The organism is Sphingobacteriaceae bacterium (assembly GCA_002319075.1).
Classification (GTDB): Bacteria; Bacteroidota; Bacteroidia; order B-17B0; family Aurantibacillaceae; genus Aurantibacillus.
The window spans coordinates 1-57671 of record NVQB01000001.1; the positions used below are offsets into that span (position 1 = coordinate 1).

Consider the following 57671-nt stretch of genomic DNA (forward strand, 5'->3'; position numbering starts at 1 on the left):
TTACCGTTTACAATAAGCACCAAGGGAATTTTATTTTTCCGAATAACTTCTGGCAGAGCGTTTAAATCCTGTAAGGTGCCATTACTTATAAGTTCGAGCTTATTGTTTTTATTCCGGAGCTGCGAATAATAATAAACCTTTCCCTCTTCTCTAAAACAAATCTCTACTGCGCAAACCTCTGATTTGACATAATACTTTTGCGGTATCCATTTATCCCAAAACATCTTAGTTATAAATTACAGTAGGTTTGATAAATATCGTGAGCTTGTTTTCAGATTTAGATTTTGTATGTGTACCGAAAAAGATCTTAAAACAGGGATACGCGCAAGGAACGGAATGCCGTTACCCGACCTGTTTGTTTGCGTTTCTTCAAGGCCTCCTAGCATAATCATTTCACCATTTCTAACTCGTACAAGCGATTGAAAGTCGCGGTTAATGGTGCCCGGCGGCGCGCTGGGATTAATTCGCTCTGTAAAGGTTGATTGTTTTACATTGATAACCATTGTAATTTGTTCGTCACCCGAAATTTGAGGATCTATAGCTACAGTAAGATCTGCGTTTACCTGTTTTGTAATTTTGCGTAATTTGATTCTGAGGATTTTGGGTACCAATAACATTGTTAGTTACTTCCAGATAATAAGCAGTTTGTCCGATACTTAATTTAGCTTCATGTCCATTGAGCGTGGCAATCTGAGGCGTAGACCGGATCTTTAAAATACCATTGGATTCCATAGCCTTTAGATTCAGATAAAAATTTGGAGTGACCGCTCCGAGATTTATGATGCCCAAACCATTTATTCCGCTCAACAAATTATTGATCGAAGAAGAATTCAGCGACACATTGTAATCCGGGATTAGCGAGCCTGTAGTCCGGGCTGAGTTAGTTCCAATGCCAGCCGAAATACCCGCTGACAAAATATTACTTCTTCTCACATCTGCAATAATGATCTCGATATGCACCATGGGTACAACAAGGTCTACCTGCCTTAGAAAAGTTTCCAATTCCGCAATCCTTGGCTGGGATCCACTAACAATAATTCCATTCAGATCTTCAAACATTTTTAACTCTATGCCCTTTTTTAATTCTGCCGGAATGAAATCTACGATCTTATCAATGGTTCTATTTTTTAGCGTGATGAGTTTACTTTGACGCAACCCTTCTAAATTACGATCACCAAACAAATAAGTAGAGCCATCCTTTTTAAAAGTAAGATCCGTTCCGTTAAACAGCAATTTCAAAAACTCTTCATAGGGTGCCTCTTCTACTTTTAAGGTTGCGTTCCCCTTAAGGTCGCTAAACAAGAAAAAACTTTTTCCAAGCTGTTGAGAAACCGAATTGACGATTTCGTTAATGGGCATGGACTGAACATCCATAGTAATTAAACCGTCCACAATTTTTATTTTAGAGTTTTTAGCTGCATTTGAGGGATTCGGATTTTGTGTTAAACTTCCGAAAGGCCCGGCATTGGGATCAGGCTGATTTTGCGGCACTATCGTTACAAGCCTTTTTTCAAATACATAAAAATCGTCAGGAGTTTTACTCACTTTCATATCGTTGGCAAAGGCCAGTTTTTCAAGTGCTGAATTGAAGGGCGCAGCTTGCATATAACCGCTTAGTGTTTTGTTTGCAAGCTCAGGGGAAAAAATAATATTCTTTCCGCTTTGCTTAGTAATTTCACGCGCTACAGTTCCCAGCGTATCATTTGTTAAATCATAGCTTAGGAGATTGGCTGTTTTTTCGTAGCTAATGTTAAGTTTCCTGCTTACTATTTTCTTTTCTGGTAGGGGCTCTGGTGGAGGATTATATTTTACAAAGGTTATAATAGGACCGACAAATAAAACATCCAGATCATAGCGTTTACATAAAAAGATAAAAACTTCTTTGGCTGTGACTTTACTAAAACTGTTGGAAAGTTTTATATCCAAACCCGGATCAACATTGACATTAATATTGTTTGTGACACCAATGGTTTTGATGTATTCCTGGATAGTCGCTCCATTCATAGAAAGATCTACCTGCTCATTTACACCAGGATAATTTTTAGCCAGTTGATACAGCTTCTCATCAAGGATATCAAAACGGTCCTGTGCTCTGACAAAGGAACAAACAAGTAAAAAAATTCCAACTATATATCTAACCCGCATCGTAATTTATTTAATTTTTCAGGACTCACTCAGTAAAAAAGGATAAATCTCTTCCAGGCTCGTTTCTCCATCCTTGTAAAGTTTAAAAGCGTTTTCTGAAAGTTTATCAATCTTATTTATTTTAAGATAACTATCTATCTCAGTTGCACTCTGTTTTATATGTTCACCTAATTCTTTGGTAATATTGATTACTTCGTAAATAGCTTTTCTGCCTTTGTAGCCGGTGAAATAACACACCTGGCAACCCTGAGCAATGTGGTGTGTAGCGATTTCAAGATTTTTGTAATTCTCCGGCAATTCTTTTTTATTGAGAGGAACCGATTTTTTGCAATGCGGACAAAGTGTGCGAATAAGGCGCTGAGCCACAGACAAGTTCATCACACTCGCCAGTAAGTAGGGAGCAATGCCCATATCAACCAAACGAGAAATAGTTCCCCAGGCAGAATTTGTATGAATTGTTGATAGCACCAAATGCCCTGTGAGAGCTGCCCGGATAGCCATTTGTGCGGTTTGCGCGTCCCGTATTTCACCCAACATGATTACATCGGGATCTTGCCGCAAAAATGTGCGTAAAGCTTCGGTGTAGGATAATCCAATTTCTTCTTTTAGCTGCACCTGGTTAACGCCATCGAGGGTGTATTCAATGGGATCTTCAATAGTCAGGATATTGTTTGTAGGTTTATTGATGACTTTTAAAGTTGCATAGAGCGTGGTTGTTTTACCCGATCCAGTGGGGCCGCTGATTAAAATAATTCCGTTTGGTTTTTTAACAGCTATCTCATAGCGCTCTAATTCTTCTTTAGTGAAACCTAGCTTATCAATATGAATGTGGCTTGCGTCGCTTCCCAACAAACGCAGAACAATTTTTTCGCCATATAAAGTTGGGAGAATCGAAACACGAATATCCAAATTTGAATTATTAAATTTGAACCTTATCCTTCCATCCTGAGGCATACGTTTTTCAGCAATATCGCAGGATGCCGCAATTTTAATTTTATTAATCAGCGTTGGATATTCTATCTTATTGAGCTTGTGACGATCGATGAGTACACCATCTACACGAAAACGGATCCGGCATTTTTCACTGTAGGTCTCGATGTGAATATCAGAACTCCGAAGATCTTTTGCTTCTTTAACAAGGGTTTCCAGAAAATTTGAATCGTTGACATTGAGTCTATAAGTTTCTGATTGAGCAACACCCTGGGTACTGTTAGCCTTTGACCGTGGATAGTTACTCATTAAAACTTTATCCAATTCATCAGGATTTATGGGCTCCAGGACGATTTTCTTACCAAAAATAATTTCCAGTTCCGCTTGTAGATCCGATTTTTTTTTGGACTCGCTCACCAGTAAATTCAGAGAATCTTTTTCACTTTTAACAGGCACTATTCCATAGTACCAGGCCTGGTCAAGCGTGACCTGATTTTTGAGTTCTGCAGTGATTTGGGTGAGCAACATGGTTTAAAAATAGGCTAATATTTGCAGAGATGCAGGCAATCTGAATAGCTGAGAGAAGCCTGAACACGATGAATTGTAAGGGCTTTGTGATAATTCTGTATCGAAAAATCTATAAAATCTTAATAATCAGGCTGAAGGTAAAATTTAAAAATTTTTCAAGCCTGTAAAGACCCCATAATAACTATGTAAACACCCAGCAAAAATTTAGGTGAATACCTATCTCAGAAAGTTTAAGGTGTAATATCAAAACATAGGTGACGTTTTTTTTAGTCGTTACTGAACACAGTGTTAATTAACTTCAGCCAGTTACAAATCCAAAGTCTCATTTCAGAAAGTCGCCATAAATTTTGGCTGGTTAATCGCTACTTTTATTCTCCCCTTAAATGAGATCTATATTTATTTGAATTTTGTAATCCCAAATTAAAATATACACTATGACTCCTAAAAAAATAAAAGTCCTTATTGCTGAAAATCAGGAACTGCTGCGAAAAGGTTTAAGTAAGCTTTTAAAATCAGAGCAGGATATCGATGTTATTTATGAAGTGGGCAACGGAGAGAATTAATTGAATTTTTAAAACACATTCAACCAAACATTGTTTTACTGGATAAAGATCTTTCTGTAATGAATGGCAGAGCTGTGCTTTCTGTTATTCAGCAACGTTTTCCCGAGATAAAAGTTATTTTGCTAAGCACCCAATCAAACGCAGAATTACAATCTGAATTTATGGGCTATGGCGCCAACAGCTTTATTTCAAAGGATGCGAATGTAGAAACGTTATTGAAGGCTATTCGTAAAGTACATTCTGAGGGATTTTTTTTTAACAGTTCTTTATCCAAAGCCCTGCTTTCCACAGTACTAAAAGAAAAACACAGAGCCACCTTATTGCAGGAAATAAGTTTTAACGAAAGAGAAAGAGAGATTATAAAAAAGATCTGTGACGGCTTAACCAATAAACAAATAGCTGTAGAACTACATCTTTCTGCAAGCACTATAGATTTTTACCGCACAAAAATTTATGGCAAAACAAATTGCAATAATGTGGCTACGCTTTTGCGTTACGCTTTAAAGAATGGATTGGTGGAACTGAATTAATTTGGCGACATAAACCAGATCAGAGAATCTCAGCCATTCAACCGTAAATTATTCTCTAACCACCTTCGTTGCTTTAAGGGTTTTGTTTTGCGTTCTCACAATGACAGTATAGATACCGTTTGGCAGATTTTTCAAATCGATTTTTGTTTCTGCCTCCGATAGCGTTTTACTCATAACTAGTTGTCCTATACTAGTGTAAATTTCTTCGAATTGATTTTCTGAAACCAAATTAACTTCAACAATGACGTTGCCATTTGTAGGGTTTGGATAAACAACAATCTCGTGCTGAAATCTTATTATCGAACTTAGACTAGTATACTCCTATACTTCCTGAACATAAATAAGAAAAGCTAAGCAGCCTTGCATACTTGTTCAACCAAGCGTGTAAATAGTTGTAACCGGGGGCGTAATGGTTAGGGATGCGGAATTTTCGCCCGTATTGCAGGTAAAAGTGAGAGCGCCGTTAGCTGCAAGCGTTGTGCTTTCTGAGGCGCACATAACACTTGAAGAAGAAGTTATTGTTAATGATGGCAGGGAATTAACGCTGACAAAAACAATGGCTGTTTTTGCACAGCCACTAGCATCTGTGCCTGTTACAACCAAAAGTTGGCGAATTTACAGGAGTCAAAGGTACATTATTCAAAACATTTTCGGTCAAGACCAAAGCCTTCGCTCCCGAAGCATTTAAAACAACTTGTTCACCAAAGCACAATACCGTTGCCGAGGCTTTAACAGCAAGTTACGTCAAATCGTTTACCGTTATTGTTTTACTCATCTCATTTTTACAGCCATTGCTTCCCTTTACAGTTATCGAACATACTGAAGTTACCGTCGAATTAAATGCGATTGGATTTGCAGTAGACCCAGTATTCCATGTAAACGTTGGTGCAGAAGTACTGACTAATTGTGAAATAGTGCTTCCTGAACACACAGAATTGGGTCCGCTTAAAGTTAAAGCTGGCAAGCTAAGCACCTGAATATTTGCAACAGGTGAAATTAAAGAAGAGCATACCTGCTGACTAAAGCCTGTGACTGTATAATTTGAGTTTGAAGAAGGAGAAACAACTCCAGAACCCTCTGAACTGTAAGTATCAGCTCCCTGATGGCTTAGCGTAAAAGATTGTCCGAAACAGAGATATGCGCTATTGGTAACAGTAATCACTGGTCGGGAGTGGACAGTTACACTGCTCACTACAGACGAACTGCAATTACCATTGGCAGCAGAAATAGTGTAATCAGCCGAAGTTCCCTTACTTAAACTTTTTAACGATTGAACTCATTATGTAAGTAAATAAAAAAAGCTGCCTTAAAAGACAGCTTTTAATATAGAGGCAAATTTATTTTCCTGCAACAATCATTTTTTTAGAATCCATCACTTTGCCATCGGCAATAATGGAGTAGATATAAATTCCCGCTGCGAGTTTTTCAGAAGTTAATATAATTGATGCCGATCCTTTTTCAGTTAAAAAGAAACTTGTAACCTGCTTTCCGGTAAGATCATAAACAGCAAGATAGGCTTCCTTATTTTTAACTGGTAACACATAATTTATTTTTGTTTCGCTGTTAAAAGGGTTTGGTTCATTTTGTGACATTGAAAAAACGTTGTCGGCGTTAACTGCAGTTGTGATGCCCGTAGTAGCATTACCCTTTTTAAGTTCTTCAATTTGTGCCTGCTGCTCCTGGATAGCAGCTATAAGCACCGGGATCAAGCTTACGTATTGAACAGCCTTGTATTCAGGGATGTTTTTTTGTTCTTCTCCTGCTTTGCCCGGGAGGTTTATCGCAGCAATGTTTTTAACTAACTCCGGAAAAACTTGTTCAAGTTCCTGTGCTATAAGTCCCATCTGCTTACCTGCTGGTAGGTTCATATCTTTATATTCTGTCGTTTTAAAAGTGTAGCTACTTGGTTTTAATTGCAAAATTTTGTCAAGAGCATTTTCCAAAGGACGAATATTTTCTTTTAATTTTCTGTCGCTTGTAAAGTTATCTGTTCCCGTTCTTGAAACATCTCCAATGAAATATCCCGCCAAAGCAAATGCCCCTCCACTCACAGAAGCAATCACTCCATAGTTGTTGCTTAAGCTAGTGCCACTAGCTTGAAAGTAACCACCATGATTGTATTGTCCTCCAGAAGCAGATCCAAAAGCACCCATAGAAAAGCCCAGGCTACCTGAGCCTACTGCGTTACCATAAGTTCCATAAATAGTATTTGTTGTAGCTGCCGTAACCCGCCATAGCATCCAATTTTAGCCGCACCAAAGGCGGAGGAAACATTGAGCTGAAAATTACCTGCCCTGTTTCCGTTATTATCTTCAACATCCAAGCGGGCAATTGTAGGAGTGGTTTTTCCTATGCCAACATTACGGGTAAGAGGATCGATAACAAAATCTGTGGTTCCGTTGGTAGTGTTTTTGATTGCAAACCCACCGGAAGGAGACATTGAATTGTCGTGTGAATTAATGCTCCAATTATATCCTCCAGTTGCGCTATTGTTTAAATGGATTAGGCTAGCGCCCGAAGCAGTTTGTGTAATCCTCAAACCATCATTTGCAAGATTGGTTTGAAGTTCGACAAGATTAGATAAAGGGGGCGAAGTCATGCCAAAACCAGTTCTTCCAGTTCTGAAAACATTGGTTGCTGGCACTGAACCCGGAGGATTGAAGGTTTGAGCATTAGCCAGAGTCGCAACGCATAGCATTGCCATAAGTGTTTTTGTTTTTTTCATAAATAAATAATATTAATGGGTTTCAGATTAAGAATTCTGCAATAGAACTCTTCATTGACAATTTTAAGGAATTAAAACGTTTTTTTTGCAGCTACCGGTAACCCTAAAGTACTGCACGAAATTTAAAAATTATTCAAAAAATTTAAAATCAATCCGTTAAGTGAAAGTCGTTTTGCAATTACTATGTTCTGACATAATAGACTCTATGTAAACTACTAGGTGTATATTAGGCTATTACGCCAATCCTATACCTTCACCTGCCAGCGCAATAAAATAATGTTTATACTAGCATTAAAAAAAATCGTTAGTGTGACTATAATTTTTACTTTTATAATTTCATATAAACCTTCTTTACCCATAACTCAATCTCATGAAAAAAAATTCACAAGCTTTGCTTATTTTAATTACGACATTTTTAGTAACGTTTACAGGTAACGCACAAATCAGTACCCTATTCAGCGATGATTTTTCATCAACTTCTTTTTCAAGTAACGGGTGGACATTTCCCAATGGGCAGGGAAATTGGACTATAGGTAACACTGATACACCCTCCGGAGGCAGCGCTCCCAATGCCTATTTTAACTGGGCGTCCGTTGCGCTGAATTATACATATGCACTACAAAGCGGGACGATATATGCTACGAGCATTAATGGACCAGTTACCCTTGATTATTTGCTTCTAGTAAATCCGAATAATGTTACATCAACAGAATATGTGGATGTAGAATATAAGGATGTGTCTTCCAGCACGTGGACATTACTTGCAACCTATACCAATTCAGCAAACAGCGCTGTGACTTACACAAGTACCAATATGATTTTGCCGGGGATGTCAGGACAAGCCTTCCAGATTCAGTTTAAAGTTTATGGGGCAAATTCTATAAATGTATTTAGATGGAGTTTAGATAATGTAATTGTTAAAGGTACGACCTGCCCCACGGCTATACCCACAGTAAGTATATCTGGCAGTCCTACTGTCTGCGCGAATTCCTCTACAACCTTAACAGCGATTGGTGGTGGCGCTACTTATTCATGGTTTCCCCCGGCAGGCAACGGTTCTATTGCTATAGTATCACCAACAAGCAATGTCACCTACTCTCTGGTTAGTTCTTACAATGGCTGTTTAAGTACGCCGGCCACGAGCACACACAGTCTAACTGTATTTACTAACACCACAGCTATCACAGCTACTACCAGTCAATCGGTAATTTGCGCCGGCGCAAGCGTATCTCTCAGTGCTTCCAGTTCAGCAACACTTGCGTGGAGCAACAGTGTAACGACCAATTCGCAAGTTGTAAGTCCTACAGTCACGACAAATTATTCCGTTAGCACTTCTAATACTTTAGGTTGTCTTGCTATTAAGGTTTTAACCATTCACGTAAATCCTCTCCCACCCGTTACGGCATTAGCCACTAACACACTTATATGTAGCGGAAACACTAATACTCTTACTGCGAGCGGCGCGCTATCTTACACATGGAGCACAGGCGCCACAACTTCCCTCACGAGTCTTGCCATTACTACCAGCACAACCTATACTGTAAGCGGCTCTGATCTTCAGAACTGCATTGCCTCTGCAGTGGTATCAGTGGGTGTTTTACCGCCAATAGTTATCGTCAGTTCAGGATCACTTATATGTCCAGGTACAACAGCTAATCTCATTTCTTCAGGTGCAAGTTCATATACATGGAGTACCGGATCTAACAGTCCATTTATTTCCGTTAGCCCTTCCGTCACCAATACTTATACAGTAGTGGGAACCCAAAGCATCGGTTGTACTACATCTGCCACTTATACCATTATCGTTAATCCTAATCCTACCGTAACCGCTATGGGATCTCAAACTGCGGTTTGTGCAGGTAAAACCGCGACATTAATAGCAGCAGGAGCATCCACTTATACGTGGAGTACACAACAAAGTGGACCAACAATAACTGTATCTCCCCTAAGTATGACTATATATTCGGTGGCAGGAACAAGCTCGGCAGCGTGCACTGGATCTAACAATACTGCGTCAGTAACTTTAATAGTAAACTCAAATCCAACTCTAGTAAGCAGCAGTTCCAGCAGCTCGATTTGTTTAGGACATACGCTATCACTGAATGCCAGCGGTGCTAACAGTTACACCTGGGAACCTGGAAATATTCTACAGCAGAGCGTCGTTGTGCAACCATCTGCAAACACGGTATTCACTGTAACGGGAACAAACTCCCTGCTTTGTGCCTCAAGCCAAACCATCGGTGTTATTGTTCATCCACTACCTGTACTGACCATCTCCAGCAATACAACTGATCTCTGTATCGGATCAAGCGCAACTATGATAGCCACGGGAGCAGCATCTTATAGTTGGAATACCGGCAGTTTAGTCAACATTATTTATGAGAGTCCTCAAACCACAACTACCTATTCCGTTAATGGTATGAGTGCGCAGGGTTGCGTTAATTCAAAAACAATAGAAATCACGGTTCACAATTATCCCCTAGTGGTTGTAAGTTCTGCGGATTCGATTATTTGTAGTGGTGAAAGTGTTTTGATTGAAGCTTCCGGTGCAGCAAACTATACCTGGAGTAATGGTGAAACTGGCACAGCAATAACCGTTAGTCCTTCAGCGACCAGTATTTATACGGTGACCGGAATAAGCAACGGCTGCGCTACTTCCGCCCAGGTTACACAACATATAGAAGAATGTACTTCTCTGGACAAACTGCAAGCAGCAAATTTTCTACCAACTATTTTCCCCAATCCAGGTACTGGAAAATTTATACTCTCTTTACCATACAATAACACTACTTGTGAAGTGGAAATTTTTGATCTTGGCGGACAATTGATTGTAAAAGGAAAGTTAACCAGAGATGAGGCTTCATTTGATATCAGCGGATATCCAGACGGGTTTTATTTGGTAAGGATCACTGCCGCGGAAAAAAAAGTACTCCTTAAAATAATCAAGATTTAGTTAATCAGTCTAACTTTACCAAACCTAAAAGTGTCTGGCTTATGTTGTGAATAAAAGATGACTTCGTTGTCACTCATCTGAACCCGCAGTTTGGGAATTACATATTGCTCCGAATTTTGAAACACAGGATTGTCGGTGATCCCACCTTTTGCAGAAACCACTTTTAACAGTGAATGCTTAGTATCATTATATAAAATATTAAGTTCATCCTTGTTTGATAAAACGAAATAAGAAGAATAATCAATTCCCGGTCCCACTATACGTGCCTGATGTTTTGGGATGAACTTTGACCAGGAGCTGGCGGAATTCTGAGCGATATTAATTATCATAATCTCTTCATTCATTTGAATGGCCGGCGCTCCCTTCGTCTGAGCCTGATCGACAAATCTACGCTCACTTAAAAAGATAACTCGTCCCTCGTCCATCAAATACATGTGGTCGAGGTAGTAAGCTGGATACTCCCCTCTCAAAAAAGGGCTTTCGGGCAGCGCATATTTATTATGCTCTATAACTTCCTTTTTTTTGGGGTCGACCTTGATATAAAACGCACCTTTCACCCAGTGCTCCATTCTTTTAGTACCCGTTTTGATCTTCTGTTTTTTTTCGCAGAATAATCCACCGCAAACTATATTACTATCCTGATCCGTTTCATATCTTAGATCGAATAGGTAGTTATCCTCTGAATTTATAGATACTTCACTTAGAACTTTTTCCTTCCATTTATAAAAAAAGAGTTTGTACACAGGCTTTTTTAATTTTTTGCCTTCTTCGATAAACTTCAATTCCACCATGAAATAAAAATCACCAGTGTTTATAATTTGCATTTCGGATACTTTGCATTGCCTGCCGATATAGGGTAATTCGAGCAGTTCGCTCCAAACCACGTTAATATTTTTATCAATGACGTGGCATTTAACCCGTATTTTCTGATCTTTTTTCCGTTTTTCAAAATAAGCCGTCATGAATTTTCGTGTATCAGGAGAACTCAGATGTATAAAATCATCCGTGTGCCTAAAATCTCTTATTTCACCAAGGATACGGTAGTTTTCGTCGACAGTAGAATCGTTTTTAAGCACATGCAAATAAGACCTGAGCAAATGAAATTTTCTGTCGTTACGATAACTAAGAAGAACAGGCCTGTTATCGATAGCTTTAATGTAATAAAGGTCTGTGCCCTGCCCTTTTACTTCAGGCATTTTAATTACCCTTCCATTATTTGAACCCAACCCGCCAAATGTTTTTTTGGTCATGTAAAAAGCAGAGGGAGCATAAATAGTCTTAAGCTGAGTAAAAAAACAGATGCTATCCGTTGCACAGGGAAGTCGAAGCATTGAGTATCCCCTAATAGTAACACCTTCAAAACTTTCACCCCATTCAAACTGGAGTTTTTGCGCCTTGATATGAGAAAGTACAGCTATGAATAATAGAACAAAATTTCTTCGCATTTTATTTTGGGTTTTATATATGATTTGCATAGGCAGACTCTAAATACAAATATATTACAAGAGTTCCTATTATCTCGATTTCTATGTGAATACCCAGCGAATTTTGTGCTGCCCATAAAGTAATTTGCATGGAGCAAAATTTCATAACAAAAACTGAAAGTTATTTAAATCCTACCCTATGCCAAAGAAAATTGAAACCTATGAACTATTACCGCTCTTCAGAAAATTTATAAACGAGCTAAAAAAAGGAAAACATCTCCAGAAAAACGGAAAAAGAATAAAGACAGGGAGTATCGACAATTATGTTTACCTGGAAAATCTTTTAAGAGAATTCAGTATCCAGAAAGGTTTTGCCATTCGTATGAAAAATGTAACGGGACTTACAAAAAAACAATTTGACGATGAAAAAAAATACTGGCAAAGCTTTTACCTTGCTTTTACAAACTACTTATACGACGAGCTGAAACATTATGACAATTATGTTGGCAGGATGATCAAACTTCTGAGAAGTTTTTTTAACTACCTGGTTAATGAAAAAGGCCTGTCGGTTGGATTTTTTCACCGCCGTTTTTATGCACCGGCTGAGGACGTAGATATAATCGTTTTGTCTGCGGAACGTTTGAACTACCTCATTTATTCAGAACCATTTGAATCGAGCTTAAGTCCTGATTTGAAAATAGTCAGAGATGTTTTCGTATTCGGATGTTCTGTGGCACTGCGTTTTTCAGATTTGATGGCTTTAAACAAAGCAAACCTTGAAATCATAAATGACAGAATGTACATTAAAATGCAATCTAAAAAGACACAAACCTACACGCGTGTGAAACTTCCGGACTTTTCAGTCAAAATAATAAATAACTATTCAACCTGCTGTAAAAACAAACTCCTGCCGGGCTTTACAAAAGCTTACTTAAATAAAAAAGTTAAGCTCCTGTCAGAACTGGCTGGATTTACGGAACCCATTATTCGCACAAGACAGCGGCGAGGAGTTCCACACATAATTTATAAGGATCCTGTTAAAAAAGTTTCGTTACGGTTTTGTGATGCAGTGACTACACACACCATGCGCCGAACTGCCATTACTACCATGATAAGCCTTGGGATGAATGAGCAGATGGTACGTCAAATAAGTGGTCATACTTCTAACAGCAAAGAGTTTTATCGGTACGTTGCTTTTGCACAAAATTACATGGATAGCGAGATAGACACGGTACATAAAAAACTGAATGAAAAAAAACTGGCTCCGGCGCAATAAAAATTGCTAAAAACACAATTTTTATGCAGAATTACGATTGGATCCTATCAGAGCTAAGCCACTACCAACAAGTCCGTGCAGTCATCAGGATACTATGCCTTCGGCATGGAAATGCCAGGCCGCAGATACCAGGCTGCAGGCAGCTATAGGTACGGATTTAATGGCAAAGAGAATGATAATGAAGTGAAGGGTTCGGGCATTCAGCAGGATTATGGATTGAGAATTTATGACACAAGAATTGCAAGGTTTTTGAGTGTCGATCCTCTCACTGCCGGGTATCCTTCTTGGTCACCATTTCCTTTTGCTATGAACAGACCCATTGACGGAATTGATTTAGATGGTGGGGAATGGAAACCTGTTAAAGATGAGGGTGGAAATATACAGGATTATACATGGGATGGATATGACGAGAATGGGAAAGCACGCGAGGGAACAGTTGCTAACGCTACCCTAAAAAAAGATGATCTTACATTAAGATTTGCAAGCAATGCTGAAAAACAAATGGGCCACGTGTATATAGAAGGTAAAACCGAATACACAAATTTTATCTTTGGTAATGTGGATAATAATTTCCTCGTATCCACAAATATCAATCAACATATAGTTTTTTCTAGTGACAACGCAGTTTGGGGTCCCGCAGGTTGTCCTTCATGTGATATTAGTAGCATGAGTGGAGACTACAGCGGTGCAAGTGGAGCCGAAATCGCAAGCCTCGCAATGCCAAAAACAGTTTTTAAGGCAACTGGACGATTAGAAGACTGGTATCCTGAGACCTTTTTTATCCCAGTTGAAAGAATATTTTTTATTGGAGCGAAAATTTTAACCAAACCAGTAATTGGCTCTCTGGGTGCAGCCGCAAAAGGCTTGGCTAAATCGCAAAAATTTATTTTTCCGTCATGGAAGAAAGTAAAAATTGATATGAAAGAGGTATCATCGGGGCATATGACAGGTGGGTCGAGAATTGCCGAGAATTCAAAAAAAGATATTTTTCCTACGATGATGAATGAAAACCAAGTTAAAACCGCTATCTTTCAAGCATACAACAATATACACACTATAGTTAAAAAGCAAGGTGAAAAATATTTAATTCAAGGAACTACTAAAACAGGGATGGAGATAGAAATGTGGTTCAACAAAACTACCAAAGAAATTGAAACAGCCTATCCACAATACTAAAAAACGAGTATGAATATAATTACTGAAATTGACTCTCTAAACAAAAAAAATGACAAGGTTACTGGCATAATTTACATTAAAAAAGGTGATATCTGCTTTCCGGAAGAAAATTGGAATGATTTCATTGTTACTATTACAAAATGGTGGCTGGATAATGTTGTTGGTATTCTTGAATCTCAACATTCAGAATTTGATTTTAGTTTTATGGATGGTCCATATTCATTTAGATTGTACTTAGTAAATAGTCAAAAGGAGGTGGAAATTACATTGATAAAACGCCATAAAGAGGAGATATATTCTTTTAAGCTCGATAAGGAAAGTTTGGTTTATGAGATAGGTACGTTGGCAGAAAATATACTCGCAAAATGTAAAAATGAAAATTGGGCCAGCATAGAAATTGAGGACTTAACACGGAGCTTTGCTAAATTTTCCGCACTTCGAAAAAGTAATATCAATTAATTTGAATTGTTATAGAAATAAGTTTCTCAAAGAGCCGATACTTTACGGCTCTTTTTTTTGTTTATTGGGAATTCACAAAAGGCGTATCTTTAAAAACGTCTTGAATTACCCCATCTGGATTTACTACACCAAATTCTTGTATCTTATAATCTATTCTGTGTATAAATCCACTTGTATCTTTGAACTCTTCAATATTATTTCCACTTCAACTTAAGAGATCTTCACCATATTTAACTAAATCTTTTTCGTCGAATAAATAAAAAAGTACATGAGCTTACGGTTTTATTAAATACGCTTTTAATTTTGATCGTATTACTTCATATATCTTGAATAGAGTATTCGAAAATAATCGAAAAGATTAATTACCTCTCGCATTATTTCTGATAGTAGTGAAGAGTTGTCAATTGTGAACAAAAAATTTAGTAAAGTTTTGTAACGATATCCTTTCTAATCCAAGTTGATCATTGTTTTTATCCATCTCTTCATTGTATACGCATATCATAGTTATTACATTTTTCATTGAAAGTTCTGATATTGGAAGGTGGTTAAAAGTAAAATATAATCCTTTAATATTTTCAACGTGAAAGATTAAATCTACGTCGTCGTAATACAAAGTAAATTGACGAATAACTTCTTCAAAGGTAGATCCTATCTTAATTATCTCCGAGTAACTTTCATCGCTAGCTACATCTAAACTTATAAGGACTACAACACTGTCCCCATCAATCCTGAAAAATAGTTCATTTAATTTATATTGTTTCTGATTAAGTGAAAGATCCTTAATAAATACAGCGTTCGGATAATCACTTAAATGATTACCGATTCTAATATCTCCTAATTGGCTACCGGGTACTATCATTGAACTTTATCGAAACATTGACATGCTGGGAAAATTCAAGAAAACTATCGATCCACGCTGATTTTAAATTTTTACTTTCATCGTCGTCTTTAATAGCCTTGTCAATGTCAAATAGTAATTTTTGTATGTTGATATTAAACTTTTTTTGGATCTCAAATATAAAATTATATACATGCGTCAATCCTTCTTCTATATCTACATCTTCCCTAAGTATATCTTCTTTCTTTATTATATCAATCCAAAGAGGTTTCAAAGCGGTGTCTATCGGTTCTCCACCAGAAAAAATTTCATAGTCCATACTTCCTAACACTCCGCCAAGATCATCTAATTTGGTTTTTTCATAGTATTTATCTAAAAATGAAATCATATCTTTATACGCCGAAAAATAACCTATTCTGTTACTCATTGACGTCTTTTGAATGAAAAATGACTTGCATAGATTGTCGATTATTACCCAATCGTTTCATTTTAGAAAGAATACTTCAATTTCGCATTCAAAAAGATATGATTATGTATTTTCAAGTGTATCTAAGGCATCGAAAAAATTACCTAAGTGTTTCTTTGAGGCATGTTTATATTCTCTATAAGATTCAGAGCAGTAAACGAGTTTCTGCGCTTCGTTACGATCTATTTCGAGAACCCCTGCTACGATTATTCCACAGTAATTTGGTGGTACTTTTTTAGATCTGAGGTCTCGTATAATGAGGTCTATTGAAATACCATCTTTATATTTTGCGATAGCTTCCTGTAAATAGCCTTTAATTTTTTCTACCATACTTTAATTTTCGTCAACGTCATAAATTTTAGACTTCCTATTTTTTCCCTTAAGTTTCCTTCCCCTCTTGTACCTTTAAATTCAAAAGTTTTAGCACCCTTATCTTTTGCAAATTTTTTAAACTCATTCAGAGTTTCTTTTAGCTTATTAGCTGAGGTTGTGGTTTTCAGTAGCTAGATTTATAAAAAAATAAGGACTTGCCGTTCTGCTAAGAGATTCCCCACAAGGACATAATTTATATTTACGATTCACAAAAGATTATTTATTAATCTGACGGATATAATTTCAACAAAGCTGGATATTCGGAAACGGAAAAAGGACCATTTGTGAGATAGTGAGTTGTTATTTTTCGTTGACTCACATTCTCTTCACGGGTTTTAAAATCAAAATCACCATCTATAGAGTAATAGATCTCAATTTCAGGAAATTTTTCCGAGAAGAATTTTATAATGTATTGTATCCAATCTTCACTAAAAAGTTTCGTCTGAAAATCCTTATCATCAATGGTTAATACCACGCAAATTATTTTATCAAATTTTTCAATACTAATAGGCAAATAATAATCTTCGCCATCCAATTCCTTTATCTCTAAAATATTATCCGCATAATTTTCGTTGGCATAATTAAAAAAGTCGAATTGAAATTTTGGGTAAAACAAACCTTCAAAAGATGACTCCGTCAAGGAACTTAACAAAGAAATTGAATTTTCTAAGCTACTAATTTCGTTTTTAAACACGACTATTAATGCTGAAATCATCATTATTGTCTACCAATTTACAATTTTAAGAAAGGTTTATTTGAATTAACATATTTTATTTTCATGCAGATAATTTCATACAAATGTACATCAGAAAGTCGCAATGCCAATATAGTGAAATAATTTAATATTCAAAAAATATCAAAATCCTAATTTGTAGCTTTGATAAGAAGTCCCTTAGCATCATAAGATTTAATCCCCTCCTTGTTTAGACCATTCACTATGTCTTGACTAACTCCATTTGCGAAATAATATCGCACTTCACTTTTACCTTCATTTTTAGCCAGCTGTTTAATTCGTAACATTTGGTTTTGTATTCCTTTTTCGCCGATAAATGTTTGATATGTTTTATCAGCTAAGTTTTTGTTTTTAACTTCTCCGAAAAATGTCTCGCCAACTAGATCAATTTCGGCTTTGGTTGTCGCAGACATTCCTTTTGAATTGACAAAGGTAACAGACTTGAATTTTCTATTTACCTCTACTAAATCATCGACAGCACTGGCAATTTGTATTTCGGCGAGTTTTGCCTCGTAATTTGCCAGCACTCCATCCGCATATTTTATTCCGTCTTTAGCTAACTTTTGCTCATAACGAAGATATTCTTCAGCCGCTTCTTTAATTGCCTTATTCACCCCTTGTACTCCTTTTAATTTCGGAAACATTGTTGGAACATCTGAGTAAATGCCTTCTAAGATTTCGACAGCTTCGTCTCCATAGTTAATTGTTAAATAGGAAATTCTTTCAACAACTCCACTTATCCCTCCTGCCGCGTAAATGTTTCTAACAAACATAACTTCTGCACTAACTGTTGACCATCCCCATATGGCTGATGCAGCTACACCTGATAAACAGGCTCCTGCTAATACTCCTGCAGATTGGCCTTTATTCATGGCATTTCCCAACATTTCTATTTTGGCCTGTGACATCTTATTTTTTCCCTTAGCCGTTAACTGACTTATATATAAGGCGCTTTTATAATCAATATTACACATGGAGGGGTACATACCCCATTCTAAACCATCCACATCTATTCCATCGATAGGCCTATTACTAGCAAATTGATATGAACTTAATTCAGGATAGGAGGTACAAAGAGGGTCAACACTCAAAAACTTCCCTATCCTTGCATCGTAGATCCTCATCCCATAATCTTGTTGGTTCCCACTTCCCTTTACTTCATTATCATTCTCTTTGCCATTAAATCCATACCTGTAGCTGCCAGCAGCCTGGTATCTGCGGCCTGGCATTTCCATGCCGAAGGCATAGTAATCGGTATAATTTAATACTTCAGGTAAAACCTCATCGCGGTTATCTACATTTACAGCATCAGTCCCAACATTTGATAATAGTTTAGCATCTGAAATTACCACACGAACATTTCCAAGATGATCTTTAAGCTCATAATCCTTCGCACCCACCGTCCGTTTAAATTCTTTAAGTTCCTGGGCAGGATCATCAAAAATCTTGTAGACCTGGGTAGGGAGAGAAGAATTAAGCCTGTAGGAGGTGTCGAGAGCAGCGACAGTGGCATTCCATGCGCTTCCCGTGTAGGCATGCACTTGGTCGAGGTGTTCACCCATTTGTGGGATATAAAAATTACCGTCGATGCCGCGTTTGATCTCGCCAAATAAATAACTTACCAGTGGCGAGCCTACATTTAAATTGATGGAGGCAAGGTCTGGTGTACTCAGAGGCGTATATTTCCATACATTACGATCATATTTAGTGAGTCCGTTGCCTTCTTTGTAAACACCTCTTTGAGCATATAGTATGTCCGTACTATTTTTCATGAAGTCGTACATGCCGTTGCCGTTGTTTCCTGCCTCACTTATTGGTTTTACGCCTATAGTGCCCGTTATTCCGGTGCGGAGATTATCAAAAGTCATTGTATAAAGTGAGGCTTTTCGGTAATCAAAGCCTGAGACGTATTCGTCGTACTGCCACCAGCCGATTTTAGCACCATCTGGAGAAATCTGAAGCTGGCCCTTGTCTGTATTTCCACAGCCATTAATAGTTTTCATGACGTAAGGAGCAGGCGTTACTGTAGAGGAACCGAAGTCGTAAGCCATAATATCTGTAGCTCCTTTATTAGCATCGAGCGGGTCGATAGAATAACGGCTGTTGTAAACGATGCTATGACCGGTTATGTGATCCTCTACCGCCGTGAAATGATAACCATGCTGCACACCAGTTGTTGCCGTCGTGAGCGCATTGTTTGCGGATTGCACTTCGCCCATATTGCCGATTGGCCCGTAGCCAATACTATTCATTTCCACCACATGATAAACAGGAAGTTTAGCAGCATTTAAAGTAACAACCGCGTATTTAGTAGATCCTGGAATTCTTACAATTACCGGCTTGCTATTTGGGTCTACAGAACCTATAAGGTCTGTATTTTTCATAAGCTTACCGGCGTTGTCAAATACCAGACAGACATCGTTAGCCCCCAGGTATTTCTTAGCCACTACCACAAAAAACTGCAGATTACGATTAAGATCCTCTGCTACTGCTACTCCGTTGTTAGCTATGCCCAGTAGTTCTACAGCATTTTGAACATTCTGATAATTTTGAGAATTGCCACTGTTGGACATTGAAATTACCTTGCACTGGCACAAATTGTCGGTTGTGGCACCATTAGGTAACAAGCTCGTTTTACTGGTGGTAGTGATCCAGTTTTGGTATTCTGAAATAGCCATGGCACCGTTAGAGGCGATAGCAAGCGCCGACAGCGTGGTGGCTGAAGCCAGTGTAACAGGCTTGTCGTTCTGCCCTAACCTGTCGCTACCGTAGATCGGTTGCTCTGTGAGGTCTATTTTATACAGCGGTGTAGGCGTTGCAACCGCATCATAGTAACGCCTATATGTTGCCATGGTATTTCCAGCTGCGTCCCTCACATAATATGTGGCCGTTAGCTCCGTAGTTTCTTCAGAACCGTTATGACTGAGCTCATCATCTTTCCAATACTCTTTAGAAGTACGGTTACCTGCGGCATCATATTTAAAAGTAATGCGTTCTTTTAAATCAAATGAACCATCCTTCACGGTTTTTAAAATCTCTTTAATTTTTCCATAAACCGTCCAGCTTATAGTCGTTGTAAAATCATGCAATGCAGGAGGTGTATTGGTAGCAGTGGATAAGAGCTCTTTGCCCTTCTCCTGAACGAGGTTACCAATCTCATCATAAGTGTAATCATGAGTAGCCTGAAAATCGCTAAGGCCGGCCGTGGTTTTGGAAGAACCATCTGTGATGCTCACTAATTTATTATTTGTTTTTTTACCAGAAGTAAGTGCGTATGAGTATTGAAGTTGATCCATTTTTGTGGACGACACACTTTCATCATCGTATCTATCGAGAGACATAATATTACCATTCGCGTCATAAGTATAATTTGTCTGGTAAGTTTTGGCGGAAGCGATATTTGCCCAACCTGAACCCGATTCTTTTACTGATGTACTTTGTTTAATGCGGTTGAGAAGATCATATTGGTAAAGGTCTGCCCTGGCAGCTAGAGTTCCTGTAGCGGTGCTGTTCAGCTGACTCTGGATCCAGCCACTGATATTTCCATTATAAAGATTTGGCGCGGACAACGCTGTAAATGTGCTAAGGCTGTAGTGAGCAGTGTTCATTAAAAAATTGCTGGACGCCAAAGTCGTATAATCTCCATCAAAATACTTCAGAACCATTCCAAAACGGTCGGCGGCTACGCGGTCTAGCGGCGATCCACTCGAACCGTTGTCGCGTCCAGGATCATCGGTTTTTGAAAGACTCGGTGAGTTGAGAGACTTCAGCCAACCCTGAACGGTGTAGATATAATCTAAGCCCTGTACAAGGTCCTCGCCAAGTACATTTCTTTTTAAAGGACCATGGGCGTAGTACTCATAATGCGCATCTCTATCCCACAGTTGTCCATCGCGTGAAGTTTCTGCATTCACGAGGCGATTTTCGGCATCGTAGGTATAGCGATGGAAGAAGCGATCGACCCTTTTCTCGTTATACTTCACCTGCAGAACTTTGCCACTCACCAAATCATATTCATAAGCAATGTTATTTTTAGCCATCCCTCCCGGTTGGTCCTGAACTATCCATTCTACATTGCCGTGGGAATCGTAGCTGTAGTAAGTATAGTATTCATCACCCAAGGCTGAACTTTCATCAATAAAACTGTAACTAACCCTGTTCTGAACAAAGCGCTGAGGCTTGCCATAATAAGTAACGGATGAAATATCCGAATAAACTGTTCTGGTAACTTGCCTGTTGCCTGTTGCAGGAGATACAGTAGAATTAGCGGCTGTTGTATTTGCACTTGCACTTAGATTTGTAAAATTGAGTGAACCCACGTTTGTAGTATTCTCCCCTACCTCGCAAATTCTGCCAAGTGCATCGTATTTTGTATAAGAGTAAGCTGATGTGGTTTTTTGTTTATCGTTTTGCGAGAAACGCAGGCGATTGTTAGCGTCATAAATAAAGTTTGTGAGACCACCGTCAGGAGTTGTCTGACTTATTAACTGTCCAAGAGAATTGTATTCGTAAGTCGTTACTATACGATGTGGTGTCAGACCGGTTGGCCAGGTTGGTGTAGATGTATTTGACCTTGCCGTTTTTATTGAAGCAATATTTGCCAAACTCGTATATTCAACGCCTTCCGGCGGAACTGTTTTGGTCAATCGACCGGCCCTATCGTAATAATATAATGTATGGTGATGATCTGTAATTTCGTACTCTGCAATCAGCGCATCTCTAAAACCACTTAGATCACTGCAATCGTCTCTCAAATACTCCTTCAATGCAGTCTGTTTGGTTGCTTTACATTCGCCGGCCTGAGAAGCCAGGTCCGCTGCTGCTTCAATCATATTTTCATGAAGAATAGGATCGACCTCCTCCTCGGGTGGAGCGGGCGCTGGGATTTCGCGGATACCCCAGGCATAATCGAAAGTTAAAGTAAAATTATCAGCGGCATTGAATGTAAGCGTTCCCATATCGAAATTGTAAATACATCCGTTGGCATCTATCACCTGCAAATCATACTCCCCATCACTAAAACCAAAATTATCAGCAGTTTGCCCGCTATTGCCATCATAGGAGGTAATAAGCTTTTGAACGGTAGTAGTAACCGTTTCAAGGGTTGTGAAATAGTGATCAGAATTTGTACTAACCGCTGTGGCTGAGCTCAGCGCTGCCAAACCCACACTATTAACCAAAGGTTTAAACGGCGTTGACAAGGTTGCCCAATAAGGATACATCACAGTATTAATAGAATTGTCAAGATTATCAGCAAGACTAATTGGCGTAGCAGTAGGCACGACTATAGTATGCGTTTCCGCTTCCGTGGTACTAATGAAGTTGCCCAGTGAATCGTAAGCAAAACGCCACTCTACCACATGCGACTTTTGCTCACGCTTAAACCAGGTAAAATTATAAGGCGCTTTTCCGCCTGTTACGCATGCATTGATTTCGCAAGCTGTAATGTTCGCGGCATTGCTTGTACCCTGTGCGTAGGGGCCACTGCAACTCGTAAGGGTAACGATAGAAGAAGGATCGACAACAATAGCAGGTGTAGGTCCGCTAGCTGAGCAACCCGACTGGTCATTTACAGTTGCAGTAATAGTGCTTTGACCGGTAATACCTACAAGGCTAAGTACATTTGAAGTTGTAGGGTCCAAAGAACCGTTCATGTACCATTTATAGCTGTAGCTACCATCGCCACCTGATGGCAGGACCATAACATAACCAGGACCGTGGCAATTGGGTTCGCTCGTTTGAAACGACAAACTTATATTATCCAGTTTTTTAACCGTAAAACTCATACTGGTAGCGCAACTGTTTGCGGTAACTGTAACAGAGTAGTTGCCGGTTGAAACGGCGAATGTATTTGTTGTACCAGGTCCGGTTATAGCGGATGTGGTAAGATCTTTAAGCGTATAATTAAAAGTGCCGGAAACAGAGGAAGGAGCAAATTGCGCATGAATCGTCACCGCACTTGTTGCTCCACCGCCACAAGTTGAGACACCTCCTGATTTTGAAAGTGAGATAGCAGGTTGTAGAATGCCAAAATTTGAAGTTGTTGTACAGGTTCCATAAGTATATTTTACAACATAATTCCCCTGAACCAAACTGGTAACTTGCAAGCCTGAAGTTGAAGTAAGCGCTGTACCGGGATAACTGGCGGAGGCGTACCAGTTGACAGAACCACCAGCAATGGACGGTGTTAAGGTAGCAGACCCGCTGGCCCCCATACCGCAGGAGGAAGCATGTGTTACTGCGACGTTTAGCGTCGGCTCAATTTTAGAAATATTTATAAGAAGGGAAGAGCGACACGATTCATTTAGGCCGTTGGCAATGGATACGTAATTTGCACCCTGGCCTAAGCCTGAGATAGGATATGCGAGCGTGGTAGTAGCCAGACTATTTGGAGTAACGGTCACCCCATTAATAACAAAACCCTGCACCTGAAGACTCGAAGAAATGATGATGTTGGCGGTTCCTCCTGCAACCGACGTACAGGTAATATTCGCAATATCAGTAACGGTGCCCGTTGGCTGCGCTAATAGCGTCATGGTTTTTGTTCCGGTTAAACTCAAAGAACAGGCTGCACTGGTTACTGTTACATTGTAAACACCACCTGAGGTGGCGGTGATCGAAGCAAGGCTCGAAGTAAAGCCGGCCGGCCCCGCCCAAACGTATGTAAAGGGCGCTGCACTTGACTGTGCCGACACAACCGCATTCAGATATCCGAGACTACCAGGACAAATAAACTGAGAAGGAGTAGTGACCTGCAAAGAGGCATTATTATTAATAACAATTGCCTGAGAATAAGATAAAGAACAAGACCCGTTAAATAAAGTAACAGTTAAAGGATAAACTGTAAAAGCTGGACTGGTCGGATAAGTATGCGCCTTATGGGCTGAAGTAATACCCGTGCTATTTGAACTTACAGGGCTGGTTCCATCGCCATAATTGATAGTATACGAAGTAAAAGTATTAGTTAGCGCAGTTAATCCCAGGGTAACTGAATTATTACAAGAGAGAGCTGACGTAGTGAATGTTGGATCAGGTTGCGCATAAACCGTCACATTTTTCTGCGCTGTTGAAGAACAAGTGACACCTGCAGAAAAAGTATTGGTTATAGTTAAAGTGATAACGTGCGAACCAGTGAGAGTAAAGATATATGAAGGATTAACGCCGCTTGTGGTAAAAGTTGTGCTGTTGGGTTTTAGAACCGTCCATGAATAGGTGGTAGCACCGGAATTTACATTGAAAACAGAAAGTGCATCACCGAGGCAAACACTGGGCGAAGTAATACTAAAATTTGCCGAGGGTACACCGATATTAAAAATTTTGGAAACAGAAGTGCTACAGCCGGCGCCATTTGTGATGGTTAACTTCACAACGTTTGATCCGTTAACGAGATTTGAAGTGTAAGTAGCACTCGCTCCTGTAGAATTGACATTTAAAAGATTGATCTGCCAAACATAATTCCATGTAGATGAGTAATTAGGAATACTTAGTATTACTCCACTGGCGGGATTACAAATAGAATTCACCGTATAGTTAAAGTCTGCCAGAGCAAAATCACTTACCGTTATTACCGTTTGCACACTGCAAGGACTTAATCCTAAACCCGTCAAGCTTACCACATAACTACCAGGTCCGGGATATGTATGAGCTATGGTTAAAGAACCGTTTGTAATGACCGGGCTGTTTGTACCATCTCCGAAGGACCATTGCGCGTTTGGCATTGATCCGCCATTATAGCTAAGAGTATATGATTTACAATTGGCCGGAGACACAGTTATTGTATGGCCGGTAGTTGAACCAATGTTAAGTGTTTGCGTTGTTGATAATGAGCACGTGCCGTCACTTGTAATAAGCGTCACTGTATTCGTACCTGCTACCCAACCCGTGGTATAATTATCCGTTTGATTCGTAGCATTTACGGTGGTACCGTTAATAGACCACTTGTAGGTCCCAGTGTATGGCGATATTGTCATATCGACGCTGGCAGTACTGCAGGCGTTTGGAACCGTATAGGTAAAACTACTGGGAATAAGTGTTGTAACGTTTACTACCGAACTAAATGTGGTACAGGGAGAAATGCCCTGCCCTGTTAAAAAAACCGTATACGTACCGGGAGCTGTATAAGTATGGGAGGTTAAAGTAAAACTTGTGCTGCCAGCCATTTGCAGAGAACTGCCATCGCCCCAAACCCAAAGAGGAGCCACGATGGGCCAGGCACTTTGCAAAATAAAACTCTTTGAATTGCATAAATAGGGTGTTGTTGTACTAAGAGTTGCCGTATTTGCAGGATGCGGAATTGAAACTGTGGCTTGTTTAATGCAGCGCGTGTTTTCACCCTGTATACACATCTGAATAGTAAATACAGATGGGCCACAAATATTCTGTAAGTTATAGGCATGGCTTACCGTGAAAGTATTGGCAGTACCCGATATAGAAGGAGTTATTGCACTACCGTCGCCGAAATTCATATAGCCTAAGGTGAAACTGTAAGGGCAGGAAGGGGCGCTGACCACTGCAGATAAAGTTGCTGTTGCAATATTACCAGAATACGTTATACTGGTGGCAGTGACCGTAAGCGACGTTGTATTGCAACAAGCAGAAGTTGTTGAACTGAAACATGCAGCCCCGGCCTGTGCTGATACATTATTGATTGCAAGCAGGACCAAGAGGGCCAGCAAAACGATCTTATTTTTATGCAATATTGTGCTTAACATAGTCTTTTCGTTAATTCTACACTACTAAATATTTCGGGTACTGCAACTTCAATCCAGGGGCTTATTTGCTTTCCAGGGCTACAATGCGGGCTTTTAAGGCTTCGATCATCACTTGTTGTTCCTGGATTGCTTTTATAAGAGTAGATGTCATTGAATGGTATTGAACACCTTTTTTAATCTGATACGTTTCTAAATACTTACCAGTACTATCTCTATCAAAAATTTTCAATTCCGGAACAAAATGAGGAAACTGCTGTTCAACGTCCTGGGCGATTAAACCATGATGAACCTCTCCTGTTGGATCATCTTTGTATTTATACGTCACCGTTTTCAGGGCAAGTAATTTCGATAAGACCGGACCTTCATTTGCTATATTTTTTTTAAGAGTGGAATCAGACGGTGGAGTGAAGGCCCCTCCCGCGAAGCTATATTGTGTTCCACCATTTATTTGAAAGTAGATGCCTGATTTTCCCCTGAAATAAATACTTCCTGTGCCGGTGCCTCCGCCAATACCCTCATTTGTGAGGATTACGTTATTCTGCGATTTAATTGTAATATCGCCAGTGCTCGTATGAATCCCTAGATGATTCTTGGAAACTTCAATATCTGTATTTCCAGTGGCCCCTTTACACTTTTCCCAGGAAGTAACACCAAAACCCCAATCGCCTGGTTCATACAATTGGACAAGACGCATACCTCTGTGCACATACGGGGAGCAGCCTCCCACGGTTAGCGTACCTGATTTTTGCACAAGAGCATTTACAGGTCCCGCACCAATCTCGCCGTTAAAATCTCTTGAGCCCCAGCGAAGCTCATTTCCATTACTTTGAAAAAGGACATTGTGCTGACTGGTGTCAGATCGCACTTCAAAATTATAAACAGGTGCTGACGCATGGGTACCAACACCTACCTTACCCAAGGGCCCAAGTGTATTGTAAATATGATTTGAAGTTGGAGAAAACTTTGTCCAAAGTGTTGGCGAATTCATTTTCTCCCAATGTCCGGTCGGGGCTACTTCCCAATAATAAAACCCTGATTCCATACCTGTGGTGGTAGTATTTGTATTGAATACCATTAAGCCAAGAGCCGGACTCACTACCGGTGAGGAACTACTGATTCCGGTAAGATAAACCCTGGGAATTAATAGACCTTTTGTAGTACTCTCGACATCGAGCATGGCTGAAGAATGTGGCGCTGAAGGTGTTGTTTTAATTGAAACCCCTTCGGTGGTTTGAGCATTTACAAGCGAGCCAATAAGCAACAAAAGGAGAATGCTAAGTTTGAGATTTACTGTTTTCATATTTCTATTTATTTTTTAATTTTTTAATTTCCTGTTGCAGTTACCGGGTAGGTTTTAGAGTACGTTCTGAATTGTGTTGTGGGACAACCTGTTTTTTCGCCGTAGGTGCAAGGTGCAGTTGGTGAAGGTTCGGTGCAGGAACCATTCCGCCATTCCTTGGCGGGTTTGCCGGAACAAGCTCCATAGGGCGGAATGTAGGGCAGGAAACTCCCGGTTTCCATCATGTTTAGAAGCATCTGGTCGCACTCTGCAAAAAACCTGATTAAAATTTTTCTACTGTCCACTATATTCAGGCTGTTATCATTGTAGTAAACAATTAGCTTGCAATCGGTTTGAGAACAGGCCGGAAGATTACAGAGTCCATCGAAATAACTTGTTGTTGTAAAAGAGGGAGGTACTGAGCAGGCTACAGAATTAGAAGGAACCACCGTAATACTTAGAACAGAATTTTTTATTGCATTTACCTGAGCCGTTGCGCTTGCTACAACTGCTTTAACCATGATGTCGATTTCCTTATCTGTTATCTGACCTGGACCCGTTTTGCAGGGAACAATGGTATAACAGGAACTGATAAGCTCGTTCACGATGGATTCGCGAAAAGCATTGGCCTTATCTTTTAAGGCTGCGATGTGCTCTTCCAGGTGTATAACGGCTTGATTTATCAATTCCGTTTTGCTTGCGCAGGTAGGAAGCTGGCCGGTGGGTTCGAAGTAGTTGTCTTTTGAAATTGTTGCGTCGACACCTTTGTTTGCATAGCACTTAGGTGCTCCTGCGATATTTGAGTAGAAAGTTTTCCGCTCTGACGAGGTCCAATTGCGATGCGTATATTCTACGGTGAATGAAGCAGCACTGGAGGAGTAAGTACTCACAGGAAGCTCGTCACAAAGACCTGTCGATAAAGTAATACTCGAAGAAAGATAACTTATCGGGTTATTGTATTTATAAAGTAGGTCGAGATTCACCTGATGCGGAAGCAAGACATCAAAATCGCTCCGGAATCCCGAAGTTGAACCGTTTTCAAAGACGTTATAAACAAAGTATTTAAACATCCATTCCGGCTTTATAACATAGGGATAATACAGTTCATAGTTACTAACTGAGTTGCAGGTGTAGGTTTTTAATACAGGATTTCCTGAAGGATTCACCGAAAACAATAAGGGAGCGTAAAGATGATTCAGACTTGTTGTATTAGCGGCATTTGTAACCACAGTGGTGTAAATACTCGGACTTCCGTCGTGCGGAGCGGTTGGATACGAATACAAATACTCGTCAGGATAAATGCCACCCAGACTGCTGATATGGGTTGCTAAATCCGAACCATCAATGATGGCAGCATATTGCGGAGGAGCGAGCGTGAGAAAAGTTGCGGGTAGACTTGTTGCTGCTTCCTGGCGGGATTGTGAAACTTCCGCCTCCTTCTTGCCTTTGAATTCGTTCATCTCCTGGCTTATTTTTTTCTTCAACCACTTTTTCATCAATCCATTTTTCATATCCCAGTTATCGTCATCGTCCCCGTTATCCTGAGCTGAATTTGATCCATCGTTATCATTGTAAACATTAATAGCATCGCCATCCTCACTTGCCTCATAGGCGTTAAATAAATCTACAGACTGTGTCCATGACTCATAGACGCCTTTACAAGGGTAATTATATTCGTTAACCAGACTGGTAACAGGTACCGTCAAACTATAGCTTCCCGAAGCATCTTTAGTTGCTGCATACCATGTACCGTTAGTGTGTTGCATGGCACTGCCCGTGTAGTATTGCGAAATAAGCATATTGGTAATCATAAAGTTGAGGCTACTGTAATTAAAGCCAGGTGCAATCTTCCACAAGTCAGTGGCTGGATTCATACCCTCTGCCGTCATTCTGTCTTTGAGTGGGGTTATAAATTCTCTCTCAACCACGGTACCCACAGCCGCTCTCTTTTCATCAGTACTCGCAGCGCTCCAATTATTATTATCCTTAAAATCATCCACTCCATAAGGTATTATTGCTCCTACGGTAGCATTTGCATTAGCCAAAGTCATTGAGCTTATTGTTAGAGTGTTTGAATTTGCGTAAGCGATTTCCGGCGAACCTTCGCAGATGTAACAGGCAGGCTTTTTTGGAATCGGGACTTTGATAGTTCCGCAACAAGAGGAAGAAATTTGTATATCGCTGGTTGAGGGATTATCCGTAGATGTGGAAATAGATTGTAAATCAAAATCGGCAGCGTGCGGAAATTGAAAACCAGGCGGAACATCAGAAGGGTCTATTTCTAGGAAGAGCATTAAATCGCTTGAGGTGACCGTTGGAGACGGAGTAACGCTATTGTAATTATTTACCATAGCGGTAAGCGTAGACATAAACGCAGTGAAAGCTGTATAAGTTGCGGGACTATTTACATCCTGCATTTTTTCAATGAGCGTTTCATATACGATACGGGTTTTTTCATTTTCGACTATGAGAAGGCTATCGGCGTATTTTGCACTGTTTGCCGAGAACATTTCTTTAACAAGCATGTACGAACCAGCATTTAAAGTTATCTGGTTAACTGCACCTAAAGAGCCTGTTGGATATATATAAACAGGCGCTGTGCCTGTACTCGCGAAACGCCAGCTCGAAGGGAATGTAAAACTTGGTGTGGAAATAAAGTTTTCGAACTGAGGTGTTAGTGAACTTGCATCACTTATGTAAGTTATACTCCTGTCTAAATCTACTAAAATGAATCGCATTCTCAAGTTGCAATCACCCGAAACACATCCTGCGCTTCCTGAGGATATATTCTCTTTCACGTAACTGAGTGTTAGTGTGGTATTATCTGTGGGAATTGCTATGCGTTTTGAACTGGTTATTTTATCACTCGTAAATACATTTTCGTTTATCTCATTCTTTATAATTAAAGACGTTGTGGGATTGCTTAGAGCAGATAATTCTGCGGTACTGTAAGACATCAAGGCTGTAGCGATCGTATGCCCTTCCTTAGATGTATAAGTAATAGATTGAACGTTATTTTGATCAGTTGTAATGGTTTTAATTACTGACTTTCCAAGAGGAGCTTCCTCCCCAAACAGCCATATTAGCTCATCGTCTGAAGCTGTACCATATTGCATACGCAGAGTTCGTCCTTGTCCGGTTACCTGTGTACCCAATGAATGCGCCTTACCTACCCCCGACTCTTCTCTTACACGCCCCGAACCATCGCTCTCAAAAACGGTGCGTTTAAAGGGATATCCTTCAGCACTGGCCACGTTAGAATTGATAGGACTGGTAGTAGCCTGATCAGAATAGTACTTGTAAGCAGAAGTTGCGTCTTCTACTTTGTCGGGATCGCTGAGCTTGCTATCGGCATCAAATTGTTCAGCTGTATAAAGGTCACCGCTTTGATTTTTTACAAAGCCTGTTTTGTATCCACTCAGGCCACCTGCTACGGGCACCGGCATTGTGACCATTGCGGGTCTGCCCGAATAATCAAGTAATGTTTGGGAAACAATATTTGTATTTTCTGAACTATTGTACTTTTGATTTTGACGAGCATTTAAAAGTCCGTCTGCATAACTTATGCCCTCGCTTGTTTTCACTCCTGTGGGATTACTCAGACTATTGTTGTCACCTTCTGTAAACACCCTCGAATAAATCCAATTAAAATCTTTATCAGGATCAATAAAATAAAAGATGTGTGGGTCAGATGATGATGAAGGTGAGTGATTTGTTTTATCAAGAATTAAATTCGTCGCCGGATTAGTTACAGTAGCACTCCATTCACCATAATTTTCACTATTTGCAATACCGCCATCAAAATAATTACCGATGGGACGCACTCTCCAGATATAAAACCCCGTTCCTTCAGCTACAGTAAGGTCAATTGATGTTTCAGGAGACTGAGTTTCTACACGTAAGGCTTTAGACCAATCAATAGATGTAGAAATTTTATCCTGATCATTTTTATAAGTATCATCCCGATTTTCAAGTTTAAGAATTTGTAATTCATAATTCGGGTAGGATGCCACACTATTATTTGGCTGCCAGCTAAAGGTCACCAACCGCCCTGCAATAGAAACGGGTAAAGGGATGGGGCCCACAGCAGGCATGAAAGCCGATGCTAATCTCACGTCTACATCATACTGCCGAGCAAGCGTGATGGATAATCTTAAATTTTGTTCCACATAATTTTTAATTAGTCCCGTAAGGTTAGCCGGGGTTGAATTGCCATCATTAATAGTAACTGAGTTTACAGTAGCATAAAATGGATCTGATACAGATGCAAAGGAGGGCAGCACATCATCAATCTTTAATACTTCCGGCTCATTGGTTGTTATTGAAAATGTTTTCGAAGTAGGTGAATTTGTACCAAATTTGTAGGAGAGATTAACAACCACCTTAAAATTCCACCCCGTAGTTTGCTTGACGTAACTATTCCCCAAATCGAGCTTAAAATATAATTTTGCCGACTTCTTCCTTTCTCTAAGAACGGAAGGAGATCCAGGTTTATCTGTCACTGGAAAATTAATAGTAGTTGTAGCAAAATTAGTTCCACCGCCATTCACACCCTGCACCGATCCGGCAATGGCAGTATAACTGGGACTTACCTGAGCAACCGCAGACATGCTAAGCAAGCAATATAGAACGATTAGCTTAATACCAATAAATTTCTTCATACGCTATTTAATTAGTGATTATTTTTTTTGTGAATTTTTTTTTGCACTTGCCACTTCTTCGCGGTTGTCGATAAATTCGTAATCCTTAAATTTCGTCAGCAGATTACCCTTCCTATCAGATATGTATGATTTAACAGGTAAAAAATCGTAGCTTGACTCTTCCGAATACTCCTTATAGGTGGTTGTAATTTCTTTAACCTTATAATCAGTGGTATAATTTATCTTAACACTGATTACAGTCCCTAGCTTAGGATTAAGCTCGTATGTCATTTCCGTTATTCTTAATAATGAATTATCATTCTTCTCAGGATTGTTTTTCAGCACAATAATCTTTACACCATCAGTTATATTTTCACACTTCACAACTTCACAACTTTCTAAAAAAGCCTTTTTTAATTCTATAAAATTGTCGCCGATGTTTTTATTATTGGCTTTTTGATTTTCAATTGAGCTTACCATAAGTACTTTTTGATACGGCATAACCATTACTGTTTCTTTACTATCGCTGTATATACTGACCTGTTCGGAAAAAAAATGAAGTTGATCTTTCTTTCTATGCATTTGAACATTAGAAACCGTAGTTTCATCTTCCCAGTTGGTAGCCTTAACTACATAATTCACATACAGATTTTTTTCAGCGAATAACGAATCTGCTTGAAAATCCATGAGCCTTTCGCAGCGTTTGATGTCGTCAATGCAGTTTTCAGTTTGAGCAACGATAAGACTTACCGTAAACATCTGAAGGAAAATAAAAAAATATCTTACCATATGGTTCTTGTTTTGAGTGGTGTGTTATATTGTTGTTCCTGCAATGTTTTCCTTCCTCTTTCAGTCTCAATGCTTTTTCTGATCAATAAACCTTTCTCATTGTATTCATAAAACACAGCGAAATGCTGATCGTCGAATTGCGCCGCCAATTTGTGATCAGGATAGTAAACGGAACAATTCATAGAGGCATCGAGCGGTTGAACCCGGAAATCGTCGACATATACTGTTTCTCCTGTTAAAGGCAAATAGTCCAATTTGATATCGTGAACGCCAGATTGGATTTGCAAAGCCGAGAAATCCTTGATCTCAGCACTATATAAAGTCCATTCGCCCGTTTGCGCGATAGGTTTCATGAGGACTTTTACCGGGGAAGATCCGATGATTACACTTAGTTTAGGATTTGGATTTTTCAAACCATAATTTATATTGTTCGGTGATTCACTCAACATACTTCTGAGCCAAACTTTTACGGCTAATCCCCTACTAACCTCTACGGGAAATGCAGTTGCGAAAGTGTCTTTAGAACCTGCTATCAAATCATGCGAACATAATCCACTGTGCGCGATTTTTCTATTGATATTAGGATTTGAAGCACTTCCTTGTTCAAAATCTTTAAATACTGTTTCTGTATACCTGGCATTTTGAGCTACAGTGACAGGTAGAGTATGATTGTAGCCAAATTTCGCTGACGACCAAATGTCAAGCGCATCCTTTTCTTCTAAAGGATAACCATTAGGGGAATACCGCGCTATCTGACTGGCGGAGTACCAATTGGAGGGGGGAGTTTGCGTTGACCAATCGTAGAAACTGAATGGAGTATTTGAAAAGACACCGGCAGAATAGATTTTTCCGGTTGGGTCGTTTGCGCTCTTTACATCGGCCCTGTATACATAGGTCTGACTGGGATAATAAAAATCATTAGCTCTGTCTCGTTGGGGCGCCACGGATAACGGATGTTCGTCAAAATCAGCGAACCAGTTGTTCAAAAATTCTGTTGCAGTAGCACTTACAACATTTGTTAGAGGATTCGAAACCGGCGACCAATTGGTACCTGCCACTACATGGTCATACAAAGTGTTTGATCCATAAGTTACCACATTTCCTGCCATCGTTGTGAGTTGGTTTGTATTGAGAGCACTTGCACTTTTTTGTCCCATAGATGAATACATCCAGGAAGCCGGAATATTGAGAGAGAAATAATATCCCTCATGCTTTTGTGAGATATCACCAACTGTTTTAATTTTTTGGCCAGGGCTCATATACCCATCGTAAGTACAAGTTAGAACAGGATCTCCTGTATTATTATCATAAGCGAGAGTCTCTGTAGTTTGTTCGACACCGTTATTAATATTGGTAACCGACCTGAGATGCGTTGCCAAGTGCACGACCTTCGATGTTACGTGCTGGTGTAGCATTTTTAAGTCATAGTTAAAAGTTGGGCAAGGCAGGCCCAGCTGAAGTGCAATTGGTCCCCAGTATATATTAAGATCGATTTCTACCGAGAGATCAGTAGTTTTTTCCTTTACGTTGGTCTCGAAAACTGTATAGTCTTCCTCTGTTCCAGGACTAAGCGTAGCGTTTTTAAACGTATTTGAATTGTGATCATAGGTCATAGTCTTAACTTGCTCGCGCAATGCGGTATAATTGTATAGTGTTTGGTTAGATGCGACTGGTGGATGTCCATTTGCAAAATCTGCAGCATCATAAACGCCCGGATAAACTGTTTTGCTGTGCAGTTTGCCACTCATATCATTGAGAGTAAAAATGAAACCCTGTGTTATCCATGCTTTTGCTATATTGAAATCAAGAAGTCCGAGAGGAATCTGCAAGCCGAACTTACGGTACGTGCTCGCGCCTTTTCTTTCAATCGTTGAATATCCAACCTTCATTTCATAGCCATCGCTGGGTGTAAAGTATTTATTGACTACAAAACCTGTAGTCGATTTTCCACTGTGGATATTTTTTATGACGATGCGCGAATGCACTACTTCGGCTGAGGGCAATAAACTTTCACCTAAAGGGCCTTCGTATTGTTTGGTATCGCGTCCGTTCATGATCCTGTCGAGCCAGAATTGTTCATTCCTGTCCATGTAGGACACCAAACCATTTTCCTCTCTCATTTCAGTAGGCTCATTCGTAGCGATGCCACTACTTTCGCCAGAATCCGTTTTATAAAAGTATTCTGATCCGAAAACAGAAGCATCTCCCTGATTAGACTCCATTCCCGGATCATAGCTTAAAAGCCTGCAAACTCTGAGTCCACCGCCTTTTTTCGCGTTAAACACAGGCACTCGAAAATATGACAGATCTTTATTGAAAGTCCTGCAGGCGTCTTTCCTCTTAACATTCTTAACTTCCCGGTCTATCCAGTCCCTAAACATATTGACAGTGTTCGGGAGAACCCTTTCTCTCCCAATTTTTTTTGGATCTTGAGCATACGGTTCATTATCAACATCATCATTGACGTAATCCCTTGCGCCCGTTCCAAGACTGCGGCCACCGTTTGTTAAGAGTTCCTGGTAGCAGGCGTAGCGCGGAAGTGTTTTGTCCCTTCTATCTTTTTCTTTATTTTTCTTTTTCTTTTTCTGGCCAAGGTGAAAGTGTATATCTGAACCTACGGCTGTTATGGAATCAACTGTTGTGTACCCAGTGATGTATTCGACTTCCTGAGTTGCAATTTTGAAATAGGGAGTTTGCGAACCACAAAAATTATATAAGAATTTAAAATACAAACGTGGTTTAGGATCCGCTTGTAAGAAATAATCCTGCAATTGTTCCAAATAAGAAGCAGCATCTGTAACATCAAGATCTTCGGTATTTATTACATATTCACTTTCATTGGATTTGTATCCATCTTCTATTACTTCCTTGATGCTCACTAAGGCAGTTGCTTTTTCATTCTGAACTTTTTTATAGTCTTTCTGCTCATAATGAATGTGAATTTCTCCGCCTGACGGAAGTTGAATACGTTTCAACTGCCAGGGTGCAGGCTCAAAATCCGCGTTTGCTTTTTGAGAAATACCGATTTTTTTGAGCCCGAACCTTTCCACACCATCCACCATGTAAGCACCCCACGGGTCTACATTTTTGGGATTGTAATTTGGATTTTGTTTTTGATCAAAATCTGTGTATTTAGTTGAGAATTCATTGGCCCAGTCGTACTTCGTTTTAATATGATCAGGATAATTGTGAAAATACTCATAGTGGAACTGGTAAGGCGCTATCTGACTTTTTACGATTCCGTTCGATTCTGTCCAGAGGCGCTTCAGCGTTAACTTACCAGAAGCATCTTCAGAATTTGGAAGTCCTTTACAGAGGGAGTAATCGTATTCGAAATAAGTTGTAGTGACAGGATATTTGAGATCCGCTTTAGAAAATAGGACAATTTTTTCTAATTTCTGAAGCCTGTGAGTACCTTTAGCCGTTCTGCTATTGGCAGCAATATCTTTGCCTGCTGCAATAGCTGCGGCATCCAGACCATCCTTTCTAGGAGCAGTTGCTTTTTCGATATTCGCTATTACCGAAGCAAGCGGGATGCTATTAACATACAAAAACGGATAATCAGCCTCCGGAAAGTCGCTGGTAAAGTTTGCTGATGTTGTTTGATCAGTTACAAAAAAAGCTATATGGGATTTTGTTTCTATACAATTTAGATAAAAAATTTCTTTTTCACCCGATGACATAGAACCTCTTTGATCATTTTTTGACACCAAGCGTCCATGGTCGAAAAACAAGCCATTGTAAGGAGCCCTGTACCTATAAAGTTGACCATTCAAAGCCTGCTTGTAACCGAATTTGGTCCAGCCTCCGAAATCATTCTCAGAAGGCTTGCCATTTCCATCGGCATCGACGTAATTGTAGGTTGTTGTACTAGATAACAAATAGGTACTGGCATAGCTTGATTCCACCATTTGTCCAACAGCGGTGTGATTAAGCAGGGGATCAGTATAATACAATGGATTTAGAACGGTGTGACTGGTATCCTGAGGCTTGTCAACGTCAATAGTAAGATTAAATTCGTTGCGCGTATATACGGGTCTGCCGTAATTATTCACTACTCCTTCTTTGTCTGTAATTTCGATTCCGGTGATATGTTTTTCACCAGCATCGTATGCATATTTTATATTCGACGAACTTCGTTTTCTGTCAGCATCGACTGCTAACTCATATTCCAAGGGCATTGACAAATTTTTGTCCAGATCCACTTTGCTGTTCAACACACCAGAATAGTTGTAGCCATTTGTTTGATTGTATCTTACCTCGCCTCCTTTGTCGTTCGTAAAGCGCATTTTGGGACTGACTTTACCCCACTGGTTGTGCATATTGTCGTTTTTCTTCCATTTACCGTTTACTTCCAGCTTCGATTTTCCAATTCCGAGATCTGTTCCTATCGAAAAGGGATTTCCAATTCCCAATTCTATACTTAGATGTCTTATTTTTGTAGTGTTTTCACCGAGATTAGGATAATATGTTCCGATAGAATCGAATTGCATCCGAAAACCGCCCGACACATTATTGCCCGAAGCTGAAAAATAGTCTGCTGTATTAAAAGGAATACCAAGGTATTTGTCGTGTTTATCAAACGTGCTCTCCTTTTCAATCATGTAGTCCAGAAGTACACCATCTTCCACGTCCTGGGTTGATTTGTTACTAAACATGTAGCCATAACCTTTGAGAGTTTCTTGATCCTTGGTCGTTTGCACACTCATGTCGCCGGCGATACCTACCTGAAATCCGATCGGTGCAACGAAAGGGTTTAATCTTACAGAGCCCGAAAATCTCCATGCCGCGGCGTCGTATTTCGCAATGGAATAAGATAACTGTGGTGCCTGAAATGACTGAATATTGTAAGCACTCGAAAGGAATTTTGCCTTCAGGCGATACGGGTATTGTTTAAAACAATTGTTAGTTGAATAGGCATCTTTCATCTTCTTGTAATTCTCTTCAGCTTTCTTTTGAGAAGTCATTCTAACGAGTGTTTTAGGATTTACACTGAATCCATAAGTGTTTTGTCCACCCGACCTATTCATATTTACCCCAACCAGGCCAAAGATGGTCACTCCAAAACCGTTAGCTATTGAAAAGCCGGAATAATTATTATAGCGGACTGTATGGGCCAACGAAATAGAGATATCAGCAGGATCGTTATTGTCGCCACCTGCATCATTTTCGCCAAGCGAACTCAAATTAAGCTTTTTCTTAATTTTCTGCATAGCTTTCGCTGCTCCTTCACCCTTTTCTCCCCTTTGGTCGCTGCTATTGTATTCCATATTAAAGTCGAACCTGGCTGACTGCGTCCAGTTGCGCCTTGTCTTATTGTATTTAATTACATCGATGTCGTTATGTTCGTCTGCAAAGCCTCGTTTATTTCTATTGATAGCACCTGGATTAAGTGTCCACCCATATCCAACCCAGGAAGCTTCTGCTTCTGCCGACTCCCCAGAATGGTAAGATAATGACATGGAATATCCTCCTCCGTCAGGACCAGGGATACTTAATACAGGCAAATTGTAAGTAAAGTCTCCCGTGAAATCGTTTACCATATCGGTTGTAGCAACCGGCTCAAAGCTGGCAAATTCAGGCTGGGATGGCCCGGATGTTAGGGCTACTGCTATCGTGGGCGCAACGATTTCTGCAATTAGATTCAACAGTAAGAAAGCGGAAATAATTCTTTTTGTTCTGCTGTGACGTAACTTCACTAATGTTTTTCTCATGGTATTTGTAATGAGTTATTAAAATTTGAGTTCTGGAGTAGTTTTGATATCATTCATCTGGAAAACAAACTTGTTTGTTCCTATATCAAATAATTCATCGTTGTAGATAAAACACATCTGATCATTTACACCCTCTTCCTCCATGATTTCCTTAGAATTAAAAACGATAATAAAATTTCTACTTTTCTCTAGCGCATTCAGATTTTCCATTCGCGCCAGAACCGGCCGGAATATTTTTTCACCTATCTTAATAGTAATCCATTCCTGGGCCTGGAAAGACATTCTTTCCACCCTCTCCGCAAACTCACCATAGTTGTCGATGCCGACACGGGTTACATCGAAACTTTCGTTTTGGGAAGGGCCGATATTTAAAATAAAGGTGAGAGAGTTGTCGAAAGCTTTCATAACACTGTCCTTAGCGGCCTGAGTCAGAAACTTTTTTTTATCTAAAGAATTAAATGCCAGATAGTCTAAGGGTAGATATTTCACTTTTAGTTTGATACCAGCAACTGTTTTTTCTTTAACCAAACCATTCGCCGGGTTTTCAAGATAGCTGTAGTAAAGCTTAGGATCTTTAATCACTGACTTGCAGGAAGACATACAAATACCCAGCAGTGAGCAGATAAAAAATTTTGTAACCCCGTGGAATTTCATTGTGTGACTAATTAACACCATCATACTTAAGATTAGAAAATTCAAGAACTTTTTGAGTTACATCGAGCTGTGTCTTGCAGTAGCTCACACTCGGAGCCTGGCCATTACAAAATATAATATCAAACCCTTCTTTCTCAGCATACATTTTGATGTATTCATTCACTTGATTAATCACGCCTAATGTCATTTGCCGGTCCTCTTCCTTTGACTTCTCTTCCATTCGCTTGGCATATTCCAAATAAGAATATTTGAAATATTCGAATTTTTTCAGATCTCGTGCGAGCTTTCCTGCGTTCCTATTGATAGAATCCATTTTAATTTCATCGTAAAGCTCATTCAATCTTGTTTCCAGAGAGTCAGATTGCGACTGCCAGGACGTTAACTTGATCTGGTACTTCTTACCCGCTTCCTTCATACCTTTAAATTCATAAACAAGCTTTTCCATTTGTACAACCCCAGTTTTTTTTGCTTCCGAATTAAAATTTTTAGCGACCAAAACGTATATTGACAACACAACACTTATCACCAGTGCGATAACTCCCGAATTTTTCATATCTAATTATTTTATATTTTAATTTTGTATAAGATTTATCTTAAGTTTCTTTTTCCTATAACCAGTTTTCCCTCATCATTTAACTATAAATTGTCCCTTAATAATCTCATTGAGAGGAGGCGAAGAGGATGCAGTAACCAAAAGTTCGAAGCGATATACGCCAGGAACAAGTGGCGAGCTTGGAATTATAGTGTTTGTACCAGCCGCCAGATTAGAATTGGTTACCGGCACCAAGTAGGATGCCGCATCGTAAATCTTGAATTGCCCATAAGTAATCGTTGCCGGGGTTGTTGCCGTAGGAAGTTTAACCTCTATACGTTCGGCCGGTGTAATGGTTGAGCTCAAAACGTAATCAGCATTGGTGGTTGTGCTAATTGTAACAGAGTTGACACAGCTTTTTAATAATTCACGAGGCGAAGACTTAAGTATAAGTCCTGTATTGACTTGGTCGATCGTGTAAACTTCTTCTGAGAGTTGGCCAAGAAAACCTGAACTCAAAGAACCTGTTAAGACCCCGTATTCAAGTGTTGCAGGACTGATATTTCCATTTTGATCAATTACAAATTTTATTTTGCCCGGAAAAGCACATGTATTTGGAGGTGTGATGTTCATCACATAAGTACCTGCAACCGGCGTCGGTGCAAAAACAGTGTTGCCTCCACCCCCATTATTACCACTATTGGAACCTGTTCCAAAGGAAGTTCCCAAGCCACCTCCGGTGTGTGTTCCGCCGCCAGTATTGGTTGCGGTAACAGTAATCATACTTCCCGGAGTTATACCTGAGCCGCCGGCAAATGCGTTTGTATTGATGTAAAAACCACCTTTTGCTAAAGAAAAAGGACTGTGTTGAAAATTTAGAGTACCACTTGTCTGCGCATAGACAAGACCAGCTGTACCAGGGTCGCTGGAAATTACTGTAGATGCAGATGATCCTGGAGTTGTGCCCCACCAATCATAAGACGCGTTTGGATTCTTTTCCCATTCAGAAATACTTTGATAGTATCCATCTGCAGTAGCATAGTAGCTTTTCAAAGCTAAATCGGATATTACGGGAGTAAGATCTGTGTGCTTTATTTTATGATAAAAACTATGATTAATTTGAATTACACTGGGTGACTGAGAGTTTATATTATTTGTAACGGTCGTATTTGTATTCACGAATACAGGATCCGTTGAAGATGACTGCGTCACATTCATAAAATTGGCACTGATCTCATCGTTCTGAGTTGGTGAGTTGATTGAAATTACCAGTGGTCGGTATCTCAACGAACTTGTCGCCGTTGCAGAGGCACCCAGAGGAAACAGATAGCTCATGTAGGGTAGTTTGAAATATGCAGTAGCCATTTTCCTTGAGAAGTATCCAGAAAGATCTGTAGTAGCGTAGCCACCGGTACGGGTAATTGCAGCAGTGGCTTCTTTCATTGAGAAAAGGTAATTTTGAATCCCCAATATGTTGCTCGACAAATTCAAATACCCTACATCCACTTCATCTATCCAAATAGATTTTGTGCCATTACCATCGAGCGAGAGATTATTGAAATAAGTCTTACTATTTCCTTTAATTTTTTGATCACCGCCAAAGAAGGAAGTTACTCCAAGAAGAGGACCGAAATATGGCGAGAGATCGAGGGGTAAGGGTCCGAAAGGTAAAGAAGCATAATACAAAGAGTTTTTACCATTATGAATCCAATTTAAAAGAACCCTTATAGTACCTGAGCGACTTTCGAAGAATCCACCTTGAACACCATAAACATAACCTACTTCATTAATCAGATTACAATATACATTGAGGTATGTAGTCGCATCATTTACCCAAACTGCAGCTCCATAATTACTCAAACAACAACCAATAATTTCTTCGGGACAATCTGTTCTAACGGTTACGGTAACTGTTCTTACATATGTGCAATTTTGATAGTTGAGTGAAAGCGTATAAACCGTGGTAACAGTTGGAGTTACCATCATTGACATCGTATTTACATTGCCGGGTTGCCAAGTACAAGTAACTCCTGCTGTGATAGGATTAAATTGCACCTCGACAGGAAATAAGCAGAGATACCATCCAAATTTACCGCCCAATTTAACCACCGAGTCACCAGGACAAATAGCCATCCCAGGTTCATTAATAGTTAAATCAATCATGGGTGAAGTACACAGAATACCGGGAGTTGTTGTGAAGCATTTGGCTGTAAACAGAACATTAGAACCTATTGAGGAGGGATTCTGGATAAGATCAAAACCGTAGTTATTGAGAGAAGTAGAGCAATTAAGGGATAAATCAAAAACTTGTACAAAACCTGTAACAGCTGTGGAATTTTGAGAGTAAGCCTGAATAATTATTCTCCCATAGTCATTATTGAGAATTTCAGCACTGGTAAGAGATGGTCCGTTAATTGATCCAGCGGCAATATTGTAATAGTTAGTGGTACTAAGCGTGCTTTTTTTACCCAAGTTTAAGGTTCCCCCATTGTTAGAGAAAGTCGTAGCGACTGAAAGAAAGCCGACGTTATTGGATGTACCACTCGTGTTCACAAAATTAGTGGAATAAGCCATATAATTATTCTGAATTGTGCCACCAGTATTTTGAATTTTACCTGACACATTAATATTTCGGTCATTCACGAATGAACCGCCGCTAATCAACATATCTCCGGTGACTAACATTCCATTAGCATTTGTAACAGTTGAAGAGGGCGCTGAAAGAGAAACATTTCCCCCCACGATAAAAGTGTTGTTGTTTGGTCCAGTATAACCGTTCGTTACAACAGCTGTTCCAGACGTGAGCGAACAATCAAAGTTACCTCCTACGTTTAAAGCTCCCATATTGCTTATATTGACATTAGCAGAACCACCGCCACTGCCGGAAATATTAAGTGCGGCAGTGGTTGTTATAACACCATCATTTCTAACAGTCTTATTGCCACCCGCCGACAAATTGAAATCACCCCCCACCTCAATCCTTCCTCTTGAAGTATTTGTAAGTCGAAGGACTGCATTGTCGACAATAAAATTTGTCGCTGTTTTGAAAATACTCACATTCATATTTGCCGGCGCGCCAGAATATGTATTTCCATTGCTGATAACTATTTTTTTGGAACCGATAATCAAGCCGTTAGAAAATGTTACTCTTGAATCATTGTATAAATTAAAAAAGATACTGTCTATCAAATTCATCTGAACCGTAGTCCATGTGCACGTTAATTGAGAGGTGGGATAACAATTAATAGCAACGTTACCAGAAAAAGACACGAGGTTTTCAGGACCACGTATTATCCCAAAATTATGGATAGTGCCATAACCAGTTGTCAATTTTAGATTATTTATGGTTCCACTATTACAAAGAGTTCCACCATTTAAGAAAAAAATACCTGAGCAAGTTACCCCTGCATTAACGCAAACTGTTTGTCCCGAATTGATTGTGACATTAGCCGCTGTATTAGATGCATAAGTAATTGTGCAGCCTGAACACTGGCCGTGAGCAATTTGTGCAACACTAAAAAATAAAAAAACGATCAGGTAAAGCCGAACTTCAAGAAGAATAGTTTTATTCATTTTTCTAAAAATTTAATGATGAAGGATTTGGTGTGGGTCAAAATTCTTTACAATTTTAAGTGAAAGAGTTAAAACTTTTAAGAGCCCAGCGGTCGGCAAAAACTATTGAAATAAATTTTAATTCATAAGTCACTGCAATTCAACTGGGTAATAAAAAGGAATTAAAAAAAACTATGCTTTGACTGAAAATTTTCTGTGTATTTACCCAGCTGCCTACGCTATGGATTTACACCAAACATAAGTGAATTGGCAAACCCTATTGAAATAAAACTCAAACGCTGAAATAAAAAATTTGAGAATCTACTCAAGAACTATAACACATGAAAAGAAATCAATATCCATTGAAGATTTGCTGTCTACTCCCAGCGACTTAGAATTCGAATACTTGCCAAGATGATTTTATGGCGGCCCCATACACAACTAGATACAACAAATAGTTTATAACTAACACAGCTGCAAAGGGAATAGGCCTTGAAGACCTTAATATAAAGAGGTGCAACAAAAGAGCCATTAAGAAACTAACCGTAAAAAAAACAACAACCAAGACCGAATCAATACATGCGCCGATTATGAAAACAAGTAGTATATCTGCCCATCCTATTTTTTCATCTATAATCGTTTGAATTTTTTTTGTCTTCAAGAAATAATAGACATGCAAAGCTCCATAAAGAAATAAAAAGTAAATAATGCAGAACAAACTATTGTTTAAGAGCTCCTTCAGCGAGAAGACCATTAAATATTGTGTCGTATTAATGAGACAAAAAGAAACAATAAGCCAAAGACTTATGAGACGGTCTTTAAAGTCCTGATAAGCAATACATCCTGCGAGTATTGCTAAAGCAAACCAAAAAACATGCAGCATTGAATAAATTCCGGCTAGTCTTTAATAAGCTCCTTCATATCCTCATCCTGGTTGATCTGCCAGATGTTCAATTGACCATCCTGGTCAAAATCTGTTACCGATAATGCCTTTGCAACAAAAGAGCGATTCGTGGCCTCTACTATTTCAATCTTGTAATTTGCTTTTCCATCTTCGGTGACAAGTTTCGATTGTTCAAAGCCCAGATCTTCAAGATTCGTGGAATATTTAGAGTTGACATAAAAATAATTCTTCTCGAGATTTAAAATATGTCTCAATTGCATTTGAGCTTCCAGGGATTTTGTACGCGTTATTAATGGAATCAGCTTCGGAACGGCCATACTCATAAGTAATCCAATGATGGCAACAACAATCAGAATTTCTGTCATTGTCATGCCCTTGAGTTTCTTGTTAAGACTTTTGTTTATTGATTTGGACTTCTTCATGTGGTAAAAAATTAAAATTTTGCATTACTCATTTCGAACATTGGCAGATACATGGCCGCGAGAATAAATCCCACAAACAGACCAAGCACAATAAGGAAAAGAGGTTCTATTAATTTCGCTACAACAGCCTGTTGATGCTCTATCTCATCAGAATATTGTTTGTAAAGCTTGTCAAAGATAATTTCAGGAGCATTTACTTCTTCACTTAATTTAATAAGTGCCACCAATTTCTTAGGGAAGATAGTATGCTTTGCCAGACTTTCATTCAATAATTTACCTTCAGCAATAACCTCATGTTTCACTACTGCTAATGCTTTTTCCATGGGATAATAGTCGATCATGTTTTTTACCAGATCCAGGGCTTCGTGAATCATTACCTTTGCACCGGACAAAAGTTTCATACTCTGACAAAACCGGGCAAGGTAAACTTTGCGAATAAGCACATTTATAACAGGGATTTTCAGGAATAAGGCAGAAGTGAATCTACGATAGCCGTCCTTTTTACTTTGCGTCTTATGCAGCACCACGAACATGATCGCTATTAAAATGATAGCTGAGAAAATGGTTCCGCTCTGATTACTAAGATCGATAAGGAATTGCGTGATCTGCGGCAATTCACCTCCTGTCTGTTTAAAAATATCTGCAAACACCGGTACCACGAATGACAACATAAAATAGACAATAAGAATTGCCATACTAATTACCACGATAGGATAAGTAAGCACCCCAATAATCTGGCGTTTAAGCTTTACGGCTGCCAAATAGTAAGCGCCCAGCTCGGTAAGAACATCCGCCAACTTGCCTGTTTCCTCCCCAATCTTGATGCTTTGCGCTTCATAACGCGTAAAAATTTTGGGATATTTCGCAATGGCTTCGTAGATCATCAAACCGCTTATAATATCATTTTTAATTTGTTCGAGTAAGGCTTTGTGTTTTTTATTCGGGACATCCTCTTCAATAATTTCGAAGGCCGTTTTTACATCTACTCCCGTAGATAATAGCAAACCAAGCTCAGAATAAAATCCTTCCTTTTCTTTCGCCCCAAATTTTTTTTCGAAAAAGCTTATTTCTTTATTTAAAATTCCGGAAAGGCTCTGCCCTACCCGAGCCTCAGGTGCAGTTTTTGAAGATTCCTTCTGCGCATATTTTGTAAGATCTATAGTTGCCATCCACCCGAATTTTCTAATGCTAGTTTAAAACTTGCTGAATGTTCCTTATTAAAAGAAAAGAAAAATTTTTGCTTACTAAACTCTGTCTCAAATTCTAATTTGCTGAGTAATTTATTTGTCCAGGCAGGATTTTTCATCAGTTCATACTCCTTAGAAATTTTCTTAGCAGCGATGTGAAAGGTATCACAGGCCCCTTCTTTTTTCAGGAGTATAACCTCTTCGTTTAATTGCAGTACAATCAGCGAAGAGTCGCGCCTGATCTCAAAAGTACTTTCCTTTTGCTCAATGACACTTATTGATTTTATAGACTCCATGTCCATCCTGCTTTTAAAAACAGTAAATTCATTTAAGAATCTATTTTGCTTTTTGTAATCGGAAAATATTTTTTGGATGTAGTTCAGCGTTCCATACGAAAATATAATGGACAGAGACGTAAGCACTAAAACAATTAAAAGTTCAGTGATAGTAAAGCCTTTGAGCTTTTTATGAGTCCTATTTTTTGGAGCTACTTTCACTTTTGTTTAATTACATTTTCTAATTCCATAATTTTTTTTTTGGTTCCATCATAAACAATGATTCTGACAAGTGAGCAGTCAGGAAACATTTCCGAAGTCGTAATTGTTTTTTTTACTGTAAACTCTTCGGCTGAAAAACTCTCATCGGTAAAACTTTGTTTGATCTGAGTTTCCTTCATATAAAAGTTTGCTAACTCTACTGCTTTCACCTTAAAAAAAGGAAGACTACTTTTTTGAATGTTTAAATAAATAATGATGGCCAGGCTTGCGCAGAAGCTTGTGATAGCAAGTGCTATCAATACTTCTACAATACTGCTACCTTTTACTTTATGAGCCAGACTTACTTTCATCTCAATTTAAATATTCAGAACACAAGATTTTTGAGTTCGTATTAAATACAAGCGGAATAGCCAATAGGTCAGCATATTTTTTTGGGTTCATTTCGCAGCTCAGTAAATGATTTTCGTAAACTGCCGACGGCGTTTTAAGAAGAAGCTTATTGGCAATAACCGTAGCATTAATTTTACCCTCGAGGTGCACAAAATCTGAACAGTACACAAAGCCATTCACTTCTCCGGCAGAATGAAATTTGATAAACACTTTTGATGCTTTCTCCGACTGCTGCGACACTGCGACTATTCCACCGAAAAAAAAGCAGTCCTTATTAAATTCAATGTAGTTAAAGCCGGTGGTTTCCGTTTCCGGAAGCAAAACAAATGAGGAGGGATACTCAAAGGTGCAGGCTTCTTCCATACTAATGCTATCACTCGCAAGGACGTGGACTTTGCCTTTAAATCCTTTTTTAAACCTTACCTTATTACAGACGATCAGAATATTTTCGAAATGATTGCTACTATCCACCTCAATGTCTTTACAAACTAATTTGATATTATCCGACAAACGCAAATTCCTTAAATGTGTACTTGCATTTTCCCATACAAGTGTTTTCTGACGAAATGATTGCTTGTAAGTATCGGGTAACATTCCTACTGAACTGTCCAGGCGAAGATCAAGATGGGTCATTTGGTTTTGAAGCCCTTTTAAAAACTCCGCGCTCACCTGCGGAATCATGTAGGGAGATTTTTTAGTAAATGCTGCATTTTGTGGGCTACTCACATAACTCTGACCCTCAATGTATGCAGGCTTCGTTCCAGCAGCGGGCAAATAACAATTGGCTTTAAAACTAATGTTGCCACTCATCCCCACAGGCCGGCTATTATCAGAAATCATTAAAGCTGTATCTGCAGACATATAAGTGCCATACAAGCCTGACTGATGGAGAGAATGATGTCTGTTTTTAGTTTCAACAGATATAAGACTATAAGCTCCCCAATTTATTTTTCTTACACGGAGAGAATCTTCATTCACCTGGTTCTTCATCCAGCTTCCATTGTTTTCTGCAGTAAAAAATGCTGACTGCGCTATTTGCAAACCACTTTTCAGATTTAAGTAGAGCTGTGCGGATTGCGAATAAACTGTGATCGTTCTTTGATTGTAATTAGCGATCATTATAAAAAAAGTAAGTGTAATACCAATGATAACACTTACCATTATGGCAACATACAAAGCGCCGCCTTTTAGTTTTTTCTTTACCAGTGTATCATAAATCTTTTTGGACATGCACTTCAGGTTGTTACACTTTTTCTCTCGCTTTTCTTTCCTTCCGATTTTGAAGATTTTTTCTTTTCAGTCTTTTTCTCTTTGCGATTTGTTTCGCGAGAGGGTTCTTTTGTTTGACTTGAATCCGTTGCTACCGTGTGACGCTTAAACAGATTTTTTAGAAAAGGCTTTTTTTGTTCGCTTTTTTTTGTTTTATCCTTAGATGGACTTTTTTTCCCGCGCTCTTTGGTGTCCGTCTTAACCTGCTCTTTTTTTGAGTGCTTATTTTTTATTTTTGGCTGCTTCTCATCTCCATGCCGGTATTTTTTCTTTTCAGTAACTTTTCCGTTAACGTTATAAGTGTAGAAATTTCCATGAAGTTTATCTCTTTTAAATTTTCCCCTGGCCATCAATTGACCGTAATCGTTATAGAGAAGATAGGTTCCGGATTTGACACCATTTTTCCAATGGATCACTTCCTTCAACATGCCGTCAGGATACCAATATTTCCATTGCTTATTTCTTAAGCCATAATGGATCTGGCCTTGTTCTTTAAGCTGATTGTTAAGATAAAACGACCTGTATATTCCGTGGATAAGCCTACCATCGTAGCCGCCTTTTGTTTCAATGATTTTTTGAGAGGCATACCACATGTAGATTTTATCATTGCTAACGGAGAGATTTTTATTCTGGCTGAGCATTTGTGTCTTCACCGTATAATCATCGAAATTGATGGTGATATTGAATTGTTTCATTTTCTGTGGTTCAATTGCCCGTTGGGAAAAAAACAATCCACTCTGAAAATTTATCAGAATAAAAACTAAAAAATGAAAGAATTTTAAAGACATTGACTCAAATATAGTCCAAATAGGTTTTGATTTGAAATGGACAAAAGCCAGCATCGGGGCTAAAGATCGACTGTAGCTTACCTTCATTAAACAAATTGTAAGCAATAAACTGATTCTCAGTTTCATAATTTCACATGCTTTTTCTTCACACTAGGTAAATACACAGTGCAAACTATGCAAATACTATTTTTTGCAGGTTTACGATTTGCTTAACCTTCCGTTACCCAAAATTTAAGCGCCTTTTTAAGAAAACAGCGCGCCACTAATCTTCGGGGTTATAATAAGGCACAATAAAACTTAAAGAAACTGCGTTTAAAATTTCGTATACCCGATAACCGTTAGCAGACCGCAAAAAACTGAGGTAAAAAAAACGAACTCGTCGGAGAAAAATTAAAATTCGTCGAAGAAAACAGTTATTTAGTAGTATTTAAATATTCGCATTTAAAAATTTAGTAATATTAAAAACAAAACCCAAAGTTCATTTGCTCTAAATCCGGCGCCTAAAAGCTTATTCATTAGAAAAAATTACTACTGAAAACAACCATGCCCTGTTTTTAAAACATTCGAATTTTATAGCCTGAATACAAGAACTTTCAAGACACAGTGTATAAATCGATACGTAACCTATTTGAAAATGAAACATTAAACAAGAAGTAATAAATGAACCACTCCTATAATGACCTCTATCAAAATAAATCACGTACTATGTTTTTACATAGAAAGGCCTGGGTAATTACCCGGTATTTTTATCCTGAAAAACATAGAAGTTATTAATAGTAAACGTTTTATGAACTCCGGGCTACCACTGAGTCTCAAGCATTCACTCATTCATAAAAAAAAGAAAATAATTTAATAGTATAATTACAATTTGAAAATATATCAACATTAAACTTGTATAAGATCACACATAAATCAACCAAAATATAGACACACAAAACCCAAAATCATGGCTCAAAAAACAAAAATCATCGTAGCGGAAAGTTTAGAAATTTTCAGAAAATCATTGGTAGTATTTTTAGAAAGTAGCCGCGAGTTTGAAGTGGTTGCAGATGCAGCAACCGGTAAAGAAGTTTTAGATATCTTAAAAACGTCACATGCTGACGTTGTTCTGCTAGACACGGATATGCCGGTGATGAAAGCAAAAACAACCCTTGAGATCATTCGCAGACGTTTCCCTGAAGTAAAGGTTATCATCCTTAGCGACCAATCCACTCCGCAAATGCAATCGGATTATATGGCCTGTGGTGCCAATAGTTTTTTAAGTAAGAATTGTGACATCAAAACACTCTTTAAAGCGATAAATCAAGTGAAAACGGAGGGCTTTTTCTTTAATGATTCTACCTCAAAAGCACTCTTAGACGCTGTGCTAAAGGGTAAGAATCGCGAGAACACTACAGTAATTCACTTTAACGAAAGAGAAACAGAAGTACTGAAAGGGATATGCGACGGAAAAACAAATAAAGAAATGGCTGTGACATTGCATTTGTCAACCAGTACAATTGACTTTTACCGCACAAAAATCTACAGCAAAGTGAAATGCAACAATGTAGCTGGGCTGCTTAAATATGCTTTGAGAAATGGTATAATCTCTGTTGCGGATTTTAGTTGATCGTTGTAAAGGCTAATGTTAAATTATCTTTTAAATAAAAAGATTTTAAGGGTGTTTTCCGGACTGCTTTACTATTACACTTCGGCAGGGGTTACAAGATTACTTATGAAATTTAATTCCAATTCTCGTATATTCGGCCGTTGGGCCGCAGTCAATCCTGTTAAGGCCAATGCAAGGCATGCATACTGCGGTAATTCTTTCTTCACTTATCCCAAAAAATTGCAGGTAGTATGTTAGCGGCTGGTAGCGAGATGGTCGGGTATTGGACAGCTGAAACCTATCATATTCTATAAATTGTATTTTATATTCCGGATTTCTTTGCAAGAATGAAATTAGATTCTTCAAGTAATTTTTCGCGTCAGGTGAAAGCATATTGTGTCCAAAATTGTTAGATGGTGAAAACATAGATAATGTATCGCTGACATATATGGAATCAGCCGTAAAGTTTTTTAAATATCGTTTAGACAAATCCTTATTTATTACTTCACAAGCGCATTTGTTTTCATCTTGCATTGGTTCCAGTTCTATGTCATCTATAAAAAAATTACCCCAGGGATACTTGTCTTTAAGTCGCAAACTTCCAACTGAAATATATTTTTCGTCTCCTTTTAGCTCAATATTAAAGCAACGTTGCTGCCATGGCGTATTTTCATCAGAATTATTCATTGAGTCTTTTAAACTGACACTCACTATCTTTGCCGGTAAAATGAATCTCTCATAATTGTAAAATTCTTCTAGGTCTGAATCCGAAAAAACAATGTCGAGCGATGGTGGCCTATTATATGAAGATTTATAAAACAAATATTTATATTTTATTTTAAGGCAATATCTACCCTTTTCTAAGGGATGATCAAATCTTTGTTGTATAATGGAAGGAGGAGAATTCCTATCTATATGTAATGCGACAAAGCCCTTGTTATTTTCAAACAATTGCTCACTATTGGTAGAAACATTATCATAATGACGTATTTTATCTTTTGGGATGTATTTAATATCCCTCGAAGAATAATATCTGCAATAGCCATATATATCGATCGGTCCACGCTTATTTCGTTCATAGTGAATATATTGGGGTAAATACCATTTTTCCACTTCCGATAATGCTCCAGGTAAAAGGCGGTGAACCCGCGATGAATCCTGCCTATTATTCACTTTTGAAAATGAAGAATTTTGAATAAGATTTTGAGCACTCATTACGCCCGTAAGCATCCAAAAATAAAGCAAAGTTTTCCTCATTATTTTTTCGTATTGACATATCTCAGTTCAACGTTCCAACAAACGCCATATTCATTTCGCAATTTAGTGCTTGAAAAGGCTTTAAATGAAAGAGTTGCTGTTACTTCTATACGGCCTCCATAACTATTCAATGTTATGGGTTGCTCTGACGCGACGGCACTTGTTACGGCCTCATCCAACTCATCTATGTGCGGGCCAAAATACCAGAAGTAGTTTGTTTTATTTGTAGCATTGATGTGATATTTACTTTTCTGTTTTTCTCCCATGGCTCCGTAGTCAAATTCGGGGGTGTTGCTGTTAGTAAATGTAAACTTTTATATTTTACCGTGCCATATACTCCCAAACCGATCTCGAAATAAGAGCAATAAAATTTACAACTTCTGAAACTGAAAAGTAGGATAACCTTTTACCCCGGATTTTAAGAAATCTATAAAATGTAATTTATAGAAATAACCTCTGCTATCGCTGATGATATAGCAGATTTGAGGATAGGTTGTATAAACATTGGTATTAAGGTTGTAGTCCTTCCAGTGGCGAAGAAATAAAGTTAAATCCAACGCAGATAAAAGAGCAATACCAAAAATCGGTAAGTGATTTTAAAGAACAGCTTGTTTTAAAATGCGGTCATTATAAAATTGATTATGTGGAAGCCGATATTAATAAGGGATTTGATAACATTCTCTATACTTATTTGATTAAGCGGTAGATGATGGCGAAGTGATGGTGCTGATTGCGTGGATGTTTTTGACGCAGATTTCGCTGATAACACAGATCTTTGTGTGAAAAATTTATTTATTATCTCAGATCTGTATGCCTAAAGGTTTGCTGCAGATTACCCAGATGACGCTGAACTGGATGTCCAAAAATTTCATAAATTTAATTCGCCTTCGGTGAATTTTTTATTGGCGAAGCGAAAATAAGAGAAGTCGTATGAATCCGGCAAAAAGAACTGATTTTTCACACTTTCCAAGAGATTTAATTTTAGCAATTTCACCATTAATGAAAAAGTTCGCCAGCTATAAAATAATGGCCGACTTTTTTTATATTTATCGTTAATGAAAAACCCAATAGTTTTTTTTTCCATCATTGTCTTAACTTTCTTTTACAAGGTCACTAGTGCTCAATATTTTGGTCTACTGCAATCCAATCCCAAGCAATATTATGCTACCGCTTTAAGTCAGCCAAACGACACTAATTACCGTGTTTTAAATTTCAGGCATCCCGCTCAGGCTGGAACGTTTAGACCTGCGCAAATTTTGACATTTAACCAAAATTTACAACTCGCTGATAGTGTAAATTTACTCTATGGATTTAATCCCTCCCTTTACGAACCCTTAAAAATAAATAACCGTTTTTTTTGGCCAGGGGCTTTATATGATACTGTCAATAATAATTCCAGCGTTCAAAAACCGGTTATAGTCGAACTAGACACTCTGTATCATTTCATAAAATTGCATTCTCTTGGAGCATATGAGACAAAAGTATTTTTCACCTCTAATCTCTGTTTCCATAACAAACATTTTTATGGTGGATGGTCGAAAGACTTTAATGGTCCGTCTATAATTTATAAACTCGATAGCTTATTGGCTTATCAGAATTCGGCATCTTTTTCAGGTTGGGTGCAGGAAATACACGCCTTTAATGATGATTTACTGGTTAAAGGGGTTTTATTAGCGCTTCCTTGTTCTGGAGGCAATGATGCGGTTTTGATAGATACCTCGCTAGCTACACTTAGTTGTAAAAATCTGCAAGATTTCCAAGTGATTAAACCCTGTTCGAAAATACTAAAACTCAGCAATAAGAAATATTTTATTGCGGGCAATACGTCTGTTCAATATGGGTTTAGCAGTCGCGAAGCAATTACAAATACAGTATTTGATAATACAAACCAAATTCTGCAAAGCCATACTTTTTCTTACTCTCCTAAAAATATAGTGTATGTAGATTTCTCTAATTTAGCGGCTTTTGACGGAAAAAGAATTACTACAACGGCAATACTGGACTATAACTATTCAGGATTGTCGGAAGGTCATAATAGCCAGATATTTGTAAGTAATCTCGATACTCTGGGCAACTTACTCTGGAAAAAACTTTACGGGGGAGATATGTTTTACCGCCCTAACAGCATTGTTTTTACAAAAGACGGTGGTTGCATCATAGCAGGGCTTCGTTATGACAGCACCAACGCAACTTATGCTGGAATAATGGAAAGCTTTTTACTGAAAATTGACGCAGGTGGCAATCCGGTAAGCGTTGGTATACTTGAACATGGAACGCTAAGGCCTGCCAAAGCCAGTTCTTACCCCAACCCTTCTTCAGGCATTATTTATTTTGATTTTCCTTTTCAGGAAAATATTGAATTAAAAATTTATGATCTGACAGGTAACGAGATTAAGTCCATACTGCCTTATAGAAATTTACAAGAAGTAAATATAGAGAACCTTCCGCCAGCTGTATATGTTTATCAACTTACAAGTAAAAAAACCAAGTTCACAGGAAAATTCGTAAAAACAAATTAATTCCTCTCTTTTTATAACAAAATAAATCGGAGATGTAAATACGCAAAACACCATTGAACAACTATTATATAGTTCCTGGGAAGAGCAGCCTCTCATTCTCTTTTTAAAAGCATTTATCATTTTTGGCTTTCTGTTTTCAAAGTCCAGCAAACATTTAGAGTTGCTGATCTGAGAATGATTTTCGAAATTACTATGTGATCACCTAGTTTTTTATGTAGTGGACATTTCTCAACTTTGAATTATACCTCGTGAAAAAATCAAAATTTTCATCTCAGGCTTATGTCATTTATTTAGAATAATCTTTATTAATAACCAATTATATGCCCAAGCGCATTGAACAGTATCCTTTGCTTCCTCTTCTTAGAAAGTTTATTAACGAACTAAAAAAAGGAAAGCATTTACAAAAAAATGGCAAAAGATTAAAAGCAGATAGTATTGCTAATTATATTTACCTCGAAGCGCTTCTAACAAAATTTACACTATTGCATCATCACTTGCTCAGCACTATTTGCTACATTTACACTACCAGAAGCTGGCGCATGAGTACCAGGCTCTTTCAGTTTGAGGTTGTTAATATTGAAACTGTATCATAGTGAGTAACTTCGTAATTTCGTAGCAAAAATATTTATAAAATGGGCTTATTCATAATCATTATTCTACTTTTTTTATATTTAATACATTTTAAATATAATCATGCTGATGGTCAAAATCGACAAATAATAGACCTGCTAAAAACAAAGCAGGCTCAACAACAAGAAAAAACACTTTGTAAATTTTCTAATATGTTGATTTGGACAACAAACCAGTTTGATATCTATGATACAAAAAAATCAATTGTTTTAGTTAAGAGTATTAACAACTTTGTAAATCAGAAAAACCTGATGAAGCGAGCTGAAAATTATTTAATAATTATTGAAAAAGAAGACATGCCGCTGGAATTATTTACTAATTATATCGTTCCCGAAACCATCTTAGAAAATAATGGTGAGAAAACTATTGAAGGTACTATACACTGTAAAACTATCTTTTTTCCTAGAAAATTTATAAGTTCGGGAAAAATAAAAATTAAATTTAATTGGCAGTCTCATAGTGATATCCGGTAAGTTTAACTAGTTTATCGTCGTTCTTAACAAAATCTAAAAATTCCACGTTTTTGCCCAGAGTATAAATGGTATTCACCTCCATTCTATATTCTGTACGAGGCTTTCCATTTTGCATGATATTTTCCGTTTCTATTAATTTAAGATCAACTTGCAAAAGCTCTCCTTTCTTTCGTTCAATTTGTTTTAATAATAAAATCAAAGACACTTTATCCGCTTCAGAAAAACAGATATCTTTTAAGCTATCGAATTGTTTATTACCCAACAAGCGATAAAAATTGGCTGCTAATTTTTCAGATTCTTTAATATCTTCGGGTCTATTTTTTGAAGTAAATTTTGACTCACACTTTACAAAAAATACGGAAGCTGAGAAAAAAATAATAGCATAATTTTTTTCAACATAATTTATTGATTTAAATAATCAAAAATAGGATTATAAATTCAACACAAACATTACTTATTTTGAAAATCAGTTTCCTGATCCCGTTAACTTCGCTTTCTTAGTCTTTTTAAAAATAGTCGTCGAATTACCCACTCCCGCTTCAATTTTTTCGGCGAACCGAACCCTCCTTCAAAACCGAACGAAGTATTGGTACTTCCGTCTTTTAAAATTTTTAGTATTGACATATCTCAGTTCAACGTTCCAACAAACGTCATATTCATTTCGCAATTTAGTGCTTGAAAACGCTCTAAAGGAAAGAGTTGCTGTTACTTCTATACGGCCTCCACGACTATCCAATGTTATGGGTTGCTCTGACGCGACGGCACTTGTTACGGCCTCATCCAACTCATCTATGTGCGGGCCAAAATACCAGAAGTAGTTTGTTTTATTTGTAGCATTGATGTGATATTTACTTTTCTGTTTTTCTCCCATGGCTCCGTAGTCAAATTCGGGGGTGTTGCTGTTGGTAAATGTAAACTTTTATATTTTACCGCCCCATACACTCCCAGGACGATCTCGAAATAACAGTAATAAAATTTACAGCTTCTGAAACTGAAAAGTAGGATAACCTTTTACCCCGGATTTTAAGAAATCTATAAAATGTAATTTATAGAAATAACCTCTGCTATCGCTGATGATATAACAGATTTGAGGATAGGTTGTATAAACATTCGTGTTAAGATTATAATCCTTCCAATCGTATCCAATCACATCTCGTCTTATTGAGAAGGGTCTGTTGATGGTATCCTTTATGGTAATATCTGCAAAGGCTTTGTCTTTCAGTTTTATGACACGTGTGTTGTAGTTATTAACCAATGCGCCCGTTACGAGGTAGTACATTTTTTCTTCATTGAAGTAATGTGTGTATTGCGTAAAACAAATGTCGTACTCTTGTTTTTTGGGTTCTATGTTGGCGCAGGCTTGATTGGTGCTAAAAGAATAAGCTACAAAATTACAGTCACTGTTTTTTGTAATTGTCCCTTGCATTGTTTTTGGGTTCGTTATAGTGGAATATTCAAAAGTGTATTCTGTGGCGTTAACTGAAAGTAGTTTAAGTTTGTAATAGCCCTGGTGCTGCCCTTTTTCGTTGTAACCACGATTAATTATGTAAACCTTATTGTCTTTTACCCAATCGCCAATGGCAGTGCTATCAAGCGTTCCGCTGGGCATATCGGCTTTACCTGTAGATCCGATGCCGGCAGTATCGCTTACTTCTTCTAAAGCAGCATAAGTAGTTTTAAATGCCTTCATTGATTTTGACCCGTTGAGCATCACGTGAAAACCATTAGAAGAACATTCGAAAGTAATGTCCCAATCGGATTTTAAATTTGTGTACATCACTTTGCTTTCATTCAACGAAAACCAGATCTGATTTTTGTAATCCGTTTCCATGGCCACCTGCATATCTATAAGCTCGCCGGGTTGTGAAATTCCACCACCGCGTGTAATCACTTCGCGTTTGGGAATAGGTAATTCTTTCTTTTCGCAGGAATATAAAATGGAACAAAGTATTAAGAGTGCAAGACTTCTCATGATCTACTAAAATTTAATGCGAGTTTGACAAAATAATTTCTACCGGTAGAAATAGCGGCGGTAGAGGAAGCTGCACTGTGAGCCCCTCCTACTCCTGTTGAACGGATAGTTTGAACATTGAATAAATTCTTACAGCCAATAGCCAGATTGATCCGTTCTTTCCAAAAAAACTTACTCAGTGTTGCATCCATTATCTGGTAATCCTGCGAGAGACCATTCACGGTTCCTTCAGTCGTAGCTATGTAAACTGGCAGACTGCCGTTGTATTTATAAAATAATGAGAAGGTAAGTTTCGGCTTCAACCATTTGTAAGTGCCGTTAAATTGCACTTCCGGACTATAGCTGAAATCCGGAACATTATTTATTCCTGCAAGTTCATTCAGTCTACCGGTATAATTAAATCCCCCCTGTAAAAACAGACGTTTAAAATTAAGGCTGCTCCCCAGTTGAATTCCGAGGCTTCTGTAGCGGTCGACATTTAAATATTTGTATTCGGTAGAAGTACCAACTTGTTGAAGACTGATGCGGTTAAAGATATTGTTATAAAAAGCACTGACATCAAATTTTACGCGGCACTTACGAATGTCTCTGTTATAATTGTAAGAAACGGAATAGTTATCCGATTGCTCGGCCCGGAGATTTGAATTGCCATTGATATTATGATTGATATCGTTAAACTCAAAATACAATTCTTTAAGCGAAGGAGCTCTAAAACCTCTTGCATAGCTGGCTCTGAACACGTGATGATCTGAAAGATTCCACTTCACATTTAAAGATGGAACCAGC

The 57671-nt window shown here is 38.5% G+C and carries 45 protein-coding genes (1 of these 45 running past the window's edge); 9 read left to right on the forward strand and 36 right to left on the reverse strand.

The genetic code is table 11. The annotated features are described in order from the left end of the window. From CNR22_00005 to CNR22_00020, 4 genes are all read right to left on the reverse strand, one after another. Nucleotides 1-224, reverse strand: a 224-nt coding sequence (locus CNR22_00005; GenBank protein PBQ30204.1) for a hypothetical protein, incomplete at its 3' end; no start/stop codon positions are given. A 12-nt stretch (nt 225-236) separates the two neighbouring features. After that, a complete protein-coding gene (locus CNR22_00010; protein PBQ30205.1) occupies nt 237-617 on the reverse strand; it encodes a hypothetical protein in 381 nt (126 codons plus the stop codon). After that, nucleotides 517-2145 (reverse strand): general secretion pathway protein GspD, encoded by a 1629-nt coding sequence (locus CNR22_00015; protein ID PBQ30206.1) that lies wholly within the window; start codon nt 2143-2145, stop codon nt 517-519. The genes CNR22_00010 and CNR22_00015 overlap by 101 nt, the downstream gene beginning before the upstream one ends. Nucleotides 2146-2163: 18 nt before the next feature. Continuing rightward, on the reverse strand, nt 2164-3603 hold the full coding sequence (locus tag CNR22_00020) for a general secretion pathway protein GspE (protein ID PBQ30207.1): 1440 nt from the start codon (nt 3601-3603) through the stop codon (nt 2164-2166). A 622-nt stretch (nt 3604-4225) separates the two neighbouring features. Between CNR22_00020 and CNR22_00025 the strand changes: the two genes are divergently transcribed. Beyond that, the gene (locus CNR22_00025) at nt 4226-4696 is read left to right on the forward strand and encodes a hypothetical protein (protein PBQ30208.1); all 471 of its coding nucleotides are present in this window, start codon (nt 4226-4228) and stop codon (nt 4694-4696) included. Between the two features lie 48 nt (nt 4697-4744). On the opposite strand, the gene CNR22_00030 is transcribed toward CNR22_00025, so the two are convergent. The 5 genes from CNR22_00030 to CNR22_00050 all read right to left on the reverse strand — a co-directional run bounded on the left by CNR22_00030 (nt 4745) and on the right by CNR22_00050 (nt 7421). After that, complete coding sequence (locus CNR22_00030) at nt 4745-4996, reverse strand: hypothetical protein (protein ID PBQ30209.1); 252 nt, start codon at nt 4994-4996, stop codon at nt 4745-4747. A gap of 72 nt (nt 4997-5068) precedes the next feature. Continuing rightward, nucleotides 5069-5299 (reverse strand): hypothetical protein, encoded by a 231-nt coding sequence (locus tag CNR22_00035; GenBank protein PBQ30210.1) that lies wholly within the window; start codon nt 5297-5299, stop codon nt 5069-5071. A 136-nt stretch (nt 5300-5435) separates the two neighbouring features. Beyond that, on the reverse strand, nt 5436-5858 hold the full coding sequence (locus CNR22_00040; GenBank protein PBQ30211.1) for a hypothetical protein: 423 nt from the start codon (nt 5856-5858) through the stop codon (nt 5436-5438). Between the two features lie 175 nt (nt 5859-6033). Next, nucleotides 6034-6936 (reverse strand): hypothetical protein, encoded by a 903-nt coding sequence (locus tag CNR22_00045; protein ID PBQ30212.1) that lies wholly within the window; start codon nt 6934-6936, stop codon nt 6034-6036. Then, nucleotides 6873-7421, reverse strand: coding sequence for a hypothetical protein (locus CNR22_00050; GenBank protein ID PBQ30213.1), 549 nt, complete (start codon nt 7419-7421; stop codon nt 6873-6875). The genes CNR22_00045 and CNR22_00050 overlap by 64 nt, the downstream gene beginning before the upstream one ends. A 370-nt stretch (nt 7422-7791) precedes the next feature. Between CNR22_00050 and CNR22_00055 the strand changes: the two genes are divergently transcribed. Continuing rightward, complete coding sequence (locus CNR22_00055; protein PBQ30214.1) at nt 7792-10374, forward strand: hypothetical protein; 2583 nt, start codon at nt 7792-7794, stop codon at nt 10372-10374. On the opposite strand, the gene CNR22_00060 is transcribed toward CNR22_00055, so the two are convergent. Further along, on the reverse strand, nt 10371-11849 hold the full coding sequence (locus tag CNR22_00060) for a hypothetical protein (GenBank protein PBQ30215.1): 1479 nt from the start codon (nt 11847-11849) through the stop codon (nt 10371-10373). The two genes, CNR22_00055 and CNR22_00060, sit on opposite strands and share 4 nt — an antisense overlap. A 148-nt stretch (nt 11850-11997) precedes the next feature. Here CNR22_00060 and CNR22_00065 point away from each other — a divergent pair, with 148 nt between their 5' ends. The 3 genes from CNR22_00065 to CNR22_00075 all read left to right on the forward strand — a co-directional run bounded on the left by CNR22_00065 (nt 11998) and on the right by CNR22_00075 (nt 14709). After that, on the forward strand, nt 11998-13074 hold the full coding sequence (locus CNR22_00065; protein PBQ30216.1) for a hypothetical protein: 1077 nt from the start codon (nt 11998-12000) through the stop codon (nt 13072-13074). Between the two features lie 105 nt (nt 13075-13179). Beyond that, nucleotides 13180-14250 (forward strand): hypothetical protein, encoded by a 1071-nt coding sequence (locus CNR22_00070; GenBank protein PBQ30217.1) that lies wholly within the window; start codon nt 13180-13182, stop codon nt 14248-14250. 9 nt (nt 14251-14259) lie between these two features. Continuing rightward, complete coding sequence (locus CNR22_00075) at nt 14260-14709, forward strand: hypothetical protein (GenBank protein PBQ30218.1); 450 nt, start codon at nt 14260-14262, stop codon at nt 14707-14709. A 400-nt stretch (nt 14710-15109) separates the two neighbouring features. On the opposite strand, the gene CNR22_00080 is transcribed toward CNR22_00075, so the two are convergent. The 19 genes from CNR22_00080 to CNR22_00170 form a co-directional block, all read right to left on the reverse strand. Next, on the reverse strand, nt 15110-15568 hold the full coding sequence (locus tag CNR22_00080; protein PBQ30219.1) for a hypothetical protein: 459 nt from the start codon (nt 15566-15568) through the stop codon (nt 15110-15112). Then, nucleotides 15552-15974 carry a hypothetical protein gene (locus tag CNR22_00085; GenBank protein ID PBQ30220.1) on the reverse strand — a complete coding sequence of 141 codons (423 nt, stop codon included), beginning with the start codon at nt 15972-15974 and terminating at the stop codon, nt 15552-15554. The genes CNR22_00080 and CNR22_00085 overlap by 17 nt, the downstream gene beginning before the upstream one ends. Nucleotides 15975-16076: 102 nt before the next feature. Beyond that, a complete protein-coding gene (locus tag CNR22_00090; GenBank protein PBQ30221.1) occupies nt 16077-16343 on the reverse strand; it encodes a hypothetical protein in 267 nt (88 codons plus the stop codon). 265 nt (nt 16344-16608) lie between these two features. Further along, on the reverse strand, nt 16609-17103 hold the full coding sequence (locus CNR22_00095) for a hypothetical protein (protein PBQ30222.1): 495 nt from the start codon (nt 17101-17103) through the stop codon (nt 16609-16611). A 146-nt stretch (nt 17104-17249) separates the two neighbouring features. Then, nucleotides 17250-25829, reverse strand: coding sequence for a hypothetical protein (locus CNR22_00100; GenBank protein PBQ30223.1), 8580 nt, complete (start codon nt 25827-25829; stop codon nt 17250-17252). Between the two features lie 61 nt (nt 25830-25890). Beyond that, nucleotides 25891-27129, reverse strand: coding sequence for a hypothetical protein (locus CNR22_00105; GenBank protein PBQ30224.1), 1239 nt, complete (start codon nt 27127-27129; stop codon nt 25891-25893). Between the two features lie 23 nt (nt 27130-27152). Then, entirely contained in the window at nt 27153-31718 is a 4566-nt protein-coding gene (locus tag CNR22_00110; GenBank protein ID PBQ30225.1) for a hypothetical protein, read from the reverse strand. Nucleotides 31719-31787: 69 nt separating this feature from the next. Then, nucleotides 31788-32507, reverse strand: coding sequence for a hypothetical protein (locus CNR22_00115; GenBank protein PBQ30226.1), 720 nt, complete (start codon nt 32505-32507; stop codon nt 31788-31790). A gap of 23 nt (nt 32508-32530) precedes the next feature. After that, the gene (locus tag CNR22_00120) at nt 32531-38251 is read right to left on the reverse strand and encodes a hypothetical protein (protein PBQ30227.1); all 5721 of its coding nucleotides are present in this window, start codon (nt 38249-38251) and stop codon (nt 32531-32533) included. 18 nt (nt 38252-38269) lie between these two features. Next, nucleotides 38270-38929: a hypothetical protein gene (locus CNR22_00125; protein PBQ30228.1), complete on the reverse strand. Its 660-nt coding sequence runs from the start codon at nt 38927-38929 to the stop codon at nt 38270-38272. Further along, nucleotides 38913-39458 carry a hypothetical protein gene (locus tag CNR22_00130; protein ID PBQ30229.1) on the reverse strand — a complete coding sequence of 182 codons (546 nt, stop codon included), beginning with the start codon at nt 39456-39458 and terminating at the stop codon, nt 38913-38915. The genes CNR22_00125 and CNR22_00130 overlap by 17 nt, the downstream gene beginning before the upstream one ends. 75 nt (nt 39459-39533) lie before the next feature. Continuing rightward, on the reverse strand, nt 39534-43010 hold the full coding sequence (locus tag CNR22_00135) for a hypothetical protein (protein ID PBQ30230.1): 3477 nt from the start codon (nt 43008-43010) through the stop codon (nt 39534-39536). A 370-nt stretch (nt 43011-43380) separates the two neighbouring features. Further along, a complete protein-coding gene (locus CNR22_00140) occupies nt 43381-43872 on the reverse strand; it encodes a hypothetical protein (GenBank protein PBQ30231.1) in 492 nt (163 codons plus the stop codon). A 14-nt stretch (nt 43873-43886) separates the two neighbouring features. Beyond that, entirely contained in the window at nt 43887-44315 is a 429-nt protein-coding gene (locus tag CNR22_00145; GenBank protein ID PBQ30232.1) for a general secretion pathway protein GspG, read from the reverse strand. Nucleotides 44316-44326: 11 nt separating this feature from the next. Continuing rightward, entirely contained in the window at nt 44327-45484 is a 1158-nt protein-coding gene (locus CNR22_00150; protein ID PBQ30233.1) for a general secretion pathway protein GspF, read from the reverse strand. Further along, complete coding sequence (locus CNR22_00155) at nt 45472-45999, reverse strand: hypothetical protein (GenBank protein ID PBQ30234.1); 528 nt, start codon at nt 45997-45999, stop codon at nt 45472-45474. The genes CNR22_00150 and CNR22_00155 overlap by 13 nt, the downstream gene beginning before the upstream one ends. Beyond that, on the reverse strand, nt 45996-46349 hold the full coding sequence (locus CNR22_00160; protein ID PBQ30235.1) for a hypothetical protein: 354 nt from the start codon (nt 46347-46349) through the stop codon (nt 45996-45998). The genes CNR22_00155 and CNR22_00160 overlap by 4 nt, the downstream gene beginning before the upstream one ends. 1 nt (nt 46350) lies before the next feature. Beyond that, nucleotides 46351-47550 carry a hypothetical protein gene (locus CNR22_00165; GenBank protein ID PBQ30236.1) on the reverse strand — a complete coding sequence of 400 codons (1200 nt, stop codon included), beginning with the start codon at nt 47548-47550 and terminating at the stop codon, nt 46351-46353. A gap of 74 nt (nt 47551-47624) precedes the next feature. Then, nucleotides 47625-48446 carry a hypothetical protein gene (locus CNR22_00170; protein PBQ30237.1) on the reverse strand — a complete coding sequence of 274 codons (822 nt, stop codon included), beginning with the start codon at nt 48444-48446 and terminating at the stop codon, nt 47625-47627. Nucleotides 48447-49392: 946 nt separating this feature from the next. On the opposite strand from CNR22_00170, the gene CNR22_00175 reads away from it, so the two are divergent. After that, nucleotides 49393-50055 carry a hypothetical protein gene (locus CNR22_00175; protein PBQ30238.1) on the forward strand — a complete coding sequence of 221 codons (663 nt, stop codon included), beginning with the start codon at nt 49393-49395 and terminating at the stop codon, nt 50053-50055. A gap of 99 nt (nt 50056-50154) precedes the next feature. Here CNR22_00175 and CNR22_00180 read toward each other — a convergent pair whose 3' ends face one another. From CNR22_00180 to CNR22_00190, 3 genes are all read right to left on the reverse strand, one after another. Beyond that, nucleotides 50155-51264, reverse strand: a complete 1110-nt coding sequence (locus tag CNR22_00180) for a hypothetical protein (protein ID PBQ30239.1) — start codon at nt 51262-51264, stop codon at nt 50155-50157. A gap of 26 nt (nt 51265-51290) precedes the next feature. Continuing rightward, complete coding sequence (locus tag CNR22_00185; protein PBQ30240.1) at nt 51291-51557, reverse strand: hypothetical protein; 267 nt, start codon at nt 51555-51557, stop codon at nt 51291-51293. Nucleotides 51558-52159: 602 nt separating this feature from the next. Beyond that, entirely contained in the window at nt 52160-52375 is a 216-nt protein-coding gene (locus tag CNR22_00190) for a hypothetical protein (GenBank protein PBQ30241.1), read from the reverse strand. Here CNR22_00190 and CNR22_00195 point away from each other — a divergent pair. From CNR22_00195 to CNR22_00205, 3 genes are all read left to right on the forward strand, one after another. Next, the gene (locus CNR22_00195) at nt 52347-53810 is read left to right on the forward strand and encodes a hypothetical protein (GenBank protein PBQ30242.1); all 1464 of its coding nucleotides are present in this window, start codon (nt 52347-52349) and stop codon (nt 53808-53810) included. The two genes, CNR22_00190 and CNR22_00195, sit on opposite strands and share 29 nt — an antisense overlap. A gap of 320 nt (nt 53811-54130) precedes the next feature. Beyond that, nucleotides 54131-54403 carry a hypothetical protein gene (locus CNR22_00200; protein ID PBQ30243.1) on the forward strand — a complete coding sequence of 91 codons (273 nt, stop codon included), beginning with the start codon at nt 54131-54133 and terminating at the stop codon, nt 54401-54403. Between the two features lie 39 nt (nt 54404-54442). Continuing rightward, complete coding sequence (locus tag CNR22_00205; GenBank protein PBQ30244.1) at nt 54443-54913, forward strand: hypothetical protein; 471 nt, start codon at nt 54443-54445, stop codon at nt 54911-54913. Here the strand turns inward: CNR22_00205 and CNR22_00210 are convergent. From CNR22_00210 to CNR22_00225, 4 genes are all read right to left on the reverse strand, one after another. Beyond that, nucleotides 54882-55178 carry a hypothetical protein gene (locus CNR22_00210; GenBank protein ID PBQ30245.1) on the reverse strand — a complete coding sequence of 99 codons (297 nt, stop codon included), beginning with the start codon at nt 55176-55178 and terminating at the stop codon, nt 54882-54884. The two genes, CNR22_00205 and CNR22_00210, sit on opposite strands and share 32 nt — an antisense overlap. 303 nt (nt 55179-55481) lie before the next feature. After that, on the reverse strand, nt 55482-55784 hold the full coding sequence (locus CNR22_00215; GenBank protein ID PBQ30246.1) for a hypothetical protein: 303 nt from the start codon (nt 55782-55784) through the stop codon (nt 55482-55484). Between the two features lie 105 nt (nt 55785-55889). Next, the gene (locus CNR22_00220; GenBank protein ID PBQ30247.1) at nt 55890-56885 is read right to left on the reverse strand and encodes a hypothetical protein; all 996 of its coding nucleotides are present in this window, start codon (nt 56883-56885) and stop codon (nt 55890-55892) included. Next, a protein-coding gene (locus CNR22_00225; GenBank protein ID PBQ30248.1) for a hypothetical protein crosses the window boundary here: on the reverse strand, nt 56882-57671 show its end. 1457 nt of this gene lie beyond the right edge of the window; 790 of the gene's 2247 nt are visible here — the last part of the coding sequence; its start codon lies off the right edge, out of view; its stop codon occupies nt 56882-56884. Before CNR22_00225 ends, CNR22_00220 begins: the two co-directional genes overlap by 4 nt.

What these genes read in the sequence shown, in the direction of transcription:
- CNR22_00010 (PBQ30205.1), bottom strand. Translation starts at nt 617, where the DNA reads ATGTTATTGGTACCCAAAATCCTCAGAATCAAATTACGCAAAATTACA.
- CNR22_00015 (PBQ30206.1), bottom strand. Translation starts at nt 2,145, where the DNA reads ATGCGGGTTAGATATATAGTTGGAATTTTTTTACTTGTTTGTTCCTTT.
- CNR22_00020 (PBQ30207.1), bottom strand. Translation starts at nt 3,603, where the DNA reads ATGTTGCTCACCCAAATCACTGCAGAACTCAAAAATCAGGTCACGCTT.
- CNR22_00025 (PBQ30208.1), top strand. Translation starts at nt 4,226, where the DNA reads ATGAATGGCAGAGCTGTGCTTTCTGTTATTCAGCAACGTTTTCCCGAG.
- CNR22_00045 (PBQ30212.1), bottom strand. Translation starts at nt 6,936, where the DNA reads ATGCTATGGCGGGTTACGGCAGCTACAACAAATACTATTTATGGAACT.
- CNR22_00050 (PBQ30213.1), bottom strand. Translation starts at nt 7,421, where the DNA reads ATGAAAAAAACAAAAACACTTATGGCAATGCTATGCGTTGCGACTCTG.
- CNR22_00055 (PBQ30214.1), top strand. Translation starts at nt 7,792, where the DNA reads ATGAAAAAAAATTCACAAGCTTTGCTTATTTTAATTACGACATTTTTA.
- CNR22_00060 (PBQ30215.1), bottom strand. Translation starts at nt 11,849, where the DNA reads ATGCAAATCATATATAAAACCCAAAATAAAATGCGAAGAAATTTTGTT.
- CNR22_00065 (PBQ30216.1), top strand. Translation starts at nt 11,998, where the DNA reads ATGCCAAAGAAAATTGAAACCTATGAACTATTACCGCTCTTCAGAAAA.
- CNR22_00070 (PBQ30217.1), top strand. Translation starts at nt 13,180, where the DNA reads ATGGAAATGCCAGGCCGCAGATACCAGGCTGCAGGCAGCTATAGGTAC.
- CNR22_00075 (PBQ30218.1), top strand. Translation starts at nt 14,260, where the DNA reads ATGAATATAATTACTGAAATTGACTCTCTAAACAAAAAAAATGACAAG.
- CNR22_00080 (PBQ30219.1), bottom strand. Translation starts at nt 15,568, where the DNA reads ATGATAGTACCCGGTAGCCAATTAGGAGATATTAGAATCGGTAATCAT.
- CNR22_00085 (PBQ30220.1), bottom strand. Translation starts at nt 15,974, where the DNA reads ATGAGTAACAGAATAGGTTATTTTTCGGCGTATAAAGATATGATTTCA.
- CNR22_00090 (PBQ30221.1), bottom strand. Translation starts at nt 16,343, where the DNA reads ATGGTAGAAAAAATTAAAGGCTATTTACAGGAAGCTATCGCAAAATAT.
- CNR22_00095 (PBQ30222.1), bottom strand. Translation starts at nt 17,103, where the DNA reads ATGATGATTTCAGCATTAATAGTCGTGTTTAAAAACGAAATTAGTAGC.
- CNR22_00100 (PBQ30223.1), bottom strand. Translation starts at nt 25,829, where the DNA reads ATGTTAAGCACAATATTGCATAAAAATAAGATCGTTTTGCTGGCCCTC.
- CNR22_00105 (PBQ30224.1), bottom strand. Translation starts at nt 27,129, where the DNA reads ATGAAAACAGTAAATCTCAAACTTAGCATTCTCCTTTTGTTGCTTATT.
- CNR22_00110 (PBQ30225.1), bottom strand. Translation starts at nt 31,718, where the DNA reads ATGTCTGCGGTTGCTCAGGTAAGTCCCAGTTATACTGCCATTGCCGGA.
- CNR22_00115 (PBQ30226.1), bottom strand. Translation starts at nt 32,507, where the DNA reads ATGTTTACGGTAAGTCTTATCGTTGCTCAAACTGAAAACTGCATTGAC.
- CNR22_00120 (PBQ30227.1), bottom strand. Translation starts at nt 38,251, where the DNA reads ATGAGAAAAACATTAGTGAAGTTACGTCACAGCAGAACAAAAAGAATT.
- CNR22_00125 (PBQ30228.1), bottom strand. Translation starts at nt 38,929, where the DNA reads ATGATGGTGTTAATTAGTCACACAATGAAATTCCACGGGGTTACAAAA.
- CNR22_00130 (PBQ30229.1), bottom strand. Translation starts at nt 39,458, where the DNA reads ATGAAAAATTCGGGAGTTATCGCACTGGTGATAAGTGTTGTGTTGTCA.
- CNR22_00135 (PBQ30230.1), bottom strand. Translation starts at nt 43,010, where the DNA reads ATGAATAAAACTATTCTTCTTGAAGTTCGGCTTTACCTGATCGTTTTT.
- CNR22_00140 (PBQ30231.1), bottom strand. Translation starts at nt 43,872, where the DNA reads ATGCTGCATGTTTTTTGGTTTGCTTTAGCAATACTCGCAGGATGTATT.
- CNR22_00145 (PBQ30232.1), bottom strand. Translation starts at nt 44,315, where the DNA reads ATGAAGAAGTCCAAATCAATAAACAAAAGTCTTAACAAGAAACTCAAG.
- CNR22_00150 (PBQ30233.1), bottom strand. Translation starts at nt 45,484, where the DNA reads ATGGCAACTATAGATCTTACAAAATATGCGCAGAAGGAATCTTCAAAA.
- CNR22_00160 (PBQ30235.1), bottom strand. Translation starts at nt 46,349, where the DNA reads ATGAAAGTAAGTCTGGCTCATAAAGTAAAAGGTAGCAGTATTGTAGAA.
- CNR22_00165 (PBQ30236.1), bottom strand. Translation starts at nt 47,550, where the DNA reads ATGGTAAGTGTTATCATTGGTATTACACTTACTTTTTTTATAATGATC.
- CNR22_00170 (PBQ30237.1), bottom strand. Translation starts at nt 48,446, where the DNA reads ATGTCTTTAAAATTCTTTCATTTTTTAGTTTTTATTCTGATAAATTTT.
- CNR22_00175 (PBQ30238.1), top strand. Translation starts at nt 49,393, where the DNA reads ATGGCTCAAAAAACAAAAATCATCGTAGCGGAAAGTTTAGAAATTTTC.
- CNR22_00180 (PBQ30239.1), bottom strand. Translation starts at nt 51,264, where the DNA reads ATGCTTACGGGCGTAATGAGTGCTCAAAATCTTATTCAAAATTCTTCA.
- CNR22_00185 (PBQ30240.1), bottom strand. Translation starts at nt 51,557, where the DNA reads ATGGGAGAAAAACAGAAAAGTAAATATCACATCAATGCTACAAATAAA.
- CNR22_00195 (PBQ30242.1), top strand. Translation starts at nt 52,347, where the DNA reads ATGAAAAACCCAATAGTTTTTTTTTCCATCATTGTCTTAACTTTCTTT.
- CNR22_00190 (PBQ30241.1), bottom strand. Translation starts at nt 52,375, where the DNA reads ATGGAAAAAAAAACTATTGGGTTTTTCATTAACGATAAATATAAAAAA.
- CNR22_00200 (PBQ30243.1), top strand. Translation starts at nt 54,131, where the DNA reads ATGCCCAAGCGCATTGAACAGTATCCTTTGCTTCCTCTTCTTAGAAAG.
- CNR22_00205 (PBQ30244.1), top strand. Translation starts at nt 54,443, where the DNA reads ATGGGCTTATTCATAATCATTATTCTACTTTTTTTATATTTAATACAT.
- CNR22_00215 (PBQ30246.1), bottom strand. Translation starts at nt 55,784, where the DNA reads ATGGGAGAAAAACAGAAAAGTAAATATCACATCAATGCTACAAATAAA.
- CNR22_00220 (PBQ30247.1), bottom strand. Translation starts at nt 56,885, where the DNA reads ATGAGAAGTCTTGCACTCTTAATACTTTGTTCCATTTTATATTCCTGC.